Here is a 41,247-nt window from a genome sequence, read left to right on the forward strand (position 1 = left end):
CGACCAACGCTCCCGCGCGACATGCGGCAGGATCGACGCTGCAGTCACCCCTGCGATTGCCGCCGCGCCGAGGAACATCGTCTGCGGCCCGAACGTCCCGGACGCGAAGCCGGCGAACGCCGGCCCGATGACGCTGCCCACGGCCATAGCCAGAAGCACCGCGGTGAAGCTGAGGGAAGGCAGTGAGGGGAAGAGCTTTTCCGACCAGAAGGCGAGCACCGCGCTCATCATCATCACATAGGCGCCCTGAAGGCCGGCCGAGATGACAACGCTCGTCCAGGAATTCGGCGTCAGCGCCACCAGCACCAACGCCGTGGCAGCTGCGATATGCAGGAGACGCAACAGCCAGGGCAGCCCGATGATCTTGTGAATGTGTCCGGTCGCGAGGCCGATCAGGCCGCAAATGCCATAGGCGAGGAACACGACGGCCGGCGCGGCCCTTTCCACAATTCCGGGCAGCCCACCCGCCTGCTGAATCCGATCGGCGGCGAAGGAGATATAGATTGTGGTGGTAATGCCGAAGGACAAGGCAATCAGCAGAAGCGGCCGCGCGGGCCCGGTGAGGAGGGTTGCCCAAGGGGTGCTCGAAGCGGGACCCGGGTCGCCGGCAAGCTCGCGCAAGGCCGCCCAGTTCGCAAGGAGCGTCAGGAGCGCGGCGAGCGCGAAGGCGGCCCAACCAAAGCGCCAGGATAGTTCGCTGAAGCTGACTATTAGTGCCGTGGCGCCTGCAGCGGCGACGCCGAGACTCGTGCCGGTGCTGACGATGGAAAGGCTCACCTCATGCCATCGGTCTTCCACCAGCCGATGAACGGCGTTGTTGAAGGGCGTCCAGGAAAAGCCGGCGCTCGACGTCGCCAGGAACACTCCGGACGCGAGAACCCAGACATTCGGCGCGGCCGCGACAATCCCCATGCCGATCACCGCAGCCAGAAGGCCGCTGACCACCGGCAGGCGAGGCCCCCATCGTGACGTCATCCAGTAGCCGATCAAAAGACCCAGCAGGAAGCCGAAAAAGCCGATGCCGGAGACCACACCGGCAATGCCGGTCGACATCGAAAAGGTCGATTTGAACTCTGTCAGAAACAGTCCGAAGCCCATACGCGCCGGGCCGAAGGTGATGGCGGTCGCGGCGAAGCCCGCAGCCGAAAGCTTCCAGACTGGTCTCATGTTCTGCGTCCCTGCGTTTTCGAAGAAGCGCAGCAGCCCCCTTATCGGTTCCGCGCTGCGAAAGCCGGGTGTTTTGCCGCGACCGGAACGGCTGTCGCCGATCCCGTCGCATGGGCGTCGGAAAGTCGGGGTTACAAATGCCGTGAGGGTCGCACGAGCCTGTGGAAGAGCGGCCGCGTCTGGGTGACGGGCACGCAAGAGGGACGCACTTTTCTCGATGTCATGTCGCCGCCGCCAACAACACCACGATCCCCCCGACGATCAGCACGCAGCCGATAAGTTCCAGCCGGGTGATGGTCTCGCGGAACCAGAACACCGACGAGGCATAGGTGAACACCAGCTCGATCTGGCCGAGCGCCCGGACATAGGCGACCTTTTCCAGCGTCATCGCCGTGAACCAGCCGGCCGAGCCGCAAACGCCGACGATCCCGACGAGAAGGGCCGGCCGCCAGGCCCGCGCCACGGCCTTCAGCTCGGCGCGGTCACGCAGTGCCATCCAGGCCAGCATCGCCAGCGTCTGGATGCCCGTCGCGAAGGCCAGCGTCATCGCCGCGCGCATCAAAACCCCGCCGTCACCAAGCGACAGCGACGCCCAGCGAAAGCAGACCGCCGAGACGCCGAACAGCGCGCCGGAGAGAAGACCGATCCCGGCCTCGCGCGAGACGAGACCGTCGGCGATCGCGCTCCAGCCGCGCCGGCCCCCTGCCCCGCGTCCGGCGACCGAAATGAGCCCGACTCCGAACACACCGACGACGATGGCGACCAAGGCCAGCGGCGCGATGGCCTCGCCGAGGATCAAGAGGCCAAACAGTGCCGCCTGCATTGGCTCGGTCTTGGAATAGGCCGTCCCGACCATGAAATTGCGGAAGGAAAACAGATAGACGAGCAGGAAGGTGGCGAGAATCTGCGCGATCCCGCCGGCGGCGACGGCGAACAGGAAGGTGCCGTTCGGGGATGGAAAGTCCGTGCCGAGAAGGATGCGCAAGGCGAAAACATAGAGGACGGCGAAGGGAAAACCGAAGCCGAAGCGCGCGAAGGTCGCCCCGGTCGTGCCCATGCGCCCCTTCAATTGCCGCTGCAGGGCCGAGCGCAGATTTTGCAGGAACGCGGCGGTGATGGTAATCGGAATCCAGAGCGGCACAGGCGATCCGTCAGCTTTGTCTAACCGCCCTTCGCTCTCCTATTCGGCGACGCTTGGCAAGGCGGCCGACGCTCGAACCTCTGGACATCATGACCGCGCCCACAGTCATCCGCCACACCGCCGACGCGTCTCCGCGAGACTTCGCCGACATCCGCGACTGGGTTTTCGATCTCGACAACACGCTCTACCCGCGCCACACCAATCTCTTCACGCAGATCGATCAGCGCATGACCGCCTTCGTGGCGGATTTCCTGTCGCTGCCAAGAGACGAGGCGCGGGCGGTCCAGAAGGATTTCTACCGCCGCTACGGCACCACCCTGCGCGGGTTGATGCAGGAGCACCAAGTCGATCCCGACGCCTTCCTGCAATATGTCCACGACATCGACTATTCGTGGATCAGCCCCGACCCCGCGCTCGGCGAGGAGATCAAGGCGCTGCCGGGGCGCAAGTTCATCTTCACCAATGGCGACCGCGGCCACGCCGAGCGCACGGCGCGCCAGCTCGGCGTTCTCGATCATTTCGAGGACATTTTCGATCTGGTGGCCGCCGGGCTGGTTCCGAAGCCCGCCTCCGAGACCTACGACAAATTCATGGGGCTGCACCGGATCGAGGCCGACCGCGCGGTCATGTTCGAGGATCTGGCGCGCAATCTCGAAGTTCCCAAGTTACTGGGCATGCGGACCGTACTGATCGTGCCGCGTAATCTGGAAGAGACCTTCGGCGACGTCTGGGAGCATGAGGGCCGCGATGGCGAGCATATCGACTACGTCACCGACGACCTCGCCACCTTTCTGCGCTCCGTCCGTTAACCCGTCGGATCAGTTTCCGAGCAGCGACCGGCCTTTCCTGACGAGGCTGGCGCCCCGGGCAAGCGCCGCCTTCTTCATCAACGCGATGTCGTAACGACCGGCTGAGGTTTCCTGGCCGTTCTCGACGGCCGCGTCCTGTGCGCGGGGCACGGACTTGCTTACCGAGCCCGTCTTCGCCGCCTCGCGATCTGCGCGGCTACGGGCGTCGCTATCGCTGCTTTCCCCGGCTCGGGACGTGCCATCGCCGATGGACTGGGGCGTATCCCGGTCCTGCTGCTGGCGCATCATTGACGGGTCGGTATCGAGATCGGGCATTGGAGTCTCCTCAACTAAGTGCGGAACGGCGCAACGGCCGGCCGAAAACCTTTGATGAAAAACGCAGTGGTTTCGGGAGAGGTTCCGCCCCGTGCGAAACGGATTTTCGCTGGCGTCTTGGCGCTATGGCGACCGGGATCGCGCGAAGCCCCCGCTGCCGGCGCGCAATCTTGCACGGTTCGCGGCGCTGCTACTGCCTTCAGCCGCCAACGCAGAGGATGGGCAGGATCGAATCCTTCACTTCGGCGGTCGTGTCTGGAACGCTGGCCAGAGGCTCCGCCGGGTCGGCGATCTCGAAGGCGATGCCGTTGGCGTTGAGGAAGGCCGCCGCGGCATCGGGACGAATGGCGAAATTGATCGACTGGGGAATGTCACCGGTGGCGTCGGCGACGGCCACCGCGTTCAGCTTGGCCGTAACCACGCCAACGACGCGGCCGGCGAGATCGATCAGCGGCCCGCCGGAATTGCCGGGCTGCACCGCGGCGGAAATCTGCAGATAGCGCGGGTCGTTCATCAGGCCGAGCAGCGACGAGACATTGCCGCGTGTCACATTGAGGGAGTCGGCGAGGATTGAGCGCAGCGGATAGCCCAGCGCCAGAATGTCCTCACCGAGACGCGGCTTGCCGGCCGAGATTTCCAGCGGCTCGCCGAGGGCGTCATCGACCTTGATCAGGGCGAGATCGTTCTCGGAATCGATAATGGTCTGGCTGGCGGCGCCGAGGTCGCCGACCAGAACCGTCCTGCAAGCCTTGACCACATGGGCGTTGGTCAGGAGCCAGCCGTCGCGCGAGACGACAAAGCCGGTGCCGGCCATGTCGAATTCCTGCGCACCCGGCTGGACATCACCGGCGCCGGCCTCGCCGGGGAGTTCGAACACATGCGGACGGCTCGGATCGGCATAGGCCATCGCGTAGCGCGCTTCGGGCGCTCCGACCCCACGCTTGCGCGTCAGCATCGAGGAAAACGGATTCGCCTCGTTGGCCGCGACCAGCGGCGCCTGCGGCTCACCGGCGAAGGGATCGAAGAGGTTCGACGCGACGGCTGCGTAGGGCGCCATCCGCCCCGCCTCGCCGCCGGTGTAGGAGATTGAAAGACCGCGCAGATCGCCATCACGCTCCGCGAAGCGCATCACATAGGCGCGGCCCGACTCTTGGCCACGCAGAACGAACCAGCTTCCCGCGAACTCGGCGCCGCTTACCGAGCGATCAGCAGTCGGCTGGCTCAGGACGTCGAACAGGCCCCGGAGAGTCTGCCCGGTGTCGGCGATGCGCACGGTCTCGATTTCAACGGCGTCATCAGCTGAGCGCCAGAGATTGCCGACCTCGGTCGCGCCGAAGTCGCGCACTAGCCCTAGAGGTAGCGGGGCACGAGCGCCCGTCATGGCGTCGTCGACCAAGGTCATGCCGAGAGCCTCTTCGGCCTCGTCCGACCGCGCGATCAAAAGTCTCAGCATCGCTTCATCGATGATGCCGGTCGGCGTCATTCCGTGACGGGCCTGAAAGTCGCGGATCGCGCGCAGCGACGCGGCGTCGACCGTGCCATCGAAGGCGCCGACATAGTCGCCGGTCCAGGCGAGACGAATTTGCAATCCCTTGCGGAAATCGGAATCGGTCTGACTGTTGTAGGCGATCGACAGCTCGGAGACCTGGGCGACGGCCGTCAGCGGCGCCAGAGGCGCGACGGCCATGGCTATTCCCGCTAACAAAACCTTCGTGACGCGCCGCATGTCATCCCCCATCGTGTCCGGTGACACATAAGGAACGCGGCGGTCCCGTTTTCGATCCCGGGACGATTCATTTTTTCTTAAGAAAAGATGGCCGCGACCTTTCCACTTTGCGGCAATGCTCTAAGCGGGGCGTTGCGTCACTCGGCGGGCATTGGCCGCCTAACGGCGGCTACCGTCTCCGCTTCTCCCAGGTCGACGGCTTCGATCCGCTCCCCACGCCGGATCAGCTTCTCGGTCGAGACGAGGATCTGGTCGACATCCCGTCCCGCCTGACCGAAATGTGTCTTCAAGGCGGCAACGCGGGCGTCGAGCCGGGTCAGATCCTCGGTCAGATGCCGGACCTCCTGCTGGATACGGCCGGCCTCGGCGCGCATCCGCGCATCCTTGAGGATCGCCTGCACGACCTGGATGGACAGCAAGAGCAGCGACGGCGACACGATGACGACCCGCGCCCGATAGGCTTTCTGGACGACGTCCTCGAACCGCTCATGCAGCTCGGCGAAAATCGTCTCCGACGGCACGAACAAAAAGGCGGTATCCTGCGTTTCGCCGGGAATCAGATATTTCCCGGCGATCGCCTTGACGTGGACGTCCATGTCGCGCCGCAGCCGGCTCGCCGCGAAGTCTCGGGCGTCGTCGCTGTCGGCGTCGCACAGGGCGCTATAGGCCTCGAGCGGAAACTTGGCGTCGATGGCGAGCGAGGGCGCGCCGTTCGGCATCAGGATCAGGCAATCAGGCCGCTTGCCGTTGGAGAGTGTTGCCTGGAAGGAATAGGCGGCGCTCGGCAGCGCGTCTGCGACGATCGCCTGCATCCGGCCCTCGCCGAAAGCGCCACGCGTCTGCTTGTTGGCGAGGATGTCCTGCAGCCGCACGACCTCGCCCGCCAGATTGCGGATTTCGCCCTGCGCGCGATCGATCACCGCAAGGCGCTCGGACAGGGCGGACAGCGACGCGTTGGTGGTAGTGGTCGTCTGGAGGATCGATTGGCCCACCCGCGAGGAGAGACCGTCGAAGCGCTCGGCGAGGGTGCGGGTGAGGTCCGCCTGCCGGGCGCCGAAGATCTCGGCCATCGTCTGCATCCGGCCGGTGATTTCGGCCTGGGATTTGAGCACTGCGTCCAGCCGATCGGACGATTCCGCCTCGCGACCTTCCGCCAGCTCCTGCGCCTCCCGCACGGCGCTGCGCGCGCGCAGCCACAGGAGAAAGAAGAGCAAGAACAGGCCTGCCAGCGCCAGGGCAAAGACCGGAACCACCTGGCCGCCGATCGTGACGATGGGCGTCGTGAGAATGGCGGCAAGAGCGTCGCTGTCCATGGTCCGACCCTAGATGCGATTCGTTAACGAATTGGACCAAAGCACGAACATTGCAGCGCCGGAAGTATCATCGTCGCAGGAATGCCCGTCCTCATGTCGGCACCGCACCGATTGACCGCGATTGTGTCAGCGATTACCTCAGCGGCCATGACGATCAAGCCTCTCATCATTCTGCCGGATCCGATCCTGCGCCAGACCTCCAAACCCGTCGAAACGGTTGACGACCGCGTTAAGCGGCTGGCCGACGATATGCTGGAAACGATGTATGACGCGCCCGGCATCGGCCTCGCCGCGATCCAGGTGGGTGAACCGCTTCGCCTGCTGGTCATCGACGTTTCGAAGGAAGAGGAAGACAGGGCGCCGCAGGTGTTCCTGAACCCCGAAATTTTGGCCGAGTCCGACCTCCGCAGCGTCTATGAAGAGGGCTGCCTGTCGATCCCGGATTATTATGCCGAGGTCGAGCGGTCCGCCGAGGTGACGGTCCGCTATCTCGGTCTCGACGGCAAGATGCACGAAGAGACGGCGGACGGCATTCTGGCCACCTGCCTCTTGCACGAGATCGACCATCTCGACGGCGTCCTGTTCATCGATCACATCTCCAAGCTGAAGCGGGACATGGTGGTGAAGAAGTTCACCAAGGCCGCCCGCAAGGCCATCGCATGAGCCGGCGATGACACTGCGCGTCGTCTTCATGGGGACGCCCGCCTTCGCGGTCCCGACCTTGCGCGCCATCCATGCTGCCGGACATGAGATCGCCGCCGTCTACACACAGCCGCCGCGCAAGGCCGGCCGCCGGGGCCTGACATTGACCCCCTCCCCCGTCCAGACCGAAGCCGAACGGCTGGGGCTGGACGTCCGCACGCCGCTGAATTTCAAGGACGAGGCGGAGATCACGGCCTTCGCGGCGCTTGAGGCAGACGTCGCAATCGTCGTCGCCTATGGCCTGTTGCTGCCGCGCGCGATCCTCGACGCCCCGCGTCACGGCTGTCTCAACGGTCACGGCTCGCTGCTGCCGCGCTGGCGCGGCGCCGCGCCGATCCAGCGCGCGATCGAGGCCGGCGACGCCACTACCGGCATGATGGTGATGCGCATGGAAGCCGGCCTCGACACCGGTCCGGTGGCGCTGACGGCCGAGACACCGATCGGCGATGCCGAGACGGCGGGCGAGTTGTACGACCGGCTGGCGACGATCTCGGCCGATCTGATGGCCGAGGCGCTGGAAAAGCTTGAAGCCGGCACCCTGACCTTCGAGGATCAGGATGCGTTAACCGCGCGAACCGGCCGCCAGCCGGTCTATGCGCGCAAGATCGACAAGGCCGAGGCGGCGCTGGATTTCGCCGGCGAGGCCCGCCTGATCGCCGCCAGGATCAACGCCTTCTCGCCATTTCCGGGCGCCTGGACGACGATTCCCTTCGGTGAAAAGAAGGAACGGGTGAAGATTCTGCGCGCCAGGGCCGAAACGGGCTCGGGCGCGCCGGGCACGCTGCTCGACGACCGCCTGCTGGTCGCCTGCGGTTCGGGCGCGGTGCGTCTCCTCGAACTGCAGCGCGCCGGCGGCAAGCCGATGGCCGCGGAAGACCTTCTGCGGGGATCGCCCGTGCCGGCCGGCAGTGTCGCTGGCTCCACCTGATGCCCCGATACAAGCTCACCATCGAGTATAACGGCAAGCCCTATTGCGGCTGGCAGCGCCAGACAAACGACCCGTCTGTGCAGGAGGCCGTCGAGACCGCAATCACCGGCTTTTCCGGCGAGACGGCGACGCTGTTCGGCGCCGGGCGGACCGACGCCGGCGTCCATGCCACCGGCCAGGTCGCCCATCTCGATCTGACGCGGGAATGGGACTGCGACGTCGTGCGTGACGCGCTCAACGCCCATCTGCGCGGCGAGGCCGTCGCAATCCTCGATGTCGAGCGGGTCCCAGACGATTTCGACGCTCGTTTTTCCGCCCGCAAGCGGCATTATCTCTACCGCATCTTCAATCGCCGGCCGCCGCCGGCGCTGCTTGCCGGCCAGGTCTGGTGGGTCTCCAAGCCGCTCGCCATCGACGCGATGCATCGCGCCGCCCAGCGCCTCGTCGGCACCCACGATTTCAACACCTTCCGCTCCGCCCATTGTCAGGCGAAGAATCCGATCCGCACGCTCGAACGCCTCGACGTCGTCAAGGGCCCCGGCGACGAGATCCACATCCACGCCATGGCGCAGTCCTTCCTGCACAACCAGATCCGGTCCTTCGCAGGGACGCTGAAGCTCGTCGGCGAACACCGCTGGAGCGAGGAAGATCTCGTCGCGGCACTGAAATCGCGTGACCGCACCCGCTGCGGCCCGGTCGCTCCGGCCGGCGGGCTCTATCTGACCAGGGTTGAATATGGCACGGCGCCGAAGCGCACGCTGCCGCCCTATCCGGGCTGACCGGCCGGGTCAGATGAGCGCAATGCCGGTCACGTCCATCACCGCGCCATAGCTGACCAGGGCACCGACGATCATCAGCACGGTGACCGCCACGGCGCCGCCGATATCCTTGCCGGTGGCAAAGAAGATCAGCCGCGCCGTGAGCGTGATGGAAGCGATGGTGACGAGCCCGCCGAGCAATGCCGTTCCCGCGCCCATGCCGACCAGAAGCACGATCAGCCAATAGGGCGCGAACGCCCAGGCGAGCATGGCGCCGCCCCAATTGGTGGCGACCACCAGCGGCACGATCTTGCGGGAATAGCCGATCGGCTTGGCGACCAGCATCAGGACGAGGATCGGCAGCATCCAGGCGAGAACATCGGCCAGAGCATGCGCGCCATAAACGGCGACTGGACCCATGTCGGTGACCCGGCCTTCGCCCTGGACCGACTCGAACTCGATCCAGGACAGGGCGATCGGCGGCAGCGCCACCACGATGGCCGAAAAGGACTGCCAGAAGCCGTCGGCGGACAGATCGAGACGCTTCAGCCCCTCGCTCCGGCCGGCCATCAGCAAGGCGGCGCCCGAGAAAAACCGGACGATATCGTCGATGCTCGGCATCAGGTCAGGCGTGGGCGGTGAACCAGCGGGCGATGAAGGCTTCATAGATCCTCGTCAGTTCCTCGAGGTCGGACAGGGCCACCCGTTCGTTGGCCATGTGCATAGTCTTGCCGACAAGACCGAATTCCACAACCGGGCAGTAATCCTTGATGAAACGCGCGTCCGACGTGCCCCCCGATGTGGAGAGTTCCGGCTGGAGCCCGGTCACATCGGCAACCGCCGCCATCAGCGACTGAGTCAGGACATCGTCGCGGGTAAGGAAGGCCTCCGCAGGACGGTCGCGCCACAGGATCTCGAACGTCGCGGCCTCGCGGTCGGGCCGAAATCGCTCCGACCCCGCCGCCGCTCGAATGCGGCGTCGCAGCTCATCCTTGAGGTTCTCCGGGGTCCAGCGATCGCTGAAGCGGACGTTGAAGCACAGGCGCGCGCGCGCCGGAACGACGTTCACCGAGGGATTGCCGGTATCGATCGAGGTGATTTCGAGGTTGGAGGCCGGAAAGCGTTCGGACCCCGCGTCGAGCGGTTCGCCCATCAGCGCCTCGGCGATCGCAACGACCGCACGCACCGGATTGTCCGCCAGATGCGGATAGGCGACGTGGCCCTGCCGACCGGAGACCCGTACCTCGGCCGAGAGCGAGCCGCGCCGGCCGACCTTGATCATGTCGCCGAGTACATCCCGGTTGGTCGGTTCGCCGACGAGACAGGCGTCGAAATTTTCGCCTCGGGCCCTGGCCCACTCCAGGAGCTTGACCGTGCCGTTCACCGCCGGCCCCTCCTCGTCGCCGGTGATCAGCAGCGAGACGCGGCCCGCCGGGGCGCCGTGACGGGCGACATGGCGCCCATAAGCGGCGGCGAAGGCGGCGATGCCGCCCTTCATGTCGACCGCGCCGCGCCCGTAGAGCTCGCCGTCGACGATCGCCGCCGAAAAGGGGCCCTCCCGCCAGTCGCTGGCCTCGCCCGGCGGCACCACGTCGGTGTGCCCGGCAAAGACCAGATGCGGGCCGGATGTCCCGGCGCGGGCGAAGAGATTCTCGACATCGGGCGTACCCTGATCGGAAAACACCGGGCGCTCGACCGCGAATCCGAGCGGCGCCAGCATGGCTTCGAGCGTGGCCAGCGCGCCGCCCTCGTCAGGGGTCACCGAAGGGCAACGGATCAGGCGGGAGAGAATGTCGACGGGATCGGTCATCTTTGTCATGGCCGCGTCAGATAAATCAATTGATGCAGTCGCGCCACAGCCGCTTGACAAGCCGACCGTGACGAGGCTGGAAATCGCGCTCCGGCCCGGCTTGCCACCTTTCCGCCGCGATGCGGACGAACGGAATGGCCGCGGCCCGTTTGTTGAGGGAAAAGTGCATGCGAGTCTCGAAGTTCATCAGCCCAGCGACAAGGCGCGCCGTCACGGCGTCGACGTTCGCCATCGTCGCCATTGCGAGCCTTTCCGGTTGCGTCGCCGGCGGCTCGCCGTTGGTCTCGGCCCTCGAAACTGCGCAGAGCGACGTCGGAACGGCTGGAGCCACCGAGGCGGAGGTCGCGGCGTTGACGACCGGTATCGCCCCCACGCAAGGCGACGTGAAAATCGCCGCCCGCGAGGCGAAACAGGCCGCCGAGAGCGGCACCATCTCCGGTAGCGCCGCCCTCGACAGGATGATCGAAGCGCACGCACGCGACAACGGCATCCCGCCGGCGCTGGCCTATGCCGTCGTGCGCGTCGAAAGCCGCTACAATCCGAAGGCGCGCGGCGCCGGCGGCGTCTACGGCCTCAGCCAGATCAAGCCGGCGACGGCCCGCAGCATGGGTTTTTCCGGCTCGGCCAACGCTCTTTTCGACCCGGACACCAACCTCACCTACGGCATGAAATATCTGAAGGGCGCCTGGGAACAGGGCGGCCGCGACGTCTGCAAGGCGTCGATGAAATACAAGGGCGGGCTGCGCACGACCCGCATGAGCAAATCGGCCGCCCGCTATTGCTCTGCCGTCAAGGCGCATATGGCCGAGATCATCAAACGGCGGCGGATGCCGGCGGCCGTCGAAGCACCGACCGACGCCACAGGCTTGGTCGAAACGCTGGTAGCCGCGGTGACGCCGGCAGCCGAACCGTCGGCCGTGAGAAAGAAACAGGTCCGCACCCTCTCGGCGGAAGCCGTTCCAGCCACCGCGTCGGCGCCGACCATGGCGCCAGAGGCCGCGAGCGCCGCAGCCGTGGATGGCGCCACGCCACCGAAGGACGGCGAAGCCAAGGGCGGCCGCATCGTCGCAGCGACCGCCGCCACAGCCTCCATTGTCGCGGACGATGCCGCGCTCGCCGATCGCATGGCCGGCACCGCGGACAAATAGCGTTGGCTCAGTCGCGGTCGACGACGACCAGCATCGGCCCCAGCCGGTCGCGGCGGTAGTCGATGCCGGCTTCGGGATAGGAAAGGCTCGACACCTTGCCGTCGAAGAACAGCGCGTCGCGGCAGCCGAGTCGATCCCGGAAGAACGTCGCGAAATCCCAGAAATTCACCGGCTTGCGCGACAGGACCAGGCGTACCGTCCGGCCGTCCTCGCTGGCGCAGACGCCATTGCGCACATAGCGGCTGTCCGAGCCTTCGATGAAACGGGGATGCAATTGGCCTTCGATCAAGAGCATCGGCCCCGACTGGGTGGCGAGTTCCGGCGTGTGGCGGCCGGCGAGATAGCGCCCGGTATCGCGAACATAGGCTTTGCCGTCCTCGATGAAGAACACCCCATTCGGCTGCATCGAGAAATTGCCGCTGCCGGTGCCGCGAACCGCTTGCTTCAGCACGCGCCCGTCCTGCACGGCAAGGCCCACCGCGCGGCGGTCCTCGTGATACATGCCGGCATTCATGATCAGCCGCACGCGCCGACCGCCAACGCTCGCGGCCGCCTTGGCGAAGGTCTCGTAAGGTTGTCCCGCCACGTCTTCGGACCGCAGCATCACCGCATAGCGGTCGAGCGGAACGTCGCAGACGATGTACTCGACGCCCCCGGCGGTCTCGGTGCGGCACAGGCCCTGATGATCCGGCGCAATCGCCGGCGCCGGCTGCAGCCAGCCGAACAGGCCGCCGAGCGCGGCGAGCGACAGCGGCCAGAAGGATTGCAGTCTCGCCATCTCATCCTCGCTCCGGCCGAGGCCGATCAAGCCCAGAAAGCCGCGTCAGCTGCGCAGCAGCTCGTTGATCGAGGTCTTCGCGCGGGTGCGCTCGTCGACGCGCTTGACGATGACGGCGCAGTAGAGGCTCGGGCCGGGCTCGCCATTGCCCATCGGTTTGCCGGGCAGCGCGCCGGCGACCACAACCGAATAGGGCGGCACCTCGCCATAGCTGATCTCGCCGGTGGCCCGGTCGACGATCTTGGTCGACTGGCCGATGAACACGCCCATGCCGAGAACCGATCCCTCCCGCACGATGCAGCCCTCGACCACTTCCGAACGCGCGCCGATGAAGCAGTTGTCCTCGATGATCGTCGGGCCGGCCTGCATCGGCTCCAGCACACCGCCGATGCCGACACCGCCGGACAGATGGACGTTCTTGCCGATCTGGGCGCAGGAGCCGACGGTCGCCCAGCCGTCGACCATCGTGCCCTCGTCGACATAGGCGCCAAGATTGACGAAGGACGGCATCAGGACAACGTCCTTGCCGATATGGGCCGAGCGCCGAACGACGGAACCTGGGACCGCCCGCAAGCCCGCTTCACGGAAGCGCGCCTCGTCCCAGCCGGCGAATTTCGACGGCACCTTGTCCCACCAGGTCGCGCCACCGGGGCCGCCCTCGATGACCTGCATGTCGTTGAGCCTGAACGACAAGAGCACCGCCTTCTTCAACCACTGATGCACCGTCCACTGACCGTCGCCGCCGCGGGTGGCCACCCGCGCCTCGCCACGGTCGAGCAGGTCGAGTGCCGAATCGACGGCGTCGCGGATCTCGCCCGTGGTCGAAGCCGAGACGCTGTCGCGGTCCTCGAAGGCTCGTTCGATCGTGGCTTCGAGAGCGGCGCGGTCGGGCGCGGACATCGGCAAAACTCCTGAAAATCGGGGGCTTCAGGGCCTCAAGACCCTGTCCAAATCGGCGCGGACCCTAGTTGAAGGGCTTGGAGCGGTCAATGAAACCGCACAGGCAAACGGACGAGGCGTGAATCGATGCAGCAACCACCGCGTGACCAGCATGGCTGGGATCCGTTTCCAAGTTCGCTGCGGGACAAAGAGGCCACCAAGGACCAGGAGCACACGCCGCAGACGCTGTCGCCGACCTACCGCCTTGCCTTCGACGACGCCGACTTCCTGACCCGCGAGGAATTGCGCGGCGTGCGGCTGCAGCTGGAACTGATGAAGCCCGAGATGGCGCTGATCGAGGCTGGCATCCTGTCGACCGTCGTCCTGTTCGGCGGCGCCCGCATCCCCGAGCCCGGCGGCGAGGCATGGGCGGCCAAGAACGAGACCCAGAAGCGCAATCTGGAAGCCAACGCGCGCTTCTACGACGAGGCGCGCGACTTCGCGCGGTTGGCCTCGCAGCATTCGGCGGACAGTTCCGGCGGCAAGGAATTCGTCATCGTCACCGGCGGCGGCCCCGGCATCATGGAGGCCGGCAATCGCGGCGCGTCCGATGTCGACGCGGTCTCGATCGCGCTCAATATTACCCTTCCGCACGAACAGTCGCCGAACCATTTCGCGACGCCCGATCTGTCCTTCAACTTCCACTATTTCGCGATCCGCAAGATGCACTTCCTGCTGCGGGCGAAAGCGATGGCGATTTTCCCGGGCGGCTTCGGCACCATGGACGAGTTGTTCGAGGCCCTGACGCTGATCCAGACCCGGCGGATGCAGCGCATCCCGGTGATCCTGTTCGGCGAGGAATTCTGGCGCCGTGTGATCAATTTCGAGGCGCTCGCCGAGGAAGGCACCATCGCGCCGGAGGATCTCGACCTCATCACCTTCGCCGACACGGCCGAGGATGGCTGGAAGGCAATCCAGGCATTCTACGAGTTTTGAGTTGACTGCGCCGGTTGATACTAGTCGGCGCTCGCACCCATCCGCGTGCGCAATTCGACGCAGGGATCGCTGACATTCTGGCGAGGCGTGAAGATCGTGAAATCGAAGGGAGCGGGCGTCGCTGGAGTCAGCCCGTAATCCGCCGGCTGGATCTCGCCATCCGCGACCTCGACCATCTGAACCGACACCGAACGCGACTGCGGCTCGCGCTCGGCCAGGATCGCGGGCACCGCCCAGTCGTCGCGGACATGGCCGGAGCCGGCGATCAGCACCGCGCTCCCGGATTCCTGCGCCGCGCCGATCATGGCCTCGGCCAAGGCGCCGTCACGGGCCCGCTGCACTAACGTCATCGGCGCGATCGCCGCGTCCGGCATCAGTCCACAATGGGCCTCGCGGATCGTGTCGGCCAGTTCCGCCGATTGCGCCGCCGGCATCGGGTTGTCCAATCCCCACCGCTGCACGTCGGCGTCGGAGAGCGTGGCAATGCCGTCTTTGGCGATCGCACGGACGGTCTGAGCGTCGAGATTGCCCGCCCGGATCGGTAGCTCGTTCGAAACCGCCGATTCGAAAATCGGCCGATACAGCGAGAAGTCCGGCCACCCGCGCCCGGACCATTCCAGTCGCTCGGCCAGCGCCGCCAGATCCTTGTCCGGGCCGGCCTCGAACTCCGCCAGCTTCCCGGCAAAGCCCTGCGTGATCATTTCAAAGACCACGGACGGCTTGGTGCCCAGTTTCGCCAACCCGCCGACGATGTCCGCCTGGATCAGGTGATGATCGGGATTGTCGTGAATTTCGCCGAGCAGCACGTAGCGAGCGCCGTGCGCGGCACCCAGCAGCGCGTCCTGGCTCGACGGCGTGCCATCGGCACCGACGACCGCGCCGACCAGCGGGTTGTCGGCGAAGTATTCGGACTGCCAGACGGACGATCCGGTTTCGGCCGGTCCGTCGGCCACTGCCCGCTGGCGATCCGCCGAAGCATTCCCCGCCGTCTCCGCGATCTCCAGAGCTTTGGCCTTGGCGTCGCCGGCGGCTGCCAGACGCTGAAGCGAGCGCGCCGCATTCGGCACCGCTTGAGCGGGCATGAGACTGTTGGAGAAGAAACGCTCGGCGACCTCGTTACCGCCCCCGTCGAAGGGCTCGACCGTCGCGACGGCGACGTCGGAAAACGGATCGTCGCCATCGCTGCGATAGGAAACCTCGACCCGCGCGTCAGGTGCGGGTGGCACGAATTCTGCCGTCTCGGCGTCTGGGATCGTGGTCATCACGCGGTCGGCGTTCCCGGCGAAAACATAGCCGAGGCCCCCCAGTAGTACGATGCTGGTTGGAACCCAGACGAGACGGTTCAAACGGCTTTCCCCTCGACGTTGATAGAAGACGCCTGCGAATCGCGCCGCCATCGATCAACGAGTGATCGGCACAGGATGTGGCAAAACTATTGCAGCAGCGACTGTTTCCCGAAAAAAGCCCCGAAAAAGCAATTCAATCGCCGGATTCTTAAGATTTTCCAGTCGCGCACGCCACAGGAGAGGGGTGGACGGTCCGAACATTTGCTCGGACCGTCCACGTCGCCTCCCCAGGCAACTCCCGCCGCGTGGCACTGCGAAGGAACTTCGCATGCCCTCCTCGGGTACCGCAGGAATGGGGATACAGAGCCGTCTGCCGCCGCGATAGGGACGAGCCGCAACACCCCGATGCTTTCGACCCACATCCTCAACGAAGACTTAAATAAGCTGTGGATGACGGTAGCGCTCGTCACAATTTCGCGGCGATCGTCCGATTAGGCCAACAGGTCTCAGGCAAGCCCGCGCGGCCCTCGTAATCGCCGATCGAGCGCCGGGTCTTGAAGCCAGCGAGCCCGTCGGCGCCGCCGACGTCGTAGCCTTTCGCCTCGAGCTTTTTCTGCATCCGCGCGACGTCGCCGCGCGTCAGCCGGTCGGTCTTCGCCCACCGCCCTTGCAGCGATCCCGCGCCCTGCATCCGGTCCGCGACATGGCCGACGAACAGGGCGTAGAGGTCGGAGTTGTTGTATTCCTTGATGACGTAAAAGTTCGGCGTCGCGACGAAGGCGGGGCCGAAACGGCCGGCCGGCATCATCAGATGCCCTCTTCCCGCCACCTCGTTCGGCGGAAACGGGCGGCCGGAGACGCGCATCACCCCGGCCGCGACGAGTTCGGCGATCGGCCGGCCGCGATCGGGTCCTTCATTGGCGCAGGAGACGCTGGCCGGCACGACGGCCTCAAAGCCCCAGTCGCGCCCCGGTTGCCAGCCGCTCTGCCGCAGATAATTCGCGATCGAGGCCAGCGTATCGGGCACCGAATTCCAGATGTCCTTCTTGCCGTCGCCATCGAAATCCACCGCCAGGGTCAGGAATTTCGACGGCATGAATTGCGGCTGGCCGAGCGCCCCGGCCCAGGACGATTTCATCTGCGACGCGCTGAGATGCCCGTCCGCGACGATTTCGAGCGCCGCGAGGAGTTCGTCCCTGAACAACGCCTTGCGCCGCGACAGATAGGCCTTGGTGCCGAGCACCTGAAACGCGTTTTCTGGAATTTTCGCGTTGCCGAAGGCCGATTCGCGGCCCCAGACCGCGACGATGATCGGCGCCGGTACGCCGTAGCGTGCCTCGATCCTGTCGAGCACCGGCTTGTGGCGAGCGAGGAGCTTGCGCCCGGTCGCGGCGTTGGCGGCGACGGCCGGCTCGGAGAGATAGTCGGCGCCGCTCTTGAACTCCGCCTGGAAGTTTATCTCCGCCACCGTCTGCTTGGAGCCGGGAAGCTGGAGATCCGGCAGCTTCAAATTCGGCGTCACGCCCTTGAACGCCGCATCGAACACGGCGCGCGGCACACCCCGTGCCTTGGCCGCCGGCCAGATATCGGCTTCGAGGAAGGCGCGGAAGCCATCGGTCAGCGCGTCGGCGCGGAGTGTGACCGGCGCGTGGATGAGGAGAGCGATCAAAAGAAACGGGAAGAAAGTGCGTCGCATGGCGTCAGACTAGCGAGCGCGCGGCCAATTCGCCAGAGACGACGGACCAGCGACCTCCTCGTCATTGCGAAGTGAGTCGGGCTTGCACGGGTCATCCTGCTGGTGACCCTGCCTATGGATGAGTTGCTGCCATCGTGAGTTGATCGTCCACCCTATCACACTTGGCTCCCGCGCCACGGAGAGTCGGTTTCTTTGTAAAGATCCCGTGCAAAACGCGTGGTTTATAAACGTCACGATTCTTTCGAGCCGGCGAGAGCTTCAATAATTCGGCATTCCGCCACGACCCCACGGCCACATTCGGAAACCATGCGGGAAAGCTCCTCGCGCAGCTTGAGCAGTTGGGCGATCCGGCTATCAACAGCCTCAAGCTGCGTTTGCGCAATCTGGCTGGCTTTTGCACAAGAGGCCTCTGGCTGCTGCTGCAGAGCGAGCAACGCCCGCACCGCTGCCAGATCAAACCCGAGACTGCGTGCATGCCGGACAAAACCCAACCGTTTCGCGTCCGCTTCGCCGTAACTGCGCCGTCCGTTCGCCTGACGGGCGGGAGACGGCAAAACGCCAACCCGTTCATAATAGCGGATCGTCTCGATATGGACGCCTGAACACCGGGATAGATCGCCTATCTGCATCCTCTCCTTGCTCCTGTAGTCGCTACGGGTTGTAGCACGCTCCGGCAACAAGAGCGAGGAAGTGCCCCATGAGCGCCGCTGAATCTGAAACCTTTCGCTATCATGTCGCCGGGATGGATTGCCCTTCATGCGCCGCCAAGATCGAAGGCGCTGCCCGCAAGGTGGAGGGGGTGGGCGAGGTGAAAGTATCGATTGCCTCGCAGACCATGAACCTCACGGTTAGCGATCCGTCGCGGCGGTTGCCTGTCCTCGAAAGAGCCGTCGCGGATTTGGGCTATCGGCTCGACCGCATAGGCGAGGCTGCGTCATTGGATAACGACGATAAAATTCCGGACCTGACGCACGTCACGCCCGCCTATAAGCGTGCCCTCTGGATCGTCGTTTCGCTGAATGTCGGCTACGGCGTGATCGAGGCTGTCGGCAGCTTCCTGGCTGGCTCGCAAGCCCTGCAGGCCGACGCGCTCGATTTCGTCGGCGACGGGCTGATCTCGTTTCTTGGCCTGATCGCGGTCGGCTGGGGCCTTGCCGCGCGGGCCAAGGCGGCTTTGCTGCAAGGCGTGTTCCTGGCCGCTCTCGGCTTTGGCGTCATCGGTTCGACCGCCTATCGAATCTTTGTCGAAAACCAGCCCGACACGGGGCTCATGGGTGGGTTTGCCGTCGTCGCCCTCATCATTAACGTGCTGTCCGTCGTCGCTCTGCTTGCACACCGGAAAGGCGATTCCAACGTGCGGGCTGTGTGGCTGTTTTCGCGAAATGATGCTATCGGCAACGTGTCCGTGATCGCCGCGGCGGGTCTCGTTTGGCTCCTCGATTCACACTGGCCGGATCTAGTGGTCGCCTTCGCGATTGCAGGTTTGTTCCTGCAATCAGCGTGGTCGATCATCCGCGACGCAAGGCACGATATCGCGCAAGCAGGGAATGGCTAGAAACCTCGCAGGTGAGCGTTCCATAAGGAGGCGATTTCGAAGGAATACCCGCAGCAACCATGCTGCCTGAAAGGTTGCTGCTTACAACACCGCCCGCGACCGCATCGCCGCGGCGAGCGTGCCCTCGTCGAGATAGTCGAGTTCGCCGCCGACCGGCACGCCGTGGGCCAGCCGCGTCACCTTCACGTCCAGCCCTTCGAGTTGGTCCATCAGATAATGCGCCGTGGTCTGGCCCTCGACGGTGGCGTTGACCGCCAGCACCAGTTCCTTGACGCCGCCGCGATGCACCCGCTCGACCAGTTGCCGGATGGTCAGATCGTCCGGCCCGATGCCGTCGAGCGGCGACAAGACGCCGCCCAACACATGATAGGCGGCGTTCAGCGCCTTCGCCCGCTCCAGCGCCCAGAGATCGGAGACGTCCTCGACAACGATCACCGTCGCCTGGTCGCGCGCCGTGTCCGTGCAGATCGTGCATGGATCATGCGTGTCGATATTGCCGCAGGCCGAGCAGACCGTGACCTTCTCCAGCGCCTCGGCCATCGCCGTCGTCAACGGCGCGAGCAACTGCTCACGGCGCTTGACGAGGTGCAGCGCCGCGCGGCGGGCCGAACGGGGGCCGAGGCCCGGCAGCTTGGCGAGCAGCTGGATCAGCCGCTCGATCTCCGGGCCCGCGATGGATTTCGCCATGAGAAAGCAGAGCCCGTTCTAGAAGGGCAGCTTCATGCCGGCGGGAAGCTCGAGCCCGGCGGTCAGCTCCTGGGTCTTTTCCTGGATCGCCACGTCGAGCTTGGCCTTGGCGTCGTTATGGGCGGCGATCACCAGATCCTCGACGATGTCCTTCTCGTCGTCCTTCAACAGCGACGGGTCGATCGCCAGCGCCTGCATCTCGCCCTTGCCGCTGAGGGTAACCGAGACGACACCGCCGCCGGACTGACCGGTGACGGTGATCCGCGCGATGTCCTCCTGAAGGCCCGCCATTTTCTCCTGCATGGCCTTGGCCTGCTTCATCATGCCCATCAGATCTTTCATGCCGTCCTTCTCCTAATCGTCATCGTCGTCCGAAAGCTCGGACGGATCATCCAATATGTCGTGATCGGACACCTCGGTGGAAAGGTCCGCGGCGAGATCGGTTGCCTCGGCGTCGCCGCGCAGCCGAACATCCATCACCTTGGCGCCCGGAAACGCCGCCAGCACCGCCGCGACCTCCGGATCGGCCGCCGCGTCCGACAACAGCGTATCGCGCCGCGCGGTCGCCGTTTCCTCGAGGGTCGGCTGCCCCTCGCCGCGGGAGATCGTCACCACCCAGCGCCGTCCGGTCCATTCGTGTAGCTTGCGTGACAAGTCGGTGACGAGGGCGCGCGGTGCCTCCGGCGTCAGCGCCACTTCGAGCCGACCCGGCTCCAGCTTGACCAGCCGCAGATAACGCTGGATCGACACCCGCATCAACGAATCGCGCTTGTCCTCGGCCAGCGCGACGAGAGCTTCCAGCGAGCCGATCTCGATTTCGGGTGGAGCCGTCGTTGGTGCAGGGGCGGGCGCCGCCTGGCGCGAAGCCTGGCCGGAGGGGGCTATCGACAGGCGCGGACGGGGCGGGGCGCCATTGCCGGCAAAGGCGGTGGTGCGATCCGTCTGGCGTTCGGACGCGCCCGGCGATGGCGCCGCGCTACCCACCGCCGGCGCGGCTTGCGCGTGTGCCTGCGCTCCCTCGCCGCCGCTATTGTCGCCGGCCGGCGACGGCAGGCCCGCGAGGCCGCCCTCGCGGATCATCCGGACCAGGTCGTCCGGGGACGGCAGATCCGCCGCGTGGGCGATCCGGATCAGCGCCATTTCCGCCGCCTGGCGCGGCGATGTGGCGTTGCGCGCTTCGTCCAGCGCCTTCAGGAGCATCTGCCAGACCTGGCCGAGGGTCCGGATCGAGAGCGTCTTGGAAAATTCGAGCCCCCTCTCCGCCTCCATCGGCGACAGCGCCGCATCCTCGGCGGCTTCCGGCACATAGCGCAGCGTCGTCACCAGATGGGTGAAATCGGCGAGGTCGGCGAGGATGACGACCGGATCGGCGCCGCCGACATATTGTTCGCGCAGTTCCGACAGCGCCGCGCTGCCGTCACCCTTCATCAACATCTCGAACAGGTCGATGATCCGGACCCGGTCGGCCAGCCCCAGCATGTCGCGGACGGCTTCGGCCGAGACGGCGCCGGCGCCATGGGCGATCGCCTGATCGGTCAGCGACAGCGCGTCGCGCACCGAGCCCTCGGCCGCACGGGCGATCAGCCGCAGCGCATCGCCGTCGACCGCCACGGCTTCGGAAGAGGCGATGCGCTGGAGATGCGCCATCAGCGTCGCCGAATCGACGCGGCGCAGGTCGAAGCGCTGGCAGCGCGACAGAACGGTGATCGGAACCTTGCGGATCTCGGTGGTCGCGAAGACGAATTTCACATGTTCCGGCGGCTCCTCCAGCGTCTTCAACAGGCCGTTGAAGGCCTGGTTCGACAGCATGTGGACTTCGTCGATGATGTAGACCTTGTAGCGCGCCGAGACCGGGCGGTAGCGCACCTGCGCGATGATCTCGCGCACGTCGTCGATGCCGGTGTGGGAGGCGGCGTCCATCTCGACCACGTCGACATGCCGCCCCTCCATGATCGCCTGGCAGTGCACGCCGAGCCCCTGCATGTGGATCGTCGGCTGGTCGATCGAATCGGTCTCGTAATTCAATGCGCGCGCCAGAATGCGCGCGGTCGTCGTCTTGCCGACGCCGCGCACGCCGGTCAGCATCCACGCCTGGGCGATACGGCCCGTGTCGAAAGCGTTGGTGAGCGTGCGCACCATCGGCTCCTGGCCGATCAGATCGTCGAAGGAGCGCGGACGGTATTTGCGGGCCAGCACGCGGTAGGGCGTTACCTCGCCGGGCACATCGGGGGCGAGTGTCTCCTCCGTCATCGCGCGCCCTTCCACCCGGCCGAAGGGACGGCCGCGGCAGAGCGTGGACGGTCAGAGAATGACATGGTGCAATCCCGGCGCAGTTCAGCAAGTTGTCGGGCGTTTCTCCGATTTATGGCGCGCCGACGCAAGCCGCCCGACGTCGAAGTTGGCAATGCTGCCCGTCCATGAGATATGCGGGGACGCCACGGGTATGGGTTCGATCCTTGTCGTTCCGCCCCATGGCCAGTGTCGATCCAAGGAAGAGAAGCCCTATGGCGCTTGCGCGGTATCAGGAAATGCGCCGGCTGAGCCTGGCGGTGTTGTTGCTCGCCGCCTTCATTCTTCTGCTTTTCGTCGGTTCCAGCGAAAGCGAAGAGGTTCACGACATGGTCGAGGCGATCGGCCTCGGCTTCATCGTCGTCGGCATCGTCGGGCGAATGTGGTGCACGCTCTATATCGGCGGGCGTAAATCGGCGGAAATTGTCACGACGGGACCCTATTCGGTCACCCGCAACCCGCTTTACGTCTTTTCCACCATCGCGGCGGCGGGCGTCGGCGCACAGGCCGGAAGCGCAACGCTCGCCATCCTCTTCCTGCTCGGCTGCGCCGCAGCCTTCCACATCGTGATCTTGCGCGAGGAATCATTCCTGAAGGGAGAGTTTGGTCCGGCCTATGCGCGGTATCTCGCGACGGTGCCGCGCTTCCTGCCGAGGCCGTCGCTGTTCCGGGACGAAGCGGAACTGCGGGTCCGCACCCGGCTGATCTACCGGACCCTGATCGACGGTCTGGTCTTCTTCGTCGCGATGCCGGTCTTCGAGTTGATCGAGCTGGCGCAGGAAAGCGGACTGCTTCCGGTCCTGCTGCGTCTGCCATAGAACGGGATGAGGAAAGTGGGGACCGGTTTTCCGCCCGCATCCCGCCGTAACCTTCCTAAAATAGATCACGATGCGCCGCGCCGCTGGGCCGGGGAATGGCCGATCTGCGTCGAACCGTCGCGCTTGGCGGGAAAAGGTGGGAGGCTGGCACGATGACCCGTGCCGTGGCTCGTTGGGGCTGCTTCCTTCCGGACCTGACCCGGTTGGCGAGTGGCTCGTCCACCACCAACCTCCCGGCCTCCATATCGGCGATCGGTGCCCTAATTGCAAGCCGGGCGCTCTCCGTCGATAAGGATTTCAATAGATGCAGGCCTTTGAACTCGACCTTCGTCTTGCCAGGGACACGACGACGATCGGCCGTCTGGGGCTCTGCGAATTGCGGCTGATGAACGATCGCCGCTGGCCCTGGCTGATCCTCGTGCCACAGCGCAACGACATCACCGAGTTCCATGACCTCACCCCGCTCGACCAGACCATGCTGACCTTCGAGACGGGCCTCGTCTCCAAGGCGCTGAAGAGCCTGACCAAGGCCGACAAGATCAATATCGGCTCGCTCGGCAACATCGTGCCGATGTTTCACCTCCACATCGTGGCGCGGCACGATGGCGATCCGAACTGGCCCGGACCGGTGTGGGGCCATGGAACGGTGGAACGCTATGAGGCCGACGTCAGCGATCGATTCGTCGCCGACATCCGGCAAGTGGTGCTGCCGGTATGAAGGACGACGGCCAGCGCATGACGATTCCTGCCACGCCGGAACTGAGCGGGCTGACCGGTTTTGGCGGCAACCGGCTGTGGCGGGACGGCGAACGGCGCAACGGCGATAGTCTCGCCGCCGCGCTGGCGCATCCGGATGCCCGCATCTTTCTCACTCATGACGATCAGTGGCTATGCCGCACCACGGACGCTTCCGCTCCGGACCCGAGCTTCGCGAAGTCGGAGAGCGTGGATCTCGGCGCGAAGCTGGACGACTGCGTGCTCCTCGGCTTCGATCCCGCGGGCCGGCCATCGCTCGCCGCTTCGATCGACGACGCGCCAGCTCTGGCGAACGATTTCGCGTTGATCGGTCTCCGCTCGATCGCACTGCAAGCGTTCCTCGATCCCGATACGGAAGGGCAGCTCGGCCAGGCAGCGCATCTCCTCGGATGGCATGCCAGGAACCGGTTCTGCGCCCGCTGCGGCAACTCCACGGCAGCGGAAGCGGCGGGTTACCGCCGCCGTTGCACCAACTGCGACGACGTCGTCTTCCCGCGCACCGACCCGGTGACGATCATGCTCGTCCACGACGGCAACGGGCGTTGTGTGCTCGGTCGCCAGCCGCATTTTCCGGAGAATTTCTGGTCCTGTCTCGCCGGCTTCGTCGAGCCCGGCGAAACTGTGGAAGCCGCAGTCCGGCGCGAAACCCTCGAGGAATCGGGTCTTGCGGTCGGGACGGTCCGCTATCTCGCCTCGCAGCCCTGGCCGTTTCCCGGCAGTCTGATGATCGGCTGCATCGCCCACGCGACCAGCCGCGACATCGATTTCGACGCCGAAGAACTGGAAGCCTGTCGCTGGTTCGCGCGCGACGAGGTCCAGACCATGCTGGCGGATCGTCATCATCAGGGGCTGTCCGTACCGCGGCGCTTCGCCATCGCCCACCACCTGATCAAGGCCTTCGCCGACAACGCCCTTTGACGCCGCGGGCCTTGACTAAAGCATCGGACCGTAGAGCCGCTCCGGCGCAGCCTCGTAGACGCCCAGAATCCTGACGTCATGGGTGAAGAACGACAGCTCCTCGAACGCCAGGCGGAGCGACTCGTCCTGCGGATGGCCTTCGACATCGGCATAAAACTGCGTGGCGATGAAATGCCCGCCGATCTGGTAGCTTTCCAGCTTGGTCATGTTGACGCTATTGGTCGCGAAACCCCCGAGCGCCTTGTAGAGCGAAGCTGGCAGGTTGCGGACCTCGAAGACGAAGGTCGTCACGGTGCGCCCGCCTTTCGGCGCCCAGAGATCGGCGTCATGGGCGCCCGGTCGCGACAGGATGACGAAGCGGGTGATGTTGTTGGCTGAATCCTCGACGTTCCGCTCAAGGATATCGAGGCCGTAATGTGTGGCCGCCAGCTCCGGCGCGAGCGCCGCCATCGACCGGTCGCCGGCTTCCGAAACCTCTCGCGCCGCGCCCGCCGTATCGCCGGAGACGATGGGCTTCCAGCCATTGGTGCGGATGTATTTCCGGCACTGGCCGAGCGCGTGCACATGGCTCTGGACGCTGCGAATTTCGTCGCGGGCGACGCCCGGCAGCACCATCAGCTGAAAATGGATCGGCATGAAATATTCGCCGACGATCCGCAGACCCGAATCCGGCATCAGATGATGGATATCGGCCACCCGCCCGGCGAGCGTGTTCTCGATCGGGATCATCGCCAGCGCCGCCTCGCCGGTGCGCACGGCATCGAAGGCGTCGTCGAACGACGGGCAAGGCAGCGGCGTCATCTCTGGATGGACGACATGACAGGCCATATCCGAATTCGCGCCCGGTTCGCCCTGGAATGCGATCCGCTTCGTCGCAGCTTCGCTCACGCTTCAACTCCATACATTGTCCGCGCCCGGACTAGATCCTCCGGCCCGTCGACTCCCAGCGGCACCGTCTCGACGATCTCTGCGTCGATACGCATACCGTTCTCCAGGGCACGCAGTTGTTCCAGCCGCTCGCGGATCTCCAGCGTGGAGGGCGGGAGCCGGACGAAACGCTCCAGCCCCGCTCGCCGGTAAGCGTAGAGACCGACATGGTGATAGAGCGGCCCCTCGCCCCATGGCGCCGTGGCGCGGGTGAAATACAGCGCCCGCAACCGCGAGGGACCGATCGGCGAGCCGACCAGCTTCACCACGTTGGGATTGGTCTTCTCGGCTTCGTCGCGAATCGCCACGCACAGGGTCGCGATGTCGCAGCGCGGGTCATCGAAGGGCGCGAGAACCCGCCGAATCGCCTCCGGCTCGATGGTCGGAAGATCGCCTTGCACGTTCACCACCGTTTCGACGGCACTCTCCGGGTCCAGCCGCGTCAGCGCCTCGAAGATGCGGTCGGAGCCCGACGGGTGATCGGGCGAGGTCATCACCGCCTCATGCCCGGCGGCGACGACGACGGCCCGAATCGCCTCGGCGTCGGTTGCCACGACGACCCGGCCGATGCCGGCGGCCTCGGCGCGCTCGGCGACGCGCACCACCATCGGCCGGCCCGCAATATCGGCGAGCGCCTTGGCCGGCAACCGGGTGGAGCCGAGGCGCGCGGGAATGAGCACGAGAATCGTCATGGGCTCCGCATGAACCGAAAGATGGCGCACAGACGCTGGAACAGCGCAGCGCAGCAAAAAAGGCACCGAAACCGCCTCTTACAGCTGTTGCCATCAAACCGCAAAGCACCTAGGTTTCGCCCGTTTTTCGCCAGTGGACAGCGACGGCCTTGCGCCGTCTTTGCAGAGGGAGCCGTCCCACCAATGAATTCCTTCGAGTTCAACAAGATCGCCGGTGCCGTACTCGCGACGATCTTCGTCCTGTTTGGTGGGAGTATCCTCGCCGAGGGGCTCTTCCACTCCGAGGTCCCCGAAACGCCGGGATACGAGATCGTCGTGGCGGAGGCGGATTCCGGCGGCGCCGAAGGTGGAGCCGCCAAGGCCGAGGACCCCCCGATCGCCACGCTGCTGCAGACCGCGGATGCCGAGGCCGGCGCCGGGCAGTTCAAGAAATGCGCAGCCTGCCACACGGCGGAAAAGGGCGGCGCGAACAAGGTCGGGCCGCATCTTTGGGACGTCGTCGACCGGCCGATCGCGTCGGTCTCAGACTTCGCCTATTCTTCCGGCATGAAGGACTTTTCCCAGGGCGGATCGGTCAACTGGGACTACGAGCATCTCTACGGCTTCCTGAAGAACCCCAAAGGTTATGTACCGGGCACTGCGATGGGCTTTGCCGGTCTCAAGGACCCGAAAGCCCGTGCCGAACTGATCGCCTATCTGCGCACCCGCTCCGACAGTCCCGCACCGCTTCCGCAGGCCCCGGCCGAGGGTGCCGCGCCGGCCGAAACCGCCGTGACCGACCCGGCGACGACCACGCAGCCGGAAGAATCGACCAACGACGCCCAGGCCCAGGCGCCGGCGGTGACCGACACGAACGCGGCACAGGCCGCACCGGGTGCCGAGGCAGCGCCGACGCAGGCGGCCGGCGAACAGGCTCAGGCGCCGGCGGCCCCAGCGCCTGAACCTGCAGCGCCGGCCGAAAGCGCCGCTCCGGATGCGGCTGCGCAGCAATCCGATGCGGCGGCGCCAACGGCAGCAGCGCCCCAGCAGACGGCGACCGTTGCGGGCGACCCGGCGGCCGGTGAAAAAGTGTTCCGCAAATGTGCAGCCTGCCATGCCGTCGGCGAAGGCGCCAAGAACAAGCTCGGTCCGGAGCTGAACGGCATCGTCGGCGAAAAGATCGCCGCCGTCGAAGGCTACAAGTTCTCCCCGGCTCTGACCGAATACGCAGCGACCCATCCGACCTGGACGGTCGCGGAGCTAACCGCCTGGCTGACCGATCCCAAGGGCACCGTGCCGGGGACAAAAATGTCCTTCGCCGGTATCAAGAAGCCGGAGGACATCGCCAATATCATCGCCTATCTCGCGACCTTCGACGAGACCGGCGCCCAGACAGGCAACTGATCGGCGGGCGGCGCCTCTGAGGGTTGCATCGACGGATCATGACAAAGGCCCTGGTGAAAACCGGGGCCTTTCTTGTGTAAGGCGCTGTCAGCTGTCACCTCCGATCGGTCGCGAGACGGTCTCATTCCGTGAAAGTGGATTCGACCCATTTGGTTGACGGTCACTGGATTGCTTTTCTGCCCCCAACATACGAGGGGCGCCCACATTCAGGGCGGGTACCGCTGGCCAAACACCCTGATGCAATCCTTCCGCGAAACGCCGAAAGTTGCTGTCCCGGAAGACATCCGAACGCCGGACCCTGCGAACAAAATCCGGACTGTTCTCGGCGCAGAACGCCAAGGTTTACGTAAGATCACGTGCCGCGATTGTCGCTCAACGATCGAACCGGCCGTCCATCAACAGCTTTCGCGCGGTACGCGCTCGTGCATTACCCGCCCGCGCGTCCCGTTTTATTTCTTCCCAATTGCGGGAGAGGTACTCGGCGGGGAACTCTTCGAGCACACTGCCCTGCTTGTATTCGTCAATGATCTGCTGGCCCGTTCGTCGACGATATCGCTCGTCACGTTGACGCCGGGTGACGTTCCGTCCGCGCCGCACGTGACGGTCTCGTCCGCGTTCGCGCTCTCGTCGTTCTCGACGCTGACGCCGCCGCCGCTCCCGCGCTCTTTCGCGTTGCTGTTGGCGTTCGCGCTGGCGCCGACGCCGTTGCTGGCGTCGTCGCCGTGCCCGGCGCGCCCGCGCGGCCGCACGGGCTCGGGCTACCGCTGCGGGGACCGGCATGGCGTCCCTCCTCCTAGCGCGGTCCCCAGTCGGATGTTCCGTCGGCCCAGATGATCAGGTAGTTGCGATAGGGGACGTTGTTTAATGGGCCCTCGAAAGTCACGCGAATGTCGAAGCGAACCCCGTCCATGACGTTGTCCTCACATTCGTCAGCGCCTTTTTCGATGGACGTCGACTCCGCGTCTGACTCGATGATGGTGAATAGGGGTGCGGTGAACCGGTCCTTGATTCCCCAGCGTTCGTTCCGCAGTCGGCACGGCGGATCGAACACGTCCCAGTCGAAAAAGAAGGTCACGGACGCTAGGGTCATGCCCAGCAAATTTTGGGCCGAGAATGTCCACGTCATCGAGCCGCCGGGCCGCGGTTCCTCGAGGCGAATTGCGGTCAGTGTCTCGAAACTGCTCTGCTTCCTCACGTGCTGCATGTACGCTTCGAAGGCTTGCTTTGAATCCGACATGGCGCTGGGTCTCCGTGATGGCCCGTGAGCTGCTTCACCTCTTATCGTTCATATGGCAGCCGCGGGGCCGCTGGAATTGGAATGAATCGTCTCGTGCGATCCAAGTAAAATAGCAGCTATCGCATGTTCGCAAAACATACTAACGCGAAGCGGACGTAGCGGCACTGAAAATTGTTGAACCATATTCGGCCTGGAACGCTTGTGTCGTGAGACGGGCGCCTGGGCTGTCTGCGCGGGCCGAAACGGCGCCATGCGGCGAACCAGGGGCGATCTCCCGACGCACACTTGGTGTGCCTCACGGAAGTCGTGCTGGTTCGACGATGCATGGCGACCGTCGTCGGTCGGCGCCGTCGACCTCCATTAAGATTTGGTCAGGTGACTTCCATCGAACGATGGCCATAAATGGCTGGAATTGTCGTGGGATGCCAACGCTCGCGACCCCCCGAGGAGGTTCCGCCCTTGCCCCTGCCGATGCGATCCGCCCGTCTCGCCTGCCTCTTGGCGGCTGTCCTCGCGCTTGGATCGGCCCCGGTGCTTTCCCAGGAAAAGAGCGGCGAGCCCGTCGCCGCCGCACCGGACAGCCAGACGACCTCGGTCGCGGCGGAAAACCAGACCAAGGCATCTGAGGCGGGCGAGTGGCAAACGTCGTCGTCGCTGATCGGCCCGTCGAAATATTCCGCCGACTTCAAGCACTATGACTACGTCAATCCCGATGCACCGAAGGGCGGCACGCTCAATTCCGTCGCCATCGGCTCCTTCGACAGCCTCAACCCCTTCGTCGTGCGCGGCACGCCGGCGGCGGGTCTCGCCGTCTTCGGCGGCGGCATCCTTTATGACACCCTGATGGAGCAGTCGCCCGACGAGCCGGGAACGGCCCATGCGATGATCGCCGAGGCGATGCGCCATCCGGCCGACTTTTCCTCCGTCACCTTCCGGCTGAACCCGAAGGCGCGCTGGCACGATGGCGAACCGATCACCGTCGAGGACGTGATCTGGAGCTTCGAGACCCTGACGAAGCTGCACCCCCAGTGGTCGGCCTATTACAAGAACGTCACCAAGGCCGAGAAGACCGGCGAAGGGGAAGTCACCTTCACATTCGATCAGGCGAACAATCGCGAGCTGCCCAACATCATGGGCGATCTCACGGTCCTGCCGAAACATTGGTGGGAGGGCACCGGCGCCGACGGAAAACCGCGCGACATCGGCGAGCCGTCGCTGGAAAAGCCGCTCGGCTCGGGTCCCTACAGGGTCGGCTCGGTCTCTACCGGCAAGTCGATCGAATGGGAGCGTGTTCCCGACTATTGGGGCGCCGACAACCCGACCCGCGTCGGCCGCTACAATTACGACACCATCCGCTATGTCTATCTGCGTGATGCCAACGCGGCATGGGAGGCCTTCAAGAAGGGCGGGCTCGATGACTGGCGGCTTGAGAACATCTCCCGGCGCTGGGCCGAGGGCTATGATTTCCCGGCGGTCAAGAACGGCCAAGTGATCCGCAAGACCATCGACAACGGCCAGGTGCAGTCGATGCAGGCCTATGTGTTCAACAACCGACTGCCGAAATTCCGGGACAGGCGGGTGCGCAAGGCGCTGACGCTGGCCTATAATTTCGAGGAGATGAACCGCACGCTGTTCTTCGGCCTGTATCAGCGCATGGACAGCTATTTCGACAACAGCGAATTGTCCGCGACCGGGCTGCCGGACGAGCGCGAATTGAAGTATCTGGAGCCCCTGAAGGGCCAGATTCCCGACGAGGTCTTCACCGAGGAGTTCACCCTGCCGATCTACGGCGACGCGGCCTCGGCGCGCAATTATCTGCGCGAGGCGCTCGGCCTTCTCAAGGAGGCCGGCTACGAGCTCGAGGGCACGACCCTCGTCGATGCCGAAACGGGCGAGCCCTTCACCATCGAGTTTCTCGGCAACGACCCGGCCGACAACCGGGTACTCGAGCCCTTCGCGCGCCAATTGAAGCGTCTCGGCATCCAGACGAACGTCCGCATCGTCGACACCAACCAGTATATCGAGCGGATGAACAATTTCGAGTTCGAGGCCGTCGGCATGCGCTATCCGGGCCAGTCGCTGTCGCCCGGCAACGAGCAGCGCGACTTCTGGAGCACGGTCGCCGCCGACGCGCCCGGCAGCCGCAACTATGCCGGCATCAAGAACCCGGCGATCGACCAGCTCATCAACGACATCGTCTATGCGCCGAGCCGGGAGGATCTGGTCGCGGCCACGCGCGCCCTCGATCGGGTCATGCTCTGGGAATATTACGTCGTGCCGCAATGGTACAAATCCGAGGACTGGCTGGCCTATTGGGACAAGTTCGGCATGCCCGAGAAGCAGCCGGAATATTCCGGCATCGATTCCTTTTCCTGGTGGATCAAGGCCGCCGAGAAAGACACGGCCTCGGCGAACTGATGGCGACCGCGCTGAGCCACCTTACCCGTCGCCGCTTCGGTCAACTCGCGCTGGCCGCCGGCGCAACGGCCGCGTTGCCGCGAACGCCCTTCGCCGAGGTGGCGACGGACACGCCGCTGCATGGCCTGTCGGCCTTCGGCGAGCTGAAATACGGTCCCGATTTCAGCCATTTCGATTACGCCAATCCCGAGGCGCCGCAGGGCGGCCAGATGAATCTCGCCGTGTCGAACTGGACACTCAACCAGTCGCCGATGACCTTCGACACACTGAATACCTTCGTGCTGCAAGGCAACGCGCCGCCGCGCATGGAGAGTCTTTACGACGCGCTGATGGTCGCCTCGCTCGACGAGCCGGACGCGATCTACTGCGCGCTAGCCGAGAGCGTCGCGGTCTCGAAAGACCGCAATGCCTTCACCTTCAAGCTCCGGCCGGAGGCGAAATTCTCGACTGGCGAGCCGGTAACCGCCGACGACGTCGTCTTCACCTACGAGACGCTGAAGGAGGTTGGCCATCCCAGCCTGCAAGTCGTGCTGCGGGCGGTGAGCGAGATCACCGCCGAGGACGCGCGGACGGTCCGGATCGGCTTTTCCGGCGATCAGAGCTATCAGGACGCATTGAACGCCTTCGGCATCCCGATCGTCCCGCGCGCATTCTTCGAGGATAAGGAATTCGACCGAGTGAGCGGCGAGACGATTCCCGGCAGCGGCCGCTTCGCGATCGCCCGCTCCGAATTCGGCCGCTTCATCGAATATCGCAAGCGCGAGGATTATTGGGCGAAGGATCTGCCCTTCGCCAGGGGCCTCGACCACTTCGACATGCTGCGGATCGATTTCTTCCGCGACCGGCAGCCGGCGCTGGAAGCGTTCAAGAAGGGCATCATCACCTTCCGCGAGGAGTTCACCACCAAGGATTGGGCGACGGAGTACGATTTTCCGGCGGTGGCGAGCGGCGCGGTGGTGAAACGCGAATTTCCTGGCGAGGAACGGCCGAAATTCCAGTGCTGGGCGCTCAATCAGCGGCGGACGCGCTTCGCCGACAGCCGGGTGCGCCACGCGATCAACATGTGTTTCGACTTCGAATGGACCAACGCCAACCTGTTGTTCGGTCAACGCATCCATTCCGATTCTCCCTTCCAGGGCTCTGAATTCGTCGCCGAAGGCCAGCCGTCGGAGGCGGAGCTCGCCCTCTTGGGACCGCTGCGGGGCGACATCCCGGACGCGGTTTTCGGCGAGGTCTGGGTCCAGCCGGTCAGCGACGGCAGTGGCCGCGATCGCGTGATGCTGCGCGAGGCGACCCGGCTCCTTGGCGAGGCTGGCTGGACGCGCCGGGGCAACCGGCTGGTGAACGAGGCGGGCGAGCCGTTTCGCCTGGAGTTCCTGACCCAGGGCCAGGAACAGCAGCGCGTCTATGCCAAATTCATGGAAACCCTGCGCGTGATCGGAATCGATGCCTCGACGCGGCTCGTCGACGCCGCTCAATATCAGGATCGGGTGAACCGCTTCGATTTCGACATGATTCTCGCCGCCTTCAGCCTCGGCGCCACGCCGACCCGCGAGAGCCTGTCGCTGTTCTTCAGCAGCGACGCGGCGGACCGCTCCGGCGCCTACAACTATCCCGGCATGACGAGCAAGGCGGTGGATACGCTGCTGGCGAAGGCCGGCTCGGCCAACAGCCGCGCCGATCTGGTGACGGCGATGCGCGCCCTCGACCGGGTGCTGCGCTGGCGCCTCGACTGGCTGCCGAACATCAGCTCGAACGTCCACCGCGCCGCTTTCTGGAACATCTTCGGCTTCAAGGACACCAAGCCGGATTACGGCTGGCCGGTGGAAAGCCTGTGGTGGTTCGACAAGGACAAGGCCAGGGCGATCGGCCGCGCGTGAGAATTCCGGCCCGTCGCGCCGCGGCCGGGCCGCGTTTTGCGATCCCCGCAAGGCGGGCTATCAAGACCGACGACGTCGTCCGTTCGCGAATCGGCCGGCTCGCCTGACATCTCGGAGACGATTCCCCGCACATGGGCGCCTATATTCTTCGCCGTATCCTGCTGATGATCCCGACGCTGATCGGCATCATGGCGATTTCCTTCGCCGTCATCCAGTTCGCCCCCGGCGGTCCGGTCGAACAGGTCATCGCCAGCCTGCAGGGCGAGGCGGGCGGCGCCACCGACCGCGTTTCGGGCGGCGGCGGCGATTTCGGCAGCGGTCAGGGTGGCGGTGAGAATTCCGGCTATCGCGGCGCCCAAGGCCTCGATCCGGAGTTCATCGCCCGGCTGGAAAAACAATTCGGCTTCGACAAGCCGCCGCTGGAACGCTTCGGCAAGATGCTGTGGGACTATAGCCGCTTCGATTTCGGCGAGAGCTATTTCCGGTCGATCTCGGTCCTCGATCTGATTCTGGAAAAGATGCCGGTATCGATCTCGCTCGGCATCTGGATCACGCTTCTGTCCTATCTGATCTCGATCCCGCTCGGCATCCGCAAGGCCTTGAAGGACGGCTCGGCCTTCGATGTCTGGACGTCGGGTGTCGTCATCGTCGCCTATGCGATCCCCGGCTTCCTGTTCGCCGTCATCCTGATCGTGCTGTTCGCCGGCGGCTCCTTCTACGACTGGTTTCCGCTGCGCGGCCTGCTGTCGGATGGCGTGCGCGGCGACTGGTGCGCGCCGTGGTCGCCGGCCTTCGATCTGCCGAACTGCGTCACCCGGACGGTCCCTGACTATTTCTGGCATCTGACGCTGCCGCTGATCGCGATGTCGCTGTCGGCTTTCGCGACGACGACACTGCTCACCAAAAACTCGTTCCTCGACGAGATCCGCAAGCAATATGTGACGACGGCGCGGGCCAAGGGGCTGTCGGAGCGGCGCGTGCTTTACGGCCACGTCTTCCGCAATGCCATGCTGATCATCGTCGCCGGCTTTCCCGGCGCGTTCATCTCGGCCTTCTTCGCCGGCTCGCTGCTGATCGAGACGATCTTCTCGCTCGACGGTCTCGGCCTGCTGGGTTTTGAATCGATCTACAAGCGCGACTACCCGGTGGTTTTCGCGACGCTCTATATCTTTTCGCTGATCGGACTGGTGACGACGCTGATCTCCGACCTCACCTACACCTGGATCGATCCCCGCATCGACTTCGAAAAGCGGGAGGTCTGATATGGATGACACCCTGCGCGAGCGCGTCGAGGACGACACGACCGGAAGCGCGACCGAGGCCGCCCGCATCGCCGAACAGGAGATCAGCGGCATCGCGCAAATGGCGCCGGAGGCGGAATTCGTCCGGCGTCCGCGCCTGTCGCCGCTGAACCAGCGGCGGTGGCAGAACTTCAAGGCGAACCGGCGCGGCTACTGGTCGCTGTGGATTTTCGCCTTTCTGTTCATCGTCACGCTGTTCGCCGAGTTCGTCGCCAACGACAAGCCGCTGCTGGTCGAATACAAGGGTGAGTTCTACTATCCGGTCGTGGTCGACTACCCGGAGGAGGTGTTCGGCGGCTTCCTGCCGGTGACCAACTATCGCGACCCCTTCGTGCAGGACGAGATCGCGGCCAATGGCTGGGCGGTCTGGCCGCCGATCCGCTATTCCTACCAGAGCGTCAACAACGAGATTCCGACACCGGCGCCCTCCGCGCCCTCCTGGACCGTCTCGAAGGAGGAGCGCTGCCAGCGCTATCCTCTCGGCGCCGACGATCCCAATTGCAGCTTCGGCAACATGAACTGGCTCGGCACCGACGATCAGGCGCGGGACGTCGCCGCGCGGCTGATCTACGGCTTCCGGATCTCGGTGCTGTTCGGCCTGATCCTCACCGCCGCCTCGGCGGTCATCGGCGTCGCGGCCGGCGCCGTCCAGGGCTATTTCGGCGGCTGGATCGACCTTCTGTTCCAGCGCTTCATCGAAATCTGGTCGTCGATCCCGGTGCTCTACCTCCTGCTGATCATCGCCGCGATCCTGCCGCCCGGCTTCTGGGTCCTGCTGGGGATCATGCTTTTGTTCTCCTGGGTCGCCTTCGTCGGCGTTGTGCGGGCGGAATTCCTGCGCGCCCGCAATTTCGAATATGTGAACGCGGCGCGGGCGCTCGGGGTCGGCGACTGGACGATCATCACCCGCCATCTCCTGCCCAACGCCATGGTGGCGACCCTCACCTTCCTGCCGTTCATTCTCAATGGCTCGATCACCACGCTGACCTCGCTCGACTTTCTCGGCTTCGGCCTGCCGCCGGGTTCGCCCTCGCTCGGCGAACTGCTGGCCCAAGGCAAGAACAACCTGCAGGCGCCATGGCTCGGCTTTTCCGGCTTCCTCGTGATATCCTTGATGCTCTCGCTGCTGGTCTTCGTCGGCGAGGCGGTGCGCGACGCCTTCGATCCGCGCAAGAGTTTCGGGTGAGCCATGAGCGAGCTTAAGCGCATCGTCATCGAGGATTATCCGGCGGATCGGCTGCCGGCCGACGTCCGCCAGGACATCGATCCAAGCCACAGGGTGCGGGTGACGGTGGAGGATGGACAGCGGGAACATCAGATTGATCGAGTATCGCGATGAAGAGGTTCAGGCTTTCTTGCGAAGTGTCCATGCGCGTAATGGCATGGTCGTCAGCAGCGAGCGAACGCTCGCGGAAGCGTTGGTGCTTCCGATCAAGGACCGGGATCATGAACTTGTCGCCCACTGTGAAGATTTCCTGTCGACAGGAGATGGCATCGTCATCGCCCCCGTAAATCGCACCGTTCTGAAAAGATGCGCCGAACTGCGCGCAGAGTTCGGTGGCCGGACACCGGACGCGATACACGTCGCATCCGCGATCGAAGCCGAATGCCAATATTTCCTCACGGCCGATCGACGAATTCGAGCCCCAACGACATTGGAAATGCTGGACATCGGCACACTGCCAGATTGGAACACCTTACCTTGAGCCACGACCACGACCACTCGCACGGCTTCACCGGCCACGCCGCCGGCGCCAACGAGACACGGATAGGCATCGCCGCCTTTCTGACCGGCCTGTTCATGGTCGCCGAAATTGTCGGCGGCCTCGTCTCCGGGTCGCTCGCACTGCTCGCCGACGCCGGACACATGCTGACTGACTTCGCCGCACTCGGCCTCGGCTGGTTCGCCTTCCGGCTGTCGAGGCGGCCCAGCGATCGTCAACGGACTTTCGGCTACGACCGGTTCGAGGTGCTGGTCGCCTTCGTCAACGGCCTGACGCTGTTCGCCATTGCCGGATTCATCGTCTACGAGGCGGTGGACCGTCTGCGCTCGCCCGGCGAAGTCCTTGGCGGGACGATGCTGATCGTCGCGATCGCCGGGCTGATCGTCAACATCGTCGTCTTCGCGATCCTGCATGGCGCCGATCGCGACAATCTCAACATTCGCGGCGCGGTGCTGCATGTTCTAGGCGACATGCTCGGCTCGGTCGCCGCGATCGTCGCGGCGGTCGTCATCCTCGCCACAGGCTGGACGCCGATCGATCCGATCCTGTCGGTGCTGGTCGCTGCGCTCATCCTCGTCTCGGCCTGGCGCCTCGTGCGCGACGCCGGCCACGTACTGCTCGAAGGCACCCCCGGCGGCCTGGACGTAACGGATGTCGAGGCCCATCTCGTCGGCAAGGTCGCGGGCCTGCGCGAAATCCACCACGTCCATGCCTGGTCGATCACGCCGGAGCGGCGCATGGCTACGCTGCACGCCTGCATCGAGGACGAGGCGGACGGTACCGTGGTGACACGGTCGATCAAGGCAGAGCTGAAGCAGCACTTTGCCGTCGGCCATGCCACCGTCGAGATCGAACATGATTGCTGCGCGGACGACGGGCACAACGAGGCTGCCAATGCTGGCACGACCGGCCAGCGCCGCGACCGCGGACGATGTCACCAGGCCCAGCCGTCGACGCCCACGGCCACCGCCGCCACCGTAAAGTCCCGCAAGGATCAATCCGCTTGAGCCCGATCACCGCCGCAACCGCCGCTCCCCGCGACCCGCTGTTGTCCGTGGAGAATCTCTCCGTCGCCTTCCATCAGGGCGGCAAGACGCAGATCGCCGTCGACGACGTCTCGTTTTCGATCGGCAAGGGCGAGACGCTGGCACTGGTCGGCGAGTCCGGCTCCGGCAAGTCGGTCTCGGCTCTGTCGATCCTCAAGCTCTTGCCCTACCCCTCCGCCAGCCACCCCGGCGGCGCCGTGATGTTCGACGGCGAGAACCTCATCGACGATGACGAGCGCGATCTGAGGCGCGTGCGCGGCAACCGCATCTCGATGATCTTCCAAGAGCCGATGTCCTCGCTCAATCCGCTGCACACGATCGAGCGACAGATCGGGGAGATCCTGAAAGTCCATCGCGGCCTGCGCGACGACACGGCGCGCGGGCGCACGCTGGAGCTCATGCGCCAGGTCGGCATCCGCGATCCGGAAAAGCGGCTCGGCGCCTATCCGCACCAATTGTCCGGCGGCCAGCGCCAGCGCGTGATGATTGCCATGGCGCTCGCCAACGAGCCGGATCTGCTGATCGCCGACGAACCGACCACGGCGCTCGACGTCACGGTGCAGGCGCAGATTCTGGAGCTGTTGAAGAACCTTCAGGCCGAGCGGCGCATGGCAATGCTGTTCATTACCCATGACCTCGGCATCGTCCGCAAGATCGCCGATCGGGTCTGCGTGATGTATCAGGGCAAGATCGTCGAGGAGGGGCCGACCGAGCGGATTTTCGCCGATCCCCAGCACGCCTACACGAAACATCTTCTCGCCGCCGAACCGAAGGGCCGACCGCCCGCCGCCAACGCCAACGCGCCGGTGGTGATGGAAGCCGACAACCTCAAGGTCTGGTTTCCGATCAGGACCGGCTTCTTCCGCCGCACCACCGACCATGTGAAGGCCGTCGACGGCATCGACATCACCGTCCGCGCCGGCCAGACCGTCGGCGTCGTCGGCGAATCGGGTTCCGGCAAGACGACGCTTGGTCTGGCCCTTTCCCGGATGATCTCGTCGCAAGGCGAGATCCGCTTCGAGGGGGAGCGCATCGACGAACGCTCGTTCAGGGCGATGAAGCCGCTGCGCGAGAAGCTCCAGATCGTCTTCCAGGATCCCTATGGCTCGCTGTCGCCGCGCATGAGCATTGCCGACATCGTCGCCGAGGGCCTGGCGATCCACGAGAAGCGCCTAACGGCGAGTGAACGCGACACCCGCGTCGTCGGCGCGCTGAACGAAGTCGGGCTCGACCCGGCGACCCGTTTCCGGTTTCCGCACGAATTTTCCGGCGGTCAGCGCCAGCGCGTCGCCATTGCGCGCGCGATGGTGCTCAACCCGCGCTTCGTCATGCTGGACGAGCCGACCTCGGCGCTCGATATGAGCGTCCAGGCACAGGTCGTCGACCTCCTGCGCGACCTGCAGAAGAAACACGATCTGGCCTATCTCTTCATCAGCCACGATCTGAAGGTCGTGCGGGCGCTCGCCAACGAGGTCATCGTCATGCGCAACGGTGTCGTCGTCGAGCGCGGCCCGGCCGAGGAAATCTTCGACCGGCCGCAGACCGATTACACCAAGGCGCTGATGGCGGCTGCCTTCGACATCGCCGCCGTGCCGACCGAGGTCCTATCCCAATGACCAAAGGCCATTACCGCGATCAGCTCGCCGACCAGCATCTGGATTTTCTGGTCGTCGAGACCAAAACCCTGCATGACGGCTTTCGGCCGCTCCAGGCGACGACGCTCCATCACGAGCGCTTCGATGGCGACGGCGAAATCGGCCCGATCCGGCGGGAATATCTCGCCACAGGCGAGGTCGTGATCGTCATTCCCTACGATCCGGCGCGGGACGCGATCGTCGTCATTCGCCAGTTCCGCGTCGCCGCCGCGCTGGTCCTCGATCTGGCGGCCGCGCTGGAACTGCCGGCCGGCCTCGTCGATCCCGGTGAGGATTGCGAGGCGGCGGCCCGGCGCGAGCTTCACGAGGAAACCGGCCTCGTCGCCAAGGCGATCGAGCGCTGCTACCGCATCCTCTCCTCGCCCGGCCTGACCACCGAGCACGCGACGATCTTTCTCGCCATCGTCGATGCGTCGGATCTCACCGAATCCGCCGGCAAGGACGACGAGCACGAGGACATCCGCCCGATCCTCGCCAAGGTCGACGACCTGATCGCCGCCGTCGACGACGGCCGCATCGAAAACGCCTTCCTGGTCGGCTGCGCCCATTGGTTCGCCCGCAAGGGGCGCGCGCGGGCGCAGGTGCTGTCCGGGACACTCGACAGAGAGGATGACGCGTCTTGACCATTCTTTTGTCCGTCACCGGCTTCGACCCGATGCGCTGGCTGGAGGCCTTGAAGGCGGCCGGCGGCGACCGCCCGATCGTGCTCGAGCCGACGACCAGCGCCGATACCGCGATCGACTACGCCGTGGTCTGGAAGCAGCCGCCGGGCCTCCTGGAGAACCTGCCGAACCTCAAGGCGATCTTTTCGCTGGGCGCCGGCGTCGACCATATTCTCGCCGATAAGCAGCTGCCGGACGTGCCGGTGGTGCGGATCGTCGCCGAGGATCTGTCGAGCCGGATGAGCGAATATATCGTCTGGCGGGTGCTCGACCATTTCCGCCGCGGCCGCGCCTATCGTAGCCAGCAGGCGCAGAAGATCTGGCACGAGCGCATGCAGCCGGCGGCCCACGAGATCACCGTCGGCTTCATGGGCTTCGGCGAGCTCGGCCAAGATGCCGCGACCAAGCTGAAACCGCTGGGCTTCAAGATCGCTGGTTGGAGCCGCACTGAAAAGAGCGTCGCGGGCGCCGAAACCTTCGCCGGGCAGGCCGGGCTCGACGGCTTTCTCGCCGCGACCGACATTCTCGTGGTGCTCCTGCCGCTGACCCCGGAAACCCGCGGCATCATCGATGCCGGCCTGTTGTCGCGACTGAAGCGGCAGACGCCGCTCGGCGGCCCGGTCGTGATCAATGCCGGCCGTGGCGGCCTGCAGAACGAAGCGGCGATCCTCGACGCGCTCGATCGGGACATCCTGTTGGAAGCCTCGCTCGACGTCTTCAACGTCGAGCCGCTGCCCGCGTCGAGCCCGCTCTGGACCCATCCGCGCGTCTTCGTCACGCCACACGCGGCGGCGGTCTCCGATCCGGACGCGCTGGCACCCGCCGTCATGCGCCAGATCGCGGCACATGAGCGCGGCGAGAAGCTGCAAGGGGTTGTGGACCGGAAAGCGGGGTACTGATTTACCAAGCCGCGCCGCTTGTGCGGCTCAGCCGCCTTTGCGATCGACCCAGGCCTGCATTTGCTGGATCTCGGCTTCCTGATCCCTGATGATGGTCTCGGCCAACGCCCGCAGTTCCGGATCCTTGCCGTATTCGAGCTCGATCTTCGCCATGTCGATCGCGCCCCGATGATGGGCGATCATGCCCCGGGCGAAATCCATATCGGCGTCACCCGTCATGCCCTCTCCCATCGCTGCCTGCATCCGGTCGTTCACGTCCATCATGGCCTTGCTGGAGGCATTTTGAGCTTGTCCGGCCGTCGGTGCGCCGTTCATCGCACCATGGTCCATCGCGCTAGGCTTGGTCGCGCTGCCGGTGCCCTGGGCGGCCGTGCCTGCCGCGAGCGCCAGAAGAAATGCGGTGGAAAGCAGAACTCGTTTCATGATCAGGTATCTCCGTGACAGGTTCGTCGAGCAGGAGCTTCGGCGACCGGGGAGCGGATGATCACGGGAGGATTACGGCGTTTGGATGGCCTGAAAATGCGGCCGGAGGTGGCCTTTTTTCCCTGAGCCCGAACGGTGAAAAGCTTTGTTTTCTCGTCGTCGATCGTTTGGCGGGAAGTGAAGCTCACTTGGATGGCGGGGGCCATCCTGCGCCGACGTCGTGAAACGGTCGAGGACCCGATCGGGATGATCGGATCCTCGGCATCTTTCTGAAAAAACTGTTTTCGAACTGGGACGACCGACGAACGCGGCCGATCATCCGGTCGGAAAGAGGATCAAAATTCCTCCCAGCTATCTTCCCGCGACACCGGCGAGACGGCGGGAGCAGCCCCGCCACGTCCGGTCGTCCGCATTTGGGCAACCGCCGGCGCAGACGATTTGCCCGTGGCTGGACCGCGCTTCCGGGTCGCGCGACTATGCGTCGACGCCGCCGAGAGCTTGGTCTTGAACCGACCGACAAGGGTT

The 41,247-nt window shown here is 65.1% G+C and carries 41 protein-coding genes and 1 other RNA gene (1 of these 42 cut by a window edge); 22 read left to right on the plus strand and 20 right to left on the minus strand.

Going from position 1 to position 41,247, the window contains the following annotated elements:
- Positions 1-1,167 carry the 5' portion of an MFS transporter gene (locus ING15_RS12780; protein ID WP_206455209.1) on the minus strand. It extends 9 nt beyond the left edge of the window, so 1,167 of the gene's 1,176 nt are visible here — the first part of the coding sequence; the start codon lies at positions 1,165-1,167; the stop codon falls past the left edge of the window.
- A gap of 220 nt (positions 1,168-1,387) precedes the next feature.
- Complete coding sequence (locus ING15_RS12785) at positions 1,388-2,308, minus strand: EamA family transporter (protein WP_206455210.1); 921 nt, start codon at positions 2,306-2,308, stop codon at positions 1,388-1,390.
- 89 nt (positions 2,309-2,397) lie between these two features.
- On the opposite strand from ING15_RS12785, the gene ING15_RS12790 reads away from it, so the two are divergent.
- Positions 2,398-3,117: a pyrimidine 5'-nucleotidase gene (locus ING15_RS12790; protein ID WP_206455211.1), complete on the plus strand. Its 720-nt coding sequence runs from the start codon at positions 2,398-2,400 to the stop codon at positions 3,115-3,117.
- Positions 3,118-3,126: 9 nt separating this feature from the next.
- On the opposite strand, the gene ING15_RS12795 is transcribed toward ING15_RS12790, so the two are convergent.
- From ING15_RS12795 to ING15_RS12805, 3 genes are all read right to left on the minus strand, one after another.
- Complete coding sequence (locus tag ING15_RS12795; RefSeq protein WP_206455212.1) at positions 3,127-3,432, minus strand: hypothetical protein; 306 nt, start codon at positions 3,430-3,432, stop codon at positions 3,127-3,129.
- A gap of 199 nt (positions 3,433-3,631) precedes the next feature.
- The gene (locus tag ING15_RS12800) at positions 3,632-5,119 is read right to left on the minus strand and encodes a trypsin-like peptidase domain-containing protein (RefSeq protein ID WP_232845740.1); all 1,488 of its coding nucleotides are present in this window, start codon (positions 5,117-5,119) and stop codon (positions 3,632-3,634) included.
- Between the two features lie 176 nt (positions 5,120-5,295).
- Positions 5,296-6,471 carry a DNA recombination protein RmuC gene (locus ING15_RS12805; RefSeq protein WP_206455214.1) on the minus strand — a complete coding sequence of 392 codons (1,176 nt, stop codon included), beginning with the start codon at positions 6,469-6,471 and terminating at the stop codon, positions 5,296-5,298.
- Positions 6,472-6,618: 147 nt separating this feature from the next.
- Here ING15_RS12805 and def point away from each other — a divergent pair, with 147 nt between their 5' ends.
- The 3 genes from def to truA are packed head-to-tail and all read left to right on the plus strand — an operon-like array spanning position 6,619 to position 8,880.
- A complete protein-coding gene (def, locus tag ING15_RS12810; RefSeq protein ID WP_206455215.1) occupies positions 6,619-7,134 on the plus strand; it encodes a peptide deformylase in 516 nt (171 codons plus the stop codon).
- A 7-nt stretch (positions 7,135-7,141) separates the two neighbouring features.
- Positions 7,142-8,101, plus strand: a complete 960-nt coding sequence (gene fmt / locus ING15_RS12815) for a methionyl-tRNA formyltransferase (RefSeq protein ID WP_206455216.1) — start codon at positions 7,142-7,144, stop codon at positions 8,099-8,101.
- Positions 8,101-8,880, plus strand: coding sequence for a tRNA pseudouridine(38-40) synthase TruA (gene truA / locus ING15_RS12820; protein WP_206455217.1), 780 nt, complete (start codon positions 8,101-8,103; stop codon positions 8,878-8,880). The genes fmt and truA overlap by 1 nt, the downstream gene beginning before the upstream one ends.
- 9 nt (positions 8,881-8,889) lie before the next feature.
- Here the strand turns inward: truA and ING15_RS12825 are convergent, their stop codons facing one another.
- Together ING15_RS12825 and dapE are read right to left on the minus strand one after the other, a co-directional pair.
- Positions 8,890-9,480 (minus strand): hypothetical protein, encoded by a 591-nt coding sequence (locus ING15_RS12825; protein WP_206455218.1) that lies wholly within the window; start codon positions 9,478-9,480, stop codon positions 8,890-8,892.
- A 4-nt stretch (positions 9,481-9,484) separates the two neighbouring features.
- On the minus strand, positions 9,485-10,678 hold the full coding sequence (gene dapE / locus ING15_RS12830; protein WP_206455219.1) for a succinyl-diaminopimelate desuccinylase: 1,194 nt from the start codon (positions 10,676-10,678) through the stop codon (positions 9,485-9,487).
- A gap of 158 nt (positions 10,679-10,836) precedes the next feature.
- Between dapE and ING15_RS12835 the strand changes: the two genes are divergently transcribed.
- Entirely contained in the window at positions 10,837-11,817 is a 981-nt protein-coding gene (locus ING15_RS12835; RefSeq protein WP_232845741.1) for a lytic transglycosylase domain-containing protein, read from the plus strand.
- A 7-nt stretch (positions 11,818-11,824) separates the two neighbouring features.
- Here ING15_RS12835 and ING15_RS12840 read toward each other — a convergent pair whose 3' ends face one another.
- Both ING15_RS12840 and dapD read right to left on the minus strand, forming a co-directional pair.
- Positions 11,825-12,595, minus strand: coding sequence for a phosphodiester glycosidase family protein (locus tag ING15_RS12840; protein WP_206455221.1), 771 nt, complete (start codon positions 12,593-12,595; stop codon positions 11,825-11,827).
- A gap of 45 nt (positions 12,596-12,640) precedes the next feature.
- Positions 12,641-13,495, minus strand: coding sequence for a 2,3,4,5-tetrahydropyridine-2,6-dicarboxylate N-succinyltransferase (gene dapD / locus ING15_RS12845; RefSeq protein WP_206455222.1), 855 nt, complete (start codon positions 13,493-13,495; stop codon positions 12,641-12,643).
- 126 nt (positions 13,496-13,621) lie between these two features.
- Here dapD and ING15_RS12850 point away from each other — a divergent pair, with 126 nt between their 5' ends.
- Positions 13,622-14,470: an LOG family protein gene (locus ING15_RS12850; RefSeq protein ID WP_206455223.1), complete on the plus strand. Its 849-nt coding sequence runs from the start codon at positions 13,622-13,624 to the stop codon at positions 14,468-14,470.
- A 20-nt stretch (positions 14,471-14,490) separates the two neighbouring features.
- Here ING15_RS12850 and ING15_RS12855 read toward each other — a convergent pair whose 3' ends face one another.
- The 3 genes from ING15_RS12855 to ING15_RS12865 form a co-directional block, all read right to left on the minus strand.
- Entirely contained in the window at positions 14,491-15,816 is a 1,326-nt protein-coding gene (locus tag ING15_RS12855) for a ChaN family lipoprotein (protein ID WP_206455224.1), read from the minus strand.
- 406 nt (positions 15,817-16,222) lie between these two features.
- Positions 16,223-17,452, minus strand: coding sequence for a lytic murein transglycosylase (locus ING15_RS12860; RefSeq protein ID WP_206455225.1), 1,230 nt, complete (start codon positions 17,450-17,452; stop codon positions 16,223-16,225).
- A gap of 230 nt (positions 17,453-17,682) precedes the next feature.
- Positions 17,683-18,081: a MerR family transcriptional regulator gene (locus ING15_RS12865; protein ID WP_206455226.1), complete on the minus strand. Its 399-nt coding sequence runs from the start codon at positions 18,079-18,081 to the stop codon at positions 17,683-17,685.
- Between the two features lie 68 nt (positions 18,082-18,149).
- Between ING15_RS12865 and ING15_RS12870 the strand changes: the two genes are divergently transcribed.
- On the plus strand, positions 18,150-19,007 hold the full coding sequence (locus tag ING15_RS12870; protein WP_232845742.1) for a cation transporter: 858 nt from the start codon (positions 18,150-18,152) through the stop codon (positions 19,005-19,007).
- An 81-nt stretch (positions 19,008-19,088) separates the two neighbouring features.
- Here ING15_RS12870 and recR read toward each other — a convergent pair whose 3' ends face one another.
- Genes recR through ING15_RS12885 form a run of 3 tightly spaced genes read right to left on the minus strand, consistent with a single transcriptional unit; the run spans position 19,089 to position 21,944 of the window.
- A complete protein-coding gene (gene recR / locus ING15_RS12875; RefSeq protein ID WP_206455227.1) occupies positions 19,089-19,694 on the minus strand; it encodes a recombination mediator RecR in 606 nt (201 codons plus the stop codon).
- An 18-nt stretch (positions 19,695-19,712) separates the two neighbouring features.
- The gene (locus ING15_RS12880; protein WP_206455228.1) at positions 19,713-20,036 is read right to left on the minus strand and encodes a YbaB/EbfC family nucleoid-associated protein; all 324 of its coding nucleotides are present in this window, start codon (positions 20,034-20,036) and stop codon (positions 19,713-19,715) included.
- A gap of 12 nt (positions 20,037-20,048) precedes the next feature.
- Complete coding sequence (locus ING15_RS12885; RefSeq protein WP_206455229.1) at positions 20,049-21,944, minus strand: DNA polymerase III subunit gamma/tau; 1,896 nt, start codon at positions 21,942-21,944, stop codon at positions 20,049-20,051.
- A gap of 254 nt (positions 21,945-22,198) precedes the next feature.
- Between ING15_RS12885 and ING15_RS12890 the strand changes: the two genes are divergently transcribed.
- Positions 22,199-22,801: a methyltransferase family protein gene (locus ING15_RS12890; protein ID WP_206455230.1), complete on the plus strand. Its 603-nt coding sequence runs from the start codon at positions 22,199-22,201 to the stop codon at positions 22,799-22,801.
- Between the two features lie 136 nt (positions 22,802-22,937).
- Here ING15_RS12890 and ffs read toward each other — a convergent pair.
- An RNA gene (ffs, locus tag ING15_RS12895) (signal recognition particle sRNA small type) lies at positions 22,938-23,035 on the minus strand.
- A 70-nt stretch (positions 23,036-23,105) separates the two neighbouring features.
- Here ffs and ING15_RS12900 point away from each other — a divergent pair.
- Both ING15_RS12900 and nudC read left to right on the plus strand, forming a co-directional pair.
- The gene (locus ING15_RS12900; protein ID WP_206455231.1) at positions 23,106-23,519 is read left to right on the plus strand and encodes an HIT domain-containing protein; all 414 of its coding nucleotides are present in this window, start codon (positions 23,106-23,108) and stop codon (positions 23,517-23,519) included.
- 17 nt (positions 23,520-23,536) lie between these two features.
- Positions 23,537-24,475 (plus strand): NAD(+) diphosphatase, encoded by a 939-nt coding sequence (gene nudC, locus ING15_RS12905; protein WP_232845743.1) that lies wholly within the window; start codon positions 23,537-23,539, stop codon positions 24,473-24,475.
- Between the two features lie 15 nt (positions 24,476-24,490).
- Here the strand turns inward: nudC and ING15_RS12910 are convergent, their stop codons facing one another.
- Both ING15_RS12910 and ING15_RS12915 read right to left on the minus strand, forming a co-directional pair.
- Entirely contained in the window at positions 24,491-25,363 is an 873-nt protein-coding gene (locus tag ING15_RS12910) for a prephenate dehydratase (protein ID WP_206455233.1), read from the minus strand.
- Positions 25,360-26,094 (minus strand): 3-deoxy-manno-octulosonate cytidylyltransferase, encoded by a 735-nt coding sequence (locus ING15_RS12915; protein WP_206455234.1) that lies wholly within the window; start codon positions 26,092-26,094, stop codon positions 25,360-25,362. The genes ING15_RS12910 and ING15_RS12915 overlap by 4 nt, the downstream gene beginning before the upstream one ends.
- A gap of 183 nt (positions 26,095-26,277) precedes the next feature.
- On the opposite strand from ING15_RS12915, the gene ING15_RS19865 reads away from it, so the two are divergent.
- A complete protein-coding gene (locus ING15_RS19865; RefSeq protein WP_206455235.1) occupies positions 26,278-27,477 on the plus strand; it encodes a c-type cytochrome in 1,200 nt (399 codons plus the stop codon).
- 237 nt (positions 27,478-27,714) lie between these two features.
- On the plus strand, positions 27,715-28,311 hold the full coding sequence (locus ING15_RS12925) for a hypothetical protein (protein ID WP_206455236.1): 597 nt from the start codon (positions 27,715-27,717) through the stop codon (positions 28,309-28,311).
- Here the strand turns inward: ING15_RS12925 and ING15_RS12930 are convergent.
- Complete coding sequence (locus ING15_RS12930) at positions 28,271-28,714, minus strand: hypothetical protein (RefSeq protein WP_206455237.1); 444 nt, start codon at positions 28,712-28,714, stop codon at positions 28,271-28,273. The genes ING15_RS12925 and ING15_RS12930 overlap by 41 nt on opposite strands.
- A gap of 471 nt (positions 28,715-29,185) precedes the next feature.
- On the opposite strand from ING15_RS12930, the gene ING15_RS12935 reads away from it, so the two are divergent.
- The 10 genes from ING15_RS12935 (at position 29,186) to ING15_RS12980 (ending at position 40,299) form a co-directional block, all read left to right on the plus strand.
- Positions 29,186-31,132, plus strand: coding sequence for an extracellular solute-binding protein (locus ING15_RS12935; RefSeq protein WP_206455256.1), 1,947 nt, complete (start codon positions 29,186-29,188; stop codon positions 31,130-31,132).
- On the plus strand, positions 31,132-33,012 hold the full coding sequence (locus tag ING15_RS12940) for an extracellular solute-binding protein (protein WP_206455238.1): 1,881 nt from the start codon (positions 31,132-31,134) through the stop codon (positions 33,010-33,012). The genes ING15_RS12935 and ING15_RS12940 overlap by 1 nt, the downstream gene beginning before the upstream one ends.
- Before the next feature lie 131 nt (positions 33,013-33,143).
- Positions 33,144-34,274 (plus strand): microcin C ABC transporter permease YejB, encoded by a 1,131-nt coding sequence (locus ING15_RS12945; RefSeq protein ID WP_206455239.1) that lies wholly within the window; start codon positions 33,144-33,146, stop codon positions 34,272-34,274.
- 100 nt (positions 34,275-34,374) lie between these two features.
- Positions 34,375-35,499 (plus strand): ABC transporter permease, encoded by a 1,125-nt coding sequence (locus ING15_RS12950; RefSeq protein ID WP_232845752.1) that lies wholly within the window; start codon positions 34,375-34,377, stop codon positions 35,497-35,499.
- A 3-nt stretch (positions 35,500-35,502) separates the two neighbouring features.
- Complete coding sequence (locus tag ING15_RS12955) at positions 35,503-35,652, plus strand: hypothetical protein (RefSeq protein WP_206455241.1); 150 nt, start codon at positions 35,503-35,505, stop codon at positions 35,650-35,652.
- On the plus strand, positions 35,633-36,019 hold the full coding sequence (locus ING15_RS12960) for a type II toxin-antitoxin system VapC family toxin (RefSeq protein ID WP_206455242.1): 387 nt from the start codon (positions 35,633-35,635) through the stop codon (positions 36,017-36,019). The genes ING15_RS12955 and ING15_RS12960 overlap by 20 nt, the downstream gene beginning before the upstream one ends.
- Positions 36,016-37,044, plus strand: a complete 1,029-nt coding sequence (locus ING15_RS12965; RefSeq protein WP_232845745.1) for a cation diffusion facilitator family transporter — start codon at positions 36,016-36,018, stop codon at positions 37,042-37,044. The genes ING15_RS12960 and ING15_RS12965 overlap by 4 nt, the downstream gene beginning before the upstream one ends.
- On the plus strand, positions 37,041-38,699 hold the full coding sequence (locus ING15_RS12970; protein WP_232845746.1) for an ABC transporter ATP-binding protein: 1,659 nt from the start codon (positions 37,041-37,043) through the stop codon (positions 38,697-38,699). Before ING15_RS12965 ends, ING15_RS12970 begins: the two co-directional genes overlap by 4 nt.
- Entirely contained in the window at positions 38,696-39,361 is a 666-nt protein-coding gene (locus tag ING15_RS12975) for an NUDIX domain-containing protein (protein WP_206455245.1), read from the plus strand. Before ING15_RS12970 ends, ING15_RS12975 begins: the two co-directional genes overlap by 4 nt.
- Positions 39,362-39,393: 32 nt before the next feature.
- Positions 39,394-40,299, plus strand: a complete 906-nt coding sequence (locus ING15_RS12980; RefSeq protein WP_206455257.1) for a 2-hydroxyacid dehydrogenase — start codon at positions 39,394-39,396, stop codon at positions 40,297-40,299.
- A 27-nt stretch (positions 40,300-40,326) separates the two neighbouring features.
- Here the strand turns inward: ING15_RS12980 and copM are convergent, their stop codons facing one another.
- Positions 40,327-40,722, minus strand: a complete 396-nt coding sequence (gene copM / locus ING15_RS12985) for a CopM family metallochaperone (protein ID WP_206455246.1) — start codon at positions 40,720-40,722, stop codon at positions 40,327-40,329.
- Between the last annotated feature and the right edge of the window lie 525 nt (positions 40,723-41,247).

It is taken from the genome of Aurantimonas marina (assembly GCF_017183135.1).
GTDB classification, from domain to species: domain Bacteria; phylum Pseudomonadota; class Alphaproteobacteria; order Rhizobiales; family Rhizobiaceae; genus Aurantimonas; species Aurantimonas marina.

Coding starts and splice junctions, on each gene's coding strand:
- copM (WP_206455246.1), bottom strand. CDS start 40,722: ATGAAACGAGTTCTGCTTTCCACCGCATTTCTTCTGGCGCTCGCGGCA.
- ING15_RS12790 (WP_206455211.1), top strand. CDS start 2,398: ATGACCGCGCCCACAGTCATCCGCCACACCGCCGACGCGTCTCCGCGA.
- ING15_RS12940 (WP_206455238.1), top strand. CDS start 31,132: ATGGCGACCGCGCTGAGCCACCTTACCCGTCGCCGCTTCGGTCAACTC.
- ING15_RS12945 (WP_206455239.1), top strand. CDS start 33,144: ATGGGCGCCTATATTCTTCGCCGTATCCTGCTGATGATCCCGACGCTG.
- ING15_RS12975 (WP_206455245.1), top strand. CDS start 38,696: ATGACCAAAGGCCATTACCGCGATCAGCTCGCCGACCAGCATCTGGAT.
- ING15_RS12880 (WP_206455228.1), bottom strand. CDS start 20,036: ATGAAAGATCTGATGGGCATGATGAAGCAGGCCAAGGCCATGCAGGAG.
- ING15_RS12955 (WP_206455241.1), top strand. CDS start 35,503: ATGAGCGAGCTTAAGCGCATCGTCATCGAGGATTATCCGGCGGATCGG.
- ING15_RS12805 (WP_206455214.1), bottom strand. CDS start 6,471: ATGGACAGCGACGCTCTTGCCGCCATTCTCACGACGCCCATCGTCACG.
- ING15_RS12865 (WP_206455226.1), bottom strand. CDS start 18,081: ATGCAGATAGGCGATCTATCCCGGTGTTCAGGCGTCCATATCGAGACG.
- def (WP_206455215.1), top strand. CDS start 6,619: ATGACGATCAAGCCTCTCATCATTCTGCCGGATCCGATCCTGCGCCAG.
- ING15_RS12915 (WP_206455234.1), bottom strand. CDS start 26,094: ATGACGATTCTCGTGCTCATTCCCGCGCGCCTCGGCTCCACCCGGTTG.
- ING15_RS12835 (WP_232845741.1), top strand. CDS start 10,837: ATGCGAGTCTCGAAGTTCATCAGCCCAGCGACAAGGCGCGCCGTCACG.
- truA (WP_206455217.1), top strand. CDS start 8,101: ATGCCCCGATACAAGCTCACCATCGAGTATAACGGCAAGCCCTATTGC.
- ING15_RS12980 (WP_206455257.1), top strand. CDS start 39,394: ATGCGCTGGCTGGAGGCCTTGAAGGCGGCCGGCGGCGACCGCCCGATC.
- ING15_RS12935 (WP_206455256.1), top strand. CDS start 29,186: ATGCGATCCGCCCGTCTCGCCTGCCTCTTGGCGGCTGTCCTCGCGCTT.
- ING15_RS19865 (WP_206455235.1), top strand. CDS start 26,278: ATGAATTCCTTCGAGTTCAACAAGATCGCCGGTGCCGTACTCGCGACG.
- ING15_RS12930 (WP_206455237.1), bottom strand. CDS start 28,714: ATGTCGGATTCAAAGCAAGCCTTCGAAGCGTACATGCAGCACGTGAGG.
- dapD (WP_206455222.1), bottom strand. CDS start 13,495: ATGTCCGCGCCCGACCGCGCCGCTCTCGAAGCCACGATCGAACGAGCC.
- ING15_RS12925 (WP_206455236.1), top strand. CDS start 27,715: ATGCAATCCTTCCGCGAAACGCCGAAAGTTGCTGTCCCGGAAGACATC.
- nudC (WP_232845743.1), top strand. CDS start 23,537: ATGACGATTCCTGCCACGCCGGAACTGAGCGGGCTGACCGGTTTTGGC.
- ING15_RS12800 (WP_232845740.1), bottom strand. CDS start 5,119: ATGGCCGTCGCGCCTCTGGCGCCGCTGACGGCCGTCGCCCAGGTCTCC.
- ING15_RS12885 (WP_206455229.1), bottom strand. CDS start 21,944: ATGACGGAGGAGACACTCGCCCCCGATGTGCCCGGCGAGGTAACGCCC.
- ING15_RS12860 (WP_206455225.1), bottom strand. CDS start 17,452: ATGCGACGCACTTTCTTCCCGTTTCTTTTGATCGCTCTCCTCATCCAC.
- ING15_RS12890 (WP_206455230.1), top strand. CDS start 22,199: ATGGCGCTTGCGCGGTATCAGGAAATGCGCCGGCTGAGCCTGGCGGTG.
- ING15_RS12840 (WP_206455221.1), bottom strand. CDS start 12,595: ATGGCGAGACTGCAATCCTTCTGGCCGCTGTCGCTCGCCGCGCTCGGC.
- ING15_RS12950 (WP_232845752.1), top strand. CDS start 34,375: ATGGCGCCGGAGGCGGAATTCGTCCGGCGTCCGCGCCTGTCGCCGCTG.
- fmt (WP_206455216.1), top strand. CDS start 7,142: ATGACACTGCGCGTCGTCTTCATGGGGACGCCCGCCTTCGCGGTCCCG.
- dapE (WP_206455219.1), bottom strand. CDS start 10,678: ATGACAAAGATGACCGATCCCGTCGACATTCTCTCCCGCCTGATCCGT.
- recR (WP_206455227.1), bottom strand. CDS start 19,694: ATGGCGAAATCCATCGCGGGCCCGGAGATCGAGCGGCTGATCCAGCTG.
- ING15_RS12825 (WP_206455218.1), bottom strand. CDS start 9,480: ATGCCGAGCATCGACGATATCGTCCGGTTTTTCTCGGGCGCCGCCTTG.
- ING15_RS12870 (WP_232845742.1), top strand. CDS start 18,150: ATGAGCGCCGCTGAATCTGAAACCTTTCGCTATCATGTCGCCGGGATG.
- ING15_RS12850 (WP_206455223.1), top strand. CDS start 13,622: ATGCAGCAACCACCGCGTGACCAGCATGGCTGGGATCCGTTTCCAAGT.
- ING15_RS12900 (WP_206455231.1), top strand. CDS start 23,106: ATGCAGGCCTTTGAACTCGACCTTCGTCTTGCCAGGGACACGACGACG.
- ING15_RS12795 (WP_206455212.1), bottom strand. CDS start 3,432: ATGCCCGATCTCGATACCGACCCGTCAATGATGCGCCAGCAGCAGGAC.